Origin of the sequence: Paraclostridium benzoelyticum, assembly GCF_001006285.1 — a bacterium.
Lineage (GTDB): Bacteria > Bacillota > Clostridia > Peptostreptococcales > Peptostreptococcaceae > Paraclostridium > Paraclostridium benzoelyticum.
Genome location: NZ_LBBT01000184.1, coordinates 1 through 57,671 on the forward strand (window position 1 = coordinate 1; position 57,671 = coordinate 57,671).

The 57,671-nt window shown below is 29.1% G+C and carries 46 protein-coding genes (1 of these 46 running past the window's edge); 5 read left to right on the forward strand and 41 right to left on the reverse strand.

Going from position 1 to position 57,671, the window contains the following annotated elements:
• Positions 1-34 precede the first annotated feature (34 nt).
• Together VN21_RS08425 and VN21_RS08430 are read right to left on the reverse strand one after the other, a co-directional pair.
• Positions 35-736 carry a B3/B4 domain-containing protein gene (locus tag VN21_RS08425; RefSeq protein ID WP_046822852.1) on the reverse strand — a complete coding sequence of 234 codons (702 nt, stop codon included), beginning with the start codon at positions 734-736 and terminating at the stop codon, positions 35-37.
• A gap of 98 nt (positions 737-834) precedes the next feature.
• The gene (locus VN21_RS08430; protein WP_226896687.1) at positions 835-1,674 is read right to left on the reverse strand and encodes a MerR family transcriptional regulator; all 840 of its coding nucleotides are present in this window, start codon (positions 1,672-1,674) and stop codon (positions 835-837) included.
• 134 nt (positions 1,675-1,808) lie between these two features.
• Between VN21_RS08430 and VN21_RS08435 the strand changes: the two genes are divergently transcribed.
• Both VN21_RS08435 and VN21_RS08440 read left to right on the forward strand, forming a co-directional pair.
• On the forward strand, positions 1,809-2,015 hold the full coding sequence (locus tag VN21_RS08435) for a 4Fe-4S binding protein (RefSeq protein ID WP_046822853.1): 207 nt from the start codon (positions 1,809-1,811) through the stop codon (positions 2,013-2,015).
• A 3-nt stretch (positions 2,016-2,018) separates the two neighbouring features.
• Positions 2,019-2,657, forward strand: coding sequence for a 4Fe-4S binding protein (locus VN21_RS08440; protein WP_046822854.1), 639 nt, complete (start codon positions 2,019-2,021; stop codon positions 2,655-2,657).
• Positions 2,658-2,707: 50 nt separating this feature from the next.
• Here VN21_RS08440 and xdh read toward each other — a convergent pair whose 3' ends face one another.
• The 9 genes from xdh to VN21_RS08485 form a co-directional block, all read right to left on the reverse strand.
• A complete protein-coding gene (xdh, locus tag VN21_RS08445) occupies positions 2,708-5,266 on the reverse strand; it encodes a selenium-dependent xanthine dehydrogenase (protein WP_046822855.1) in 2,559 nt (852 codons plus the stop codon).
• Between the two features lie 10 nt (positions 5,267-5,276).
• A complete protein-coding gene (gene hydA, locus VN21_RS08450) occupies positions 5,277-6,650 on the reverse strand; it encodes a dihydropyrimidinase (protein WP_046822856.1) in 1,374 nt (457 codons plus the stop codon).
• A gap of 15 nt (positions 6,651-6,665) precedes the next feature.
• On the reverse strand, positions 6,666-7,769 hold the full coding sequence (locus tag VN21_RS08455; protein WP_046822857.1) for a 4Fe-4S binding protein: 1,104 nt from the start codon (positions 7,767-7,769) through the stop codon (positions 6,666-6,668).
• Positions 7,770-7,833: 64 nt separating this feature from the next.
• On the reverse strand, positions 7,834-9,195 hold the full coding sequence (locus tag VN21_RS08460) for a nucleobase:cation symporter-2 family protein (RefSeq protein ID WP_046822858.1): 1,362 nt from the start codon (positions 9,193-9,195) through the stop codon (positions 7,834-7,836).
• 27 nt (positions 9,196-9,222) lie between these two features.
• Positions 9,223-10,551 carry a putative aminohydrolase SsnA gene (gene ssnA, locus VN21_RS08465; protein ID WP_046822859.1) on the reverse strand — a complete coding sequence of 443 codons (1,329 nt, stop codon included), beginning with the start codon at positions 10,549-10,551 and terminating at the stop codon, positions 9,223-9,225.
• A 19-nt stretch (positions 10,552-10,570) separates the two neighbouring features.
• Entirely contained in the window at positions 10,571-12,151 is a 1,581-nt protein-coding gene (locus VN21_RS08470; protein WP_046822860.1) for an N-acyl-D-amino-acid deacylase family protein, read from the reverse strand.
• A gap of 19 nt (positions 12,152-12,170) precedes the next feature.
• Positions 12,171-13,358 (reverse strand): YgeY family selenium metabolism-linked hydrolase, encoded by a 1,188-nt coding sequence (locus VN21_RS08475; protein WP_046822861.1) that lies wholly within the window; start codon positions 13,356-13,358, stop codon positions 12,171-12,173.
• A 34-nt stretch (positions 13,359-13,392) separates the two neighbouring features.
• Positions 13,393-14,604: a diaminopropionate ammonia-lyase gene (gene dpaL, locus VN21_RS08480; RefSeq protein ID WP_046822862.1), complete on the reverse strand. Its 1,212-nt coding sequence runs from the start codon at positions 14,602-14,604 to the stop codon at positions 13,393-13,395.
• A gap of 229 nt (positions 14,605-14,833) precedes the next feature.
• Positions 14,834-16,630, reverse strand: a complete 1,797-nt coding sequence (locus VN21_RS08485) for a sigma-54-dependent Fis family transcriptional regulator (protein ID WP_046822863.1) — start codon at positions 16,628-16,630, stop codon at positions 14,834-14,836.
• Positions 16,631-16,887: 257 nt separating this feature from the next.
• On the opposite strand from VN21_RS08485, the gene VN21_RS08490 reads away from it, so the two are divergent.
• A complete protein-coding gene (locus VN21_RS08490) occupies positions 16,888-18,198 on the forward strand; it encodes an NCS2 family permease (protein ID WP_046822864.1) in 1,311 nt (436 codons plus the stop codon).
• 54 nt (positions 18,199-18,252) lie between these two features.
• On the opposite strand, the gene VN21_RS08495 is transcribed toward VN21_RS08490, so the two are convergent.
• From VN21_RS08495 to VN21_RS08520, 6 genes are all read right to left on the reverse strand, one after another.
• Positions 18,253-18,663, reverse strand: coding sequence for a peptide deformylase (locus VN21_RS08495; RefSeq protein ID WP_046822865.1), 411 nt, complete (start codon positions 18,661-18,663; stop codon positions 18,253-18,255).
• Between the two features lie 82 nt (positions 18,664-18,745).
• Positions 18,746-19,369 (reverse strand): GyrI-like domain-containing protein, encoded by a 624-nt coding sequence (locus tag VN21_RS08500; protein WP_046822866.1) that lies wholly within the window; start codon positions 19,367-19,369, stop codon positions 18,746-18,748.
• A gap of 51 nt (positions 19,370-19,420) precedes the next feature.
• Positions 19,421-19,816 carry a GNAT family N-acetyltransferase gene (locus VN21_RS08505; protein ID WP_046822867.1) on the reverse strand — a complete coding sequence of 132 codons (396 nt, stop codon included), beginning with the start codon at positions 19,814-19,816 and terminating at the stop codon, positions 19,421-19,423.
• 219 nt (positions 19,817-20,035) lie between these two features.
• Entirely contained in the window at positions 20,036-21,730 is a 1,695-nt protein-coding gene (locus tag VN21_RS08510; RefSeq protein ID WP_046822868.1) for an alpha-amylase family glycosyl hydrolase, read from the reverse strand.
• Positions 21,723-24,386 (reverse strand): glycoside hydrolase family 38 N-terminal domain-containing protein, encoded by a 2,664-nt coding sequence (locus tag VN21_RS08515; protein WP_046822869.1) that lies wholly within the window; start codon positions 24,384-24,386, stop codon positions 21,723-21,725. Before VN21_RS08515 ends, VN21_RS08510 begins: the two co-directional genes overlap by 8 nt.
• 101 nt (positions 24,387-24,487) lie before the next feature.
• On the reverse strand, positions 24,488-26,470 hold the full coding sequence (locus VN21_RS08520; protein ID WP_046822870.1) for a fructose-specific PTS transporter subunit EIIC: 1,983 nt from the start codon (positions 26,468-26,470) through the stop codon (positions 24,488-24,490).
• Positions 26,471-26,619: 149 nt separating this feature from the next.
• Between VN21_RS08520 and VN21_RS08525 the strand changes: the two genes are divergently transcribed.
• Positions 26,620-27,345: a MurR/RpiR family transcriptional regulator gene (locus VN21_RS08525; RefSeq protein ID WP_046822871.1), complete on the forward strand. Its 726-nt coding sequence runs from the start codon at positions 26,620-26,622 to the stop codon at positions 27,343-27,345.
• A 144-nt stretch (positions 27,346-27,489) separates the two neighbouring features.
• On the opposite strand, the gene VN21_RS17865 is transcribed toward VN21_RS08525, so the two are convergent.
• From VN21_RS17865 to hypB, 13 genes are all read right to left on the reverse strand, one after another.
• Positions 27,490-29,403, reverse strand: a complete 1,914-nt coding sequence (locus VN21_RS17865) for a histidine kinase dimerization/phospho-acceptor domain-containing protein (RefSeq protein WP_052952020.1) — start codon at positions 29,401-29,403, stop codon at positions 27,490-27,492.
• On the reverse strand, positions 29,378-30,076 hold the full coding sequence (locus VN21_RS08535) for a response regulator transcription factor (protein WP_046822872.1): 699 nt from the start codon (positions 30,074-30,076) through the stop codon (positions 29,378-29,380). The genes VN21_RS17865 and VN21_RS08535 overlap by 26 nt, the downstream gene beginning before the upstream one ends.
• Positions 30,077-30,235: 159 nt before the next feature.
• A complete protein-coding gene (locus VN21_RS08540; protein WP_046822873.1) occupies positions 30,236-30,559 on the reverse strand; it encodes an MBL fold metallo-hydrolase in 324 nt (107 codons plus the stop codon).
• Complete coding sequence (locus tag VN21_RS08545; protein WP_332840856.1) at positions 30,547-30,789, reverse strand: MBL fold metallo-hydrolase; 243 nt, start codon at positions 30,787-30,789, stop codon at positions 30,547-30,549. The genes VN21_RS08540 and VN21_RS08545 overlap by 13 nt, the downstream gene beginning before the upstream one ends.
• Positions 30,790-31,083: 294 nt before the next feature.
• On the reverse strand, positions 31,084-34,092 hold the full coding sequence (locus VN21_RS08550; protein ID WP_046822875.1) for an AAA domain-containing protein: 3,009 nt from the start codon (positions 34,090-34,092) through the stop codon (positions 31,084-31,086).
• 192 nt (positions 34,093-34,284) lie between these two features.
• Complete coding sequence (locus VN21_RS08555; RefSeq protein ID WP_046822876.1) at positions 34,285-34,641, reverse strand: hypothetical protein; 357 nt, start codon at positions 34,639-34,641, stop codon at positions 34,285-34,287.
• 40 nt (positions 34,642-34,681) lie between these two features.
• Positions 34,682-35,377: an ABC transporter ATP-binding protein gene (locus VN21_RS08560; protein ID WP_046822877.1), complete on the reverse strand. Its 696-nt coding sequence runs from the start codon at positions 35,375-35,377 to the stop codon at positions 34,682-34,684.
• Between the two features lie 4 nt (positions 35,378-35,381).
• The gene (locus VN21_RS08565; RefSeq protein ID WP_046822878.1) at positions 35,382-36,779 is read right to left on the reverse strand and encodes an ABC transporter permease; all 1,398 of its coding nucleotides are present in this window, start codon (positions 36,777-36,779) and stop codon (positions 35,382-35,384) included.
• 99 nt (positions 36,780-36,878) lie between these two features.
• Positions 36,879-38,030, reverse strand: a complete 1,152-nt coding sequence (locus tag VN21_RS08570; RefSeq protein WP_046822910.1) for a sensor histidine kinase — start codon at positions 38,028-38,030, stop codon at positions 36,879-36,881.
• Entirely contained in the window at positions 38,018-38,689 is a 672-nt protein-coding gene (locus VN21_RS08575; RefSeq protein ID WP_046822879.1) for a response regulator transcription factor, read from the reverse strand. Before VN21_RS08575 ends, VN21_RS08570 begins: the two co-directional genes overlap by 13 nt.
• 151 nt (positions 38,690-38,840) lie before the next feature.
• Positions 38,841-39,776, reverse strand: coding sequence for a DUF5692 family protein (locus tag VN21_RS08580; RefSeq protein ID WP_025161839.1), 936 nt, complete (start codon positions 39,774-39,776; stop codon positions 38,841-38,843).
• 30 nt (positions 39,777-39,806) lie between these two features.
• Positions 39,807-42,491 (reverse strand): FAD-dependent oxidoreductase, encoded by a 2,685-nt coding sequence (locus VN21_RS08585; protein ID WP_046822880.1) that lies wholly within the window; start codon positions 42,489-42,491, stop codon positions 39,807-39,809.
• Positions 42,492-42,526: 35 nt separating this feature from the next.
• Positions 42,527-43,195: a hydrogenase nickel incorporation protein HypB gene (gene hypB, locus VN21_RS08590; protein WP_046822881.1), complete on the reverse strand. Its 669-nt coding sequence runs from the start codon at positions 43,193-43,195 to the stop codon at positions 42,527-42,529.
• A 308-nt stretch (positions 43,196-43,503) separates the two neighbouring features.
• Between hypB and VN21_RS08595 the strand changes: the two genes are divergently transcribed.
• Entirely contained in the window at positions 43,504-44,115 is a 612-nt protein-coding gene (locus VN21_RS08595; protein WP_046822882.1) for a TetR/AcrR family transcriptional regulator, read from the forward strand.
• 56 nt (positions 44,116-44,171) lie between these two features.
• Here VN21_RS08595 and VN21_RS08600 read toward each other — a convergent pair whose 3' ends face one another.
• From VN21_RS08600 to VN21_RS08645, 11 genes are all read right to left on the reverse strand, one after another.
• A complete protein-coding gene (locus VN21_RS08600; RefSeq protein ID WP_046822883.1) occupies positions 44,172-46,007 on the reverse strand; it encodes an LTA synthase family protein in 1,836 nt (611 codons plus the stop codon).
• A gap of 380 nt (positions 46,008-46,387) precedes the next feature.
• Positions 46,388-46,954, reverse strand: coding sequence for a 5S rRNA E-loop-binding protein (locus VN21_RS08605; RefSeq protein ID WP_046822884.1), 567 nt, complete (start codon positions 46,952-46,954; stop codon positions 46,388-46,390).
• Between the two features lie 421 nt (positions 46,955-47,375).
• A complete protein-coding gene (locus VN21_RS08610; protein ID WP_046822885.1) occupies positions 47,376-48,629 on the reverse strand; it encodes a DEAD/DEAH box helicase in 1,254 nt (417 codons plus the stop codon).
• A 212-nt stretch (positions 48,630-48,841) separates the two neighbouring features.
• Positions 48,842-50,866 (reverse strand): FtsX-like permease family protein, encoded by a 2,025-nt coding sequence (locus tag VN21_RS08615; RefSeq protein WP_152650790.1) that lies wholly within the window; start codon positions 50,864-50,866, stop codon positions 48,842-48,844.
• A complete protein-coding gene (locus tag VN21_RS08620; protein ID WP_046822887.1) occupies positions 50,850-51,617 on the reverse strand; it encodes an ABC transporter ATP-binding protein in 768 nt (255 codons plus the stop codon). Before VN21_RS08620 ends, VN21_RS08615 begins: the two co-directional genes overlap by 17 nt.
• Before the next feature lie 189 nt (positions 51,618-51,806).
• Positions 51,807-52,853 (reverse strand): sensor histidine kinase, encoded by a 1,047-nt coding sequence (locus VN21_RS08625; protein WP_046822888.1) that lies wholly within the window; start codon positions 52,851-52,853, stop codon positions 51,807-51,809.
• A 3-nt stretch (positions 52,854-52,856) separates the two neighbouring features.
• Positions 52,857-53,525, reverse strand: coding sequence for a response regulator transcription factor (locus VN21_RS08630; protein ID WP_025161847.1), 669 nt, complete (start codon positions 53,523-53,525; stop codon positions 52,857-52,859).
• Positions 53,526-53,818: 293 nt separating this feature from the next.
• Positions 53,819-56,020: a catalase/peroxidase HPI gene (katG, locus tag VN21_RS08635; RefSeq protein ID WP_046822889.1), complete on the reverse strand. Its 2,202-nt coding sequence runs from the start codon at positions 56,018-56,020 to the stop codon at positions 53,819-53,821.
• 343 nt (positions 56,021-56,363) lie between these two features.
• Positions 56,364-57,191 (reverse strand): sensor histidine kinase, encoded by an 828-nt coding sequence (locus VN21_RS08640; RefSeq protein ID WP_052952021.1) that lies wholly within the window; start codon positions 57,189-57,191, stop codon positions 56,364-56,366.
• The gene (locus VN21_RS18230) at positions 57,188-57,586 is read right to left on the reverse strand and encodes a hypothetical protein (protein WP_052952022.1); all 399 of its coding nucleotides are present in this window, start codon (positions 57,584-57,586) and stop codon (positions 57,188-57,190) included. The genes VN21_RS08640 and VN21_RS18230 overlap by 4 nt, the downstream gene beginning before the upstream one ends.
• 2 nt (positions 57,587-57,588) lie before the next feature.
• Positions 57,589-57,671, reverse strand: the 3' portion of a protein-coding gene (locus VN21_RS08645; protein WP_046822890.1) for a response regulator transcription factor. The gene runs 613 nt beyond the window's last position; only the last 83 of its 696 coding nucleotides appear in the window; its start codon lies beyond the right edge, outside the window; it ends in the stop codon at positions 57,589-57,591.

Consider the following 57,671-nt stretch of genomic DNA (forward strand, 5'->3'; position numbering starts at 1 on the left):
ATTCTAAATATTATAATTATCCCTATACAAATTTTTATATTTCAAATTCTGTATTGTTTTTATCTATAAATCCTACCTTTACATCACAAGAAAATACTTCTTTTAATAAATTTGCTAATTCATCTCTTGCCGACATAACACTATCATAGTTTTTATTTGTAAATCCATCTATAGGGAAAAATATATTTTTACTTTCATTGGTGATTTTTCCTTGCTCGCTTTGTCTCCATATCCATCTTCTTGTTCTTACATTATCTCCTGCTGAATAAATCAATTCTCCATCTTCCAAAATTTCTGTTTCTTCAGTTCCTAAAGGAATAAAACCATCCCCTTCTTTAGAAAATCTAACCTCTATGTCCCCATCTAATGTGTCTATATCATGTGCTCCTAATGGAACCATATATTTTAAAGATACTGCATTTCCTAAATCTACAATAGGACTTATGTTAGGTAGCCCTTTACCTTTAGATGTTCTAGTAAGCATAGCTTCAATAGAACTCATAAATTTATTGGGGTTAATTCCTAATTCTTTAAATGCATCTCTATAACATAGTATGCCCTCTAATTCTTTAACCTTAGTATCTTTAAATTTATCTTCACAGTCTTTTATTGATTGATCTAATTTTTCTACAATATCATTTTTTACTAAACTATTATCAATTCCTTTTGCTACTATAACTCCAAAACAAACATTATCTAACTTTTCAAATACTTCACTTGATACACTAAATTTCATATTAATCCTCCAAAACTTTGAGTCCTATTTATAATAAAACTCGTATTTTACTACCATATTTATTATAAAAAATAATAAACATTCCAGTAGCTGGAATGTCAATATATTTTTACTAGTATTTGTATTTCTGTTACATATTCTGAAGAATTTGTAGTTAATCCTGAATCTACTAAGGTTATTTCTATCGAATCCTCTAATATTTCATAGTTATTTTCTTCTATATATTTTAAAATTCTTTCATAATAAATATCAGAATCATCATGTAATCCATTAAATCTTAGACATATATATTTTCCTTTAGGTAAAATTTTGCTTATTTCTTTACTATATTTTTTATTTTCTACAAAAATAAAAGTTGAGTCATAATCTTTGAATAATTTATTTTTCAATTTATCTTTAGATATAGAAACGCCTACTTCTCCTAAAAATATAGATGACTTTTTATTTGCCTTATTTTCTAGCTTTCTAATAGAAATCTCTAAGTCTTTGTTTGTTTTAACCTCTTCCTTTAATAAAACAATAGACCTCTCATCAATATCCGCTTCTATTATTTTATTTATTTTTTCATAATCTATTGAATCTTTTATTTTATTAATCCTACCCTTAACTTTGTTTTGTATAATTTCTAATTCTTCTATCTTTTTCTTAATTGCTTCTTCTTGAATTTCAAATAAGTTAAGCATGTTGTTTATACTTCTATTGTCTAAATAATATTTTATTTTACTTAGAGGTATCTCCATGCTTTTTAGATAAATTATAGTATTTAATTTTTCAAATTGATTTGTTGTGTAATATCTATAGTTGTTTTTTTCGTCTATATAACTTGGCTTAAATAAATCTATTTCATCATAATATCTTAATGTTTTTTTATTAATATCAAATAAAATCGCTATTTCTCCTATTGTAAATAAATCTTTTATATTAGTTTTATTACTCATTTATATCCTCTCTATAATCAATGTTTTTTAGTTAATTATATCACTCGTTGTATTTTTAGTGATTAAGTTACAGAATTAAATTTAGATTAATTATATAATTTAGAAAATTCATTTTTTAAAACGGAGGTAAATATATGGCTAAAATAAAAAGAAAAGCAATTGTTGATACTGATCTTTGTGTAGCTTGTGGTTCATGCGTAAAAGTGTGTCCACTTCAAATCATAAATATAGAACAAGGAGTATTCGCAAAAATAGATACTGAAAAATGTGTTGGTTGCGGAAAATGTGCTAAATCTTGTCCAGCATCAGTTATAAATATTAAAACTATGGAGGTGGTCTAATATATGAAGAAAAATAAAAAGAAACTTACTGATTATATGTGGATTTTGAGTGTAGCTTATTTAACATTAGGACTTTTTAATATATTATTTGCATGGTTAGGACTTTTATGCTTCTCAATTCCTTTAATAATCTCTCTAGCTGGCGGAGGGAAAAAATATTGTAATGTTTACTGTGGTAGGGGGCAAATGTTGGACCTAATGGGTACTAAACTTAAACTTTCGAGAAATAAAGATATCCCTAACTTCTTAAAAAGCAAGTGGTTTAGATATGGATTTTTAGTATTCTTTTTAACTATGTTCGTATCTATGTTAAATACTACTTACTTAGTGTTTAGTAGTGCAAAAGACTTAAAAGAAGTCATTACTTTAATATGGACATTCAAAGTGCCTTGGCATTGGGCTGATGTAAGTATGGTTTCGCCATGGGTTGCTCAATTTGCATTTGGATTTTATAGTATGATGCTTACATCTTCAATACTTGGTATTATAACTATGATGCTATATAAACCAAAATCTTGGTGTGTTTACTGTCCAATGGGAACTATGACTCAGCTTATTTCTAAAGCAAAATATAAACCGATAGAAGGCTTTGGTTGTGAATCAGGTTGTACTTCTTGCTCTACCGGATGTAGCTCAAAGTAAATAAAAATAGACCCCGTACAAAAGGGGTCTATTTTTTATTAATTAACATTTTATTTTTTCTTATACGGTGTATTTATAAGAGGTAAGCTAGTTCTAAACTCTTTATCAAATCTATAATAAGCATTTGCTGTTGCAGGTGCTGTTGGGATTGCTGTTATTTCACCTATGCCTTTAGCTCCATATGCCAATCCATATTTATTTTTTTCTATTACTATAGGTTCTATTGGTGGAGCATCTGTTGATTTAAAAAGCCCTAGTGTTCCATATTTAGCTTTAGGTACACAATTTTCTAATGGATAAGTTTCGGTAAGTGCGTATCCTAACGACATTACCACTCCACCTTCGATTTGACCTTCAACATTAATTGGATTAACTGCTCTACCAACATCATGTGCAGCTATAACTTTTTCTAACTTTCCATTTTCATCTAATATTACAACTTGAGTAGCATATCCATAAGCAACGTGACTTACTGGATTTTCTTTATCAGATCCCATTCTGTCTGTCACACTTGAATATGTTCCTAAAAATTCTTGACCTTCTAAGTCATTTATTGTTTTCCCAGAATCTAGTTCTTTTTTAAGTTGAAGACATGCATTTTTCGTTGCCTCTCCTGTAAATACAGTTTGTCTAGATGCTGTAGTATTTCCTGAGTCAGGAGTTAGATGAGTATCAGGTGCTTGGTATATAACATCTTCTGGTTTTAAACCTGTAGTCTGACAAAGCATTTGAATCATCGTTGTCGCTAATCCTTGGCCTATACAAGATGCACTTGTTCTTAAATGTATTTTCCCACCTTTTATAGCTAACTTGCATCTACCTATATCAGGTATTCCTACTCCTACCCCTGCATTTTTCATAGCACAAGCTATTCCTGCATAAGGGTATTTATCATACTCTTTCTTAACAGCTTCTAGTGTTTCTACCATAGCTGTTCCTTCATCTGCTATTTGTCCATTTGGTAATACTTGCCCTGGTCTTATAGCATTTCTATATCTTATCTCCCATGGAGATATTCCTACCATTTCCGCTAGTAAATTCAAATTAGATTCTGTGGCAAAGCAGCTTTGCGTTACTCCAAATCCTCTAAATGCTCCTCCTGGAGGATTATTTGTATACACAGCCTTACCATGTATATCTATATCTTGATAGTTATAAGGTCCTGCTGCATGTGTACATGCTCTCTCTAATACAGGACCTCCTAGTGATGCATAGGCCCCAGTATCTGAAACTATTTTAGCTTTTAGTGCTGTTAAGTATCCATTTTTATCACATGAAGTTGTAAATTCCATCTCCATTGCATGCTTCTTTGGATGCACTATTATACTTTCTTTTCTAGTTAATTGAACCTTTACATACTTCTTCGTGTGATATGCAAGTAAAGCAGCATGATGTTGAACACTCATATCCTCTTTACCTCCAAATCCTCCGCCAACCATTTTATTTATTACTCTAACTTTTTCATGTGGAAGGCCTAGCATATCTGCACACTCATGTTGAGTCGCATATACTCCTTGATCCGAAGAGTATATTATTACACCATCATCTTCATAAGGACCAGCTACTGCACATTCTGGTTCTAAAAAAGCATGTTCATTAAATGGAACAGAATATCTTCTTGTTACTACATACTTAGAATTTTTTATTTTTTCATCAGCATTTCCTCTTACTAACTCTTTTTCTACTAAAATATTTCCACCTTCATGAATTTCCGGAGCATCTTCTTGTAATGCTTCTTCTGGACAAGTTAAAGGTTTTAATTCTTCATAATCAACTTTTACTAATTTCTTAGCTTCTTCTAAAGCTTCCTTTGATTTTGCAGCAACTAATGCTACTGAGTCTCCTAGGTATCTAGTAATTTCACCTTCTGGAATTAACGTATCCCAGTCTTTCTTTAAGTGCCCTACTTTTATTGTTCCAGGTATATCTTTAGCTGTTAATACAGCTACTACACCTGGATATTTTTTAGCTTCTTCTATATCAATTTTTTTTACTAAAGCCCTTGGATACATAGTTCTTACTGCAGATCCATAAATCATTCCATCTATTCTAATATCATCTACATACTCTGCTTTACCTAAAGTTTTTGCCACTGCATCAACTCTATGTAATTTATCTCCAACAAGCCCCTTACACTCAACTTTGGGAACTTCTATATTTTCTCTAATTATTTTAGCAGCTTGCTTTACCGCTTCTACTATCTTTACATATCCTGTACATCTACATATGTTTCCTCTTAAAGCTTTTCTTATCTCTGCTTCTGTTGGATCTGGATTTATATCTAGTAATGCTTTAGAACTTATTACCATTCCAGGTATGCAGAACCCACATTGTACTGCTCCTGCATTTGTAAATGCATATGCATATGCATCCATTTCTTTCTCAGACATTCCTTCTATGGTAACAATATTTTTACCTACTAGCTTTTGTGTATTAAATACGCAAGCTTTTGTAGCTTTACCATCTATAATAACCATACAAGTTCCACATGCACCCTCTGCACATCCATTTTTTACAGAAGTTATGTTCATATCTTCTCTTAAAAACTCTAGTAGTTTTTTATTTTCTTTTGCTTGAACAGTTTCCCCGTTTAATGTGAATTCAAACATATATGACCCCCTAGTTTATAGTTCTTACTATATACTTTCCAGTAGGATGTTCTACTGTTAACTTTCCTTCTTTTATAACTTCAATCCCCCTTAAAAATACATGCCTAAACTGGCAATCAACTTCGTATCCTTCATATGGAGTATAGTCCGTATTTTGAGTTTGATTTTCTGAACTTATTGTATTTTTAATTTCAGGATCTATAACCACTATATCTGCATCGCTACCTACTTCAATGCTCCCTTTTTGAGGATACATTCCAAATAACTTTGCTGCTTTTGTAGACGTTAACTCTACAAATTTGTTCATACTTATTTTTCCTTCTTTAACTCCGTATGTATATAAAAGACCCATTCTATGTTCAACTCCTGGACCCCCATTTGGAATTTTGCTAAAATCATTTATTCCAATATCCTTTTGGCCTTTATAGTTAAATGAACAATGATCTGTTCCTATAGCATCAATGTCTCCCTCTTCTAAAGCTTTCCATAAAGCCTCATTGTCTGCTTTTTTTCTAAGTGGTGGTGACATTACATACTTAGCACTTTCAAAACCATCTAAATCATATAATTTATCATCTAAAAGCAAATATTGTGGGCAAGTTTCTGTATATACTTTAACCCCATCTAATCTAGCTTTTTTAACTTCTTCTAACGCATCCTTTGAACTTAAATGAACTACATATACAGGTGCATTTGCAGTCTTTGCAATTTTCATTAATCTATAAGTAGCCTCTACCTCTACATCTGATGGTCTACTTAGTTGGTGGTATTTAGGTGACAATTGATTATTCTTTTTACACTCATTTATTAGCTCACTTATTATATCTCCATTTTCGCAGTGGAATCCTATAAGCACTCCTAACTCCTTAGCTCTTTTCAAAGCTTTAAATATAATTCCATCATCAACTTGTAGTGTATCCTTATATGCCATATACATTTTAAATGATGTAACACCCTCATTTATCATATCTTTCATTTCTTTGGATGTATTATCACTCCAATCTGTTATAGCCATATGAAATCCATAATCTGAATAGCATCTTCCCCTAGATTTATCATGCCATTCTCTAAGACCATCATTTAACGTATGTCCTTTTGATTGAGTAGCAAAATCTAGTATTGTAGTTGTACCTCCAACTATAGCTGCTTTAGTTCCTGTTTCAAAATTATCAGCTGTTATTGTAATTCCAACATCTAAGTCAAAATGAGTATGGGTATCTATTCCTCCAGGTACAAGATAGCACCCATTTATAGGTACTATCTTATCTCCTTCTTTAAATAAATCAGCTCCAATTTCAGCTATTTTTTCATTTTCAATTCTTACATCTGCTTTATAGGATTTTACATCCGTTACTATTGTTCCACCTTGTAAAATTAGCCCCATTTTAATTTCCTGCCTTTACTTTGCTTCTACAGCACCCATTTGCATTGTTAATGCTCTCTTTGGACATCGTGTTACGCATAATCCGCATCCAAAACATTTATCTTCATCTATAACCATTTCATCTCCAACTTCAATTGCTTCATATACACAACTTGTTACGCATTTTTTACACTTTATACATTTATCTTGATCTACTTGTGGTACTACCGCATGAGTTCTAAATTCCATCTCTTGAACTTTCTTATGTGCTAATCCTTTTATTTCGTTTACATCTGAATATCCATTTGCTTCTAAGAATTCATTTAATTCTCTAGCTATTTTTCCGTATACTTGTGGTCCTTTAAGTATTGCTTCTGTACAAGTTTGTACTGCTGAAGCTCCAGCCATCATCATTTCAGCAACATCTCTTCCGCAAGTTATTCCACCTACACCTATTATTGGTATATTTACAACTTTAGAAGCTTCGTATATACATCTTACTGCTAACGGTCTTATTGGAGCTCCTGATAACCATCCGTATCCCGTTTTACTTCCCATTATAGGGAATCCTGTTTCAACATCTATTGCCATACACGGTCCAAACGAATTTATCATTACAAGACCATCTGCTCCTGCTTCTTCAACAGCTTTTGCAATTGTTTGTATATCAGTGTGAGGACTCATTTTCATAAATACTGGTACGTCTAATGCAGCTTTTGCAGCTTTTAAAGCATTTACTATAGGAGTAACATCTGTTCCTACATAATGTGTAGATAACTCAACTGCATCTGCATAAGGCTTAACAAGTGGTGCTACTTTAGCGATATCTTCTGCTGTATATCCCATACTTATTATTACTGGAACTCCTGCACTTTTAGCTTTTGCATATTCTTCAGCTATCCATTGTTCCTTTGGTAATTCAGACCATAACTCTGTATTTAAGAAACCACTGTTAGTATTTGCCATACATGGTCTTGGTACGTCTGCTGGAAGTACAGATATAGTTTTTGTGCATATACCTCCTGCTCCACCTTTTACAGCTTCTATACATAAATCTCCATCTTTAGCTCCTGGTCCTGCTGCTGTCATTATTGGATTTGGAAACTCCATATCGTGTATTTTAACTTTTAAATTTGCCATTTTTTTAATCTCCCCTTTTTCATTTTTGTTTATATTTTCACAAAACGCAGTCTAATTAATATATTTAAACTGCTTTCTCATCTGTTTCATTATCATTGTTTGATTCTTTTTTACTTCCTAATTCATTAAAGAATATATTCAGTATAACTGCTGCTAAACTTCCTGTTGTTATACCACTATGGAATATTGTTTGCACCCAATTTGGGAAGTTATGATAAAAATCAGGATTCGCTAAAGGTATCATTGCCAATCCTACACTTATTGCTACAATTACTCCATTTTTTGTCCCATTAAATTCAACTTTGCTTAACGTTCTTATTCCACCTACTAAAACCATCCCAAACATTGCGAATCCTACTCCACCAAGAACCTGTTTCGGTATTGCTGCTATTATTGATGCAAATTTAGGTATAAATCCTAATACCAATAAGATAATACCTGCATGTATCGCTATGTATCTTGACTTTATTCCCATCAATCCAACAAGCCCTGTATTTTGAGCAAATGGAGTTATTGGGAATGAGTTGAATATACTAGATAGAAAAGTTGAGATACCATCTCCTCTTAATGCTCTTTTTATATTTGCGCCATCTATATCTTTATCTACCATCTCATGTATTGCCATCATGTTTCCTAATGATTCAGTCATTAGTACTAACATTATTAATCCTAAAGATATTACTGCTGATGGTTCAAATACCGGCATACCAAATTTTAAAGGTACATTAACACTAAACCAACTTGCACTAGCTACATTACTAAAATCAGCCATACCTAACGCAGCTGCTAATACTGTTCCGATTACTATTGCAAAAAGTATTGCTGCACTATTCCAGACCCCTCTTAAATACTTAAATAGCACAATAGTTATAGCTAAAACAGCTAATGCTAATCCTACTTGAGACGGTTCAGCTGGACCTACTTTACTATCAGTTATCCACTTAATCCCAACTGGTAATAGAGATACCCCAATTACAAGTACTACTGTTCCTGTAACTACTTTTGGGAAAAATCTTATTATTTTTTCAAATACTGGAGCTATTATTATACAAAACAATCCCGCTGCCATAACTGCCCCAAACACAGTTTGCATAGCTAGATTTGGGTCTTGATATGATGAAGCTATAGATGTCATGGCTGCAACAGCCGCAAAGCTAGTTCCTTCGATTACCGGAATCTTAGCACCTGCAATATTTCCTATCCCAAAAGCTTGTATCAGCGTTCCTACCCCCGCCATAAATATACAAGCACTAATTAAAAAAACTATACTTTCATGGTCTAGTCCTGCAGCACTTCCTACCATCATAGGAACTGCCACCGCTCCTGCACACATTGCTAGTACGTGTTGTAATGAGAATATCCACGACTTGGATACCGGTATTCTCTCATCCACTGGAGCTATTTTAGGGCTTTTTTCTTGAGACATTTATAGTCCCCCTTTTATATTATTTTTTTATATTCTATCCCACAACTTGTTGCTCATCTCTCTACTCTTTGCTAATATCGACTCTTCATCAATATTTAATAAAATTCTATCCTTCATCAATACTTTTCCATTTATAATGGTTGTATCAACGCTTCTTCCTGTCATCCCAAATATTATGTGTCCATTTTCTGTATTTTCATTAAGCGGAGTATGCGGTATATAATCTACAACTATTACATCAGCATATGCTCCCTCTTTTAAAACTCCTAGATCTTTTTTATAATGCTTACTAGCTATTTTTCTGTTGTTTTCAAATAACATAGTTGGAGCTTCTGCCCATCCAACTCTTGGATCTCTTAATTGATGTTTGTGTATTATATTTGCAACCTTTAAAGATTCAAACATATCACTTGTATATCCATCAGTTCCTAATCCAACAGTTATTCCTTTGTTTAGTAAATGAACTACAGGAGAACATCCTACTGCATTTCCCATATTAGATTCTGGATTATGTACAACAAAAGATTTATTTTCTTTTATTAATTCCATTTCTTCAGAATCTATATGAATACAGTGAACTGCTATAGTTTTGTCATTTAAAACATTGAAATCATTTAATCTTTGTACAACCTTTTTATTGTATTTTTCTTTATTTATAATGACATCATCTATCCCCTCTGCTGTATGTACATGATATCCAGCATCTAGATTAGCCATTTCATTTGCACATTTTTCTAAAGTTTCATCAGATAATGTAAAAGCTGCATGAAGTCCAAACATACCTTTTACCATATCTGATTCATCATCTTTAGCAAATTTTATAAAATTAACGTTTTCCTGAATTCCTTGGTCTATCGTTTTTAATCCATCTCTATCAGATACTTCATAACAAAGGTTAGTTCTAATTCCTAAATTCTTAGCTACATCTTTTATAGTAAACAAACTTCCCTCTATAGCAAATGGACTCGCGTGGTGATCAAATACTGTTGTAACTCCATTTTTTATACAATCTATATAAGTTGAATAAGCACTATATTTTGTATCTTCTAAAGTAAGTTTTTTATCTAATCTCCACCATAAGTTTTCTAAGATTTCCATAAAATTTTCTGATGGTTTTCCTGGTACCGCCATCCCCCTAGCAAAAGAACTATATATATGCATATGAGTGTTTATAAGCCCTGGCATTATTACCTTTTTATTCGCATCTATGAACTCATAATCTGAGTACTTTTCCTTCATTTCTTTAGTTGAACCAATCTCTTTTATAACATTACCTTCGATAACTACACAACCGTCATCTATATATGGATTTTGCTCATTTTTAGTTATCAATCTCCCATTTCCAACTAATATCATGTTTTGATACCTCCTAAGGTTATCTCAATACTTTACCAGCCTTAATATGTTTATATTCATTTTCTTCAATTACGCAGTTTCCATTTATGATTACATAGTCTATACCTGTTGGATATTGAGTAGAATTAATATAATCATCACACCCTGAAACTTTGTCTTTATCGAATATAACTATATCTGCAAAGTATCCCTCTTTTAGTTGACCTCTATCTTTTATACTGAAACTTTGTGCAGCTTTTTTGGTCATTTTATGAACTGCTTCTTGTAAAGTCAATACTCCTAGTTCTCTAACATATCTTCCTAATATTTTAGGGAATGATCCGTATGCTCTTGGATGTGGCTTTCCTGATAATAGACCATCTGTACAAACATTTTGTTCTTCTCTCTTCATAAAAGTTATAATATGCTCTTCTAATCCATAAAAATCTACCATTCCAACTGCATTTTCTTCTTCTAATAATAGGTCCATAGTAGCATCAACAGGATCTTTACCTCTCATTTCACCTATTTCTAATAGACTTTTACCTATTGTATTTTCATTCTTTTTATTCTTTACACTTGTAACAAAAATTTGATCTATACCTGCAAATTGAATAAAGTTATCCCAACCTTCTATTCCATTTTCGATATCTTTTTTCATTCTATTTCTATCATCTTCATTTTGTAATCTTTCTAATAGTTTATCTGTTCCTCCTGAATGTGCCCAAGGAGGAAGAACTACTCCAAGCATGGTACTACCTGCAGCATATGGATATTGATCAAACGAAACTTTGATACCTTCTAATTTAACTTTTTCCAATAACTCTAAAACTTGTGGTATGTACTTCCAGTTATCTTTTCCACATACTTTGAAATGTGAAAAATGAACCTTAACCCCAGATTCTTTTCCTATAGTTATTATTTCTTCCATAGATGTAAGAATCGTATCAGCTTCACTTCTTTGATGAACAACAAATACTCCATCATATTTTGCAACAACCTTGCACATTTCTATTATCTCTTCAGTCATAGAATAAGCACATGGTATATATATAAGCCCTGTAGATAATCCAATAGCGCCTGCTTTTAATTCTCTTTCTGTAATTTCACACATCTTTTGAATTTCTTCTTTAGTTGCTGGTCTATCTTCTAATCCCATAGCTTCCATTCTAATATTTCCATGAGGAACTAAGTAAGTTTCATTTAATCCTACTCCGTTATCTTCCATCATAGTAAGATAGTTATCAGTAGTTTCATATTCCCAATCTATCTCGTCACTTTCACCATCTAGGCCTGCTAGATTTTTTCTCCATGAAGGAATAAATTCTTTAGGAAGTGGGGACATAGATATACCATCTTGCCCCAATACTTCTGTTGTTATTCCTTGTCTTATCTTTATTTCATTAAATGGATTTACTAAAATCATAAGGTCTGAGTGGCTATGAGTATCTATAAAACCAGGACATACTACTCTACCTCTTGCATCTATTATCCTATCTACATCTTCTGTAATCTCAGTTGATATTTTACTTATCTTATCATCATTAATTAACACATCCCCTATAAATGGTGCTGTATTATTACCATCAACTACTAGCCCTTGCTTTATTAAAATTTTCATAACACTTACCCCTATTTATTTATTTTTTATAAACTGATTTAAGTATTCCGTAGTAACCTTCTGCTCCTATAAATAATTGTTCTTGTTCTATATATTCATCTATTGTATGAGCAAGATTTTCTTTTGAAGGTCCAAATCCTATTGTTTTTATTCCTGCTTCACCTGCATAGTGACTTCCATTTGTACAGAATGAGTATTGAGTTATTTGACTATCTATTCCAGCTTCTTTTAATCCTTTATATGCTGCTTGAACAAACTCATCTTGCTCATCATATAACCAACCTGGGAAGAATCTTTCACCTTCTATTTTATTTCCTGTATAGCATCCTTCACATCCTATAGCATAAGAAACTTTAGCATCTAGCTCCGGATCTTCTTTCATCATTTCATCTAATAATGCTTGTATTGGAGCTAGTACTCCTTCTTTATTTTCTCCTACTAATAATCTTCTATCAAAAGTAGCTTTACAATAATCTGGTACTACTGAAGCCCCTGGGTATGGAGAAGATTTTATATCAGTTAAAACTAATATTCCAGGTCCTAATACTGGGTGAGTAGGTGGCTCTAGATTTTGTATTTTTTCTATTATCTTAGACATTTTATATACTGCATTTATTCCTTTGTGTGGATTAGCAGAGTGAGCTGGTTTCCCGAAAGTTTCTACTACTATTTCTCCTCTACCTCTTTGCCCTATCTTTAAGTTAAGTTCTGAAGATTCTCCTATAACAACATAGTCTGGCTTAACAGCTTCACTTATTTTTCTAGCTGCTATTCCTTCAAATATTTCTTCATGAACTACACCTGCTACATATAATTCACCTTCAAAATCTTTCTTTGTATCTTCTGCAAAGTATGAAACAGCAGCTATCATTGCACTTAACTGACCTTTCATATCAGAAGTACCTCTACCATATATTTTTCCATCATTTATAACTCCACCAAATGGAGGGAATGTCCACTTACTTTCATCTGGTACTTCTACTGTGTCTATATGTCCATCAAATAATATTTTCTTTCCTTCTTTATTACCTTTGATACAACCTATTATGTTTCCGTATTCATCTCTAAACCAACTATCAAATCCTAGTTTTTTGAAGTTTTCTTCTATTGCTTTAACTACATTTTCTTCATGTCCTGAATAACTTGCATTTCTTATTAACGATTGACATAATTCAGTTAATTCTTGTTTTCTTTGTTCATTTAACATCCTATTAATCCCCCTTAATTTTTCTAATTATTATCTATATACTTGCACATTCTCCGTCCCAAACTATGCTTCTGTATTTCTCTGGATCTGTGTCCCCTTCAGTACTTATTAGTAATACTCTAGAATCTTTATCTAGTTTTAATGCGTCTCTAAGATCTTTTAATTTATCATCGCTCATCATAGCTGCTAATAATCCTGTTGTTACAGCTCCTGATTCTCCTGATATAACTTTTGTATCTCCTGTTAATGGATTTCCTAATACTCTCATTCCTTTAGCTGAAACCCAATCTGGTGCTGAAACGAAAGCTCCTGAATAGTTCTTTAATATTTCAAATCCTATTGTATTTGGCTCTCCACAAGCAAGGCCAGCCATTATTGTAGGCATATCTCCACCAACAAATCTTGGTTTTCCATCTCCAGCTTCTGCAGATTTGTAGAAACAATCTGCTTCATCAGCTTCTACTACTACTGTTATAGGACACTCATCAAATGCATTAGCTATGTATCCTTGTACTGCACCTGCAAGAGATCCAACTCCAGCTTGAACAAATACATGTGTAGGTCTTTCTACTCCGTACTCTTTTAATTGTTCCACTGCTTCTTTAGCCATTGTTCCGTACCCTTGCATTATCCAAGCAGGAATATCTTCATAACCATCCCATGCTGTATCTTGAACTATAAGTCCTCCAACTTTTTTTGCATCTTCATCTGCTAATCTAACAGCATCATCGTAGTTAAGATCAGTTATACTTGCATCTGCTCCTTCAGCTTTGATGTTGTTTAATCTTGTTATTGATGATCCTTTTGGCATATAAACTACTGATTTTTGCTTTAATTTATTTGCAGTCCAAGCAACCCCTCTTCCGTGGTTTCCATCAGTAGCCGTAAAGAATGTCATATCTCCAAGCTTTGCTCTAACTTCATCAGATATTAATTTTTCATAAGTTAATTCTGATATATCCATTCCTAATTTTTCAGCCATATGTCTTGCCATAGCAAACGATCCGCCTAGCACCTTAAATGCATTTAACCCAAATCTATATGATTCATCTTTTACGAAAACTCCGCCAACTCCTAATACTTCAGCTAAATTATCTAATTTAACTAATGGTGTTTTTGTATATTGTGGGAAACTTTCGTGGAAAGATTTCACTTTACTTATCTCTTCATCATTTAAAAACTCTATAGTCTTTTCCTTATTTTCATTCTTTGGTAGGTTATTTAATTTCCATTTTATTTCTCTCATAATTCTCCCCCTTGTATAAATGTTTTCGTAATTTGTATAAAGCAATTAATATGCCAAACTTAAATTTATTTTCTAAAGAATCCTTAAAACCTAGTTTTTCAAACTAAAACTTTGTTAATTCACTCACATTTTATATTTTTAACTATCCCTAATCACTTTCCCTATATAATAAAAAAATTCTCAAATCGGGAATTTTTACCGATTTGAGAATTTTCATTTTGAGAATTATTTAATTTTCATCTAGTTTTCTATATAAAGTAGATACACCTATTCCAAGTTTTTTAGCTATTTCCTTTTTAGCTTTTGTATCTCTTCCATATTTATCAAGTATACTGTTTATATAAAACAACTCTAATTCTTTCATAGTTAAAATATCTTCATAATTATCAATTCTTACTATATTACTACTGTTAGTATTTTTATTTGTAGTACTTATTTCTTTTATTTTACTATTGTTCTTTTCATAGTACTTGATTATATCTATTGGTAACATATCTTCTGATATTATTCCATCTTCTCCTATTATATTCATCATATATTCCGCTGAGTTTTCTAATTCTCTTATATTTCCCGGCCAATAATAATTAATCAACTTATTCATCACAGATTCTTCAATTTTCTTTACATCTATGTCGAATTCTATTGAATATCTAGTTAATATATTCATAAATATATCTTTAATATCTTCTTTTCTATCTCTAAGTGGTGGTAAATTAATAGGCATTACATTTAATCTATAATACAAGTCACTTCTAAACTTACCGCTATTAACTAAATCTAGTATATTTTGATTCGTAGCTGCTATTACCCTTATATCTAAATCTATAATTTTATTAGACCCTATCCTAACTAACTTTCTCTCTTGTAAAACTCTTAATAATTTAGCTTGTAAATGTACAGATAAATCTCCTATCTCATCTAAAAATATTACTCCCGTATTAGCTAACTCAAACTTTCCTATTTTGCCTTCATTACTTGCCCCACTAAAAGCTCCTTTTGCATATCCAAAAAGCTCGCTTTCTAATAGTGCTTCTGGAATAGCTGCACAGTTTATAGCTATAAACGGTTTAGTACATCTATTTCCTTCTGCATGGATTGACTTTGCAATTAACTCTTTACCTGTTCCACTTTCACCAGTTATTAAAACTGTTGAGTTAGATTGTGCAACTCTCTTAGTTCTAATTTTAACTAGCTTCATAGCTTCGCTATTACCAATTATAGAATCTATTTTTTTAACTTCCCACTTAGTATTTATTTTTTGATCTTTATTTTCCTTAACTTCATCAAAAATTAGAAGCTTATCATAATTGTTAATATAAGGATGAACAGGTATTATTTTATATGTAGTATGATAAACTTTGTCATCTATACTAAAGCTTAACATCTCATTATTATCTTCATTTTGTTCTATGGCTCTTATTTCTACTAATTTGCCTATTGGATCATCAAAAATATTTAATCTTTTCTTTGCTATATTATTTATATATGATATCTTTCTTCCTGGATCTAAAATCAGCACACCTTTTTCAATATTATCAATTATATCTCTAAACATTTCCATCTCTTTATCAATATACTTACTATCTTCAAATTCATTTACTTTTATAGAAATCAAATCTGAAATATGATGTATAAACTCTAAATAAGATTTTAACTTTTTACGTACTTCTTTTTTCTTTTCTTTATCAGTACTTATTGCCCCTATAACACCAATTGTGCGCCCACTATACTTAATGGGCACAGCTAAAATCATTTTATCAAGGCACTTACTAAGCCTACTACAATTACTACAAATTTCATGACTAGCTATATCAACTACTGTTATATCATTTCCTGTGCTAATAACTTGGCTATATATATAACCACTAGATACAAGAACCTCATTTTCTTTATATTTGTAAATTCCAGAACCCCCAATTCTGACTAACCTATCATCTACAATTTCAATATCTACATTCAATACGCTCGCTATTGTTTCCACATATTTGGTCATTTCTTCTTGAACTTGTTTTAACATACTCGCCATTTGATATATTTCCCCTTTGTTAGTAAGTTTCACATATTGACTATATTTTATCATAATTGACTATCAAATATAATTAACTAACTTATTAATTTACATAAACTTTTCAATTTATTTATTTTCTCTGTATCAATATTTTTAACAGAAAAATCGACAATAAACTTCACTAGAATTATAGACAATAAAAAAAAATAGTGGTAATATATATGGGCATTAATCAATGTGGGCGGGCGAGGGAACCAAAATAAAGAGGAAGAAGGATGGAACAAAAACTATCAAGCAGTAAATTAGAATCAATTGCAACACAAAGTTTAAAAACAGAGATTTTAGCAGGAATCACAACATTCATAGCCAGCGTTTATATTATAATGACTAATGCATTGATATTATCTGATGCAGATATAAGTCCAGATGCGGCTATGATAGCTACAGTACTTACATGTACTATATCTACAATTCTTATGGGAGTAATCTCAGATGCTCCACTTATATTAGTCCCTGGAATGGGAATAAATTCATTATTTACTTATACTATTGTTCAATCAATGGGGCTATCATGGCAAGAAGGTTTAGCTGCAGTATTAGTAAGTGGAATAATATTCACTTTAATAGCGAGTACAAAACTAACTACAATTCTTATGAACTCAATACCTAATAACTTAAAACATGCAATAACTACAGGTGTAGGGTTTTTGATCTTATTCATAGGTCTTCAAAAAAGTGGTCTTGTTGTAGGTAATGAAAATACTATGATAGGTATTGGTAATATAGCAGACAAGGAAACCCTTTTAAGTATAATAACTTTAATTATCATATTGATATTAAATATGAAAAATGTACCAGGTAACTTACTTATAAGCATAATAATCGGTACAGTATTATCACTTATTATGGGAGTAACTAGTCTAAGCAGTTTAGATTTTGCAGGATTTAACATACGTGCTATTAAAGAAGTATTTTTAGGCATGTCATTTAAAAATATTTGGTCTATACCGTTTATGGTAGCAGTATTTTCTATAACAATTGTAATAGTATTTGAAAATATGGGAATTTTATATGGTCAATTAGGAGCTCTAAAAAGAGAAGAAGATTTCCAAAAATCGTTTAAGGTAACTGGAATATCTAATATAATAGCTGGAATATGTGGAACAAGTCCAACTATAGTTGCAGCTGAAAACTTCTCAGGGATCAGTGTTGGTGGTAAAGGCAAAGTAGCTGCATTTACATCTGCTACATTATTCTTACTATCATTGTTCTTAATACCTGTATTAAAACTTATACCAGATGGTGTTATAAGTAGTGTTCTTATATTTATAGGAATACTTATGATACAGACTTTCTTTGATCTAGAAAAAGGAGATTTGATAGAAACTATATCTATAATCTTGATGATTACGATAATACCTTTTACTTATAATATTGTAAATGGTATATCTATTGGATTTATAGTTTATACAATTCTTAATTTAGTTATAAATAAAGGGAAAAATGTTTCTTTAGCTATGTACGTACTTAGCGGATTGTTTATTCTTAACTTTGTAATGAGTACAGTTATGGGAACTATCCATTAACATATTAAAAAAGGCGATCGCTCTAAAATAGTGCTCGCCTTTTTCATTTATATACTATATTATTATTCCTTCGAAGTGATCTACTTCGTGTTGAATAATTTGTGCTGTAAATCCTGTAAATACTTGTTTATGTTTTTTAAAGTTTCTATCTAGGTACTCTACCTCTATTTTTTCATATCTAGTTGTTTTCCTAAATCCTTCTAAAGATAAACAACTTTCCTCAGCTTCATAAGGAATCTCTTTTTTTAGTATAACTGGATTCACCATAGGAATTATCATCTCCCCTACACTAAATACTAATATACGCTTTTTTACTCCGATCATATTAGCTGCCATTCCTACACAATGGTCTAAATTTGCTCTTAATGTATCTATTAAATCATTTATAACGTCTACATCATCTTTTGTTGCAAGCTCTGATTTTTGTTCTAAAAATAATATATCCTTTACAACTGCTTTTATCATACTTAATAACCTCTCTGATTTATCTAAATTAATATAAGTTTATATTAGTACAAGTATGTATTTCAGTCAAATTATTAAAATATTAATTTTCTTCTACCATATATCTAAGAACAGTTTTTAATTTTCCGACTTCAGTCTTTCTAAAATCTGAAAGATATATTTCTCTATGAGCTTTTGTTTTTATCTTTAAATTATTTTCATTGCAAAACTCTTCCATAGCTGAAAAAGTTCTTGGTTCATCATCATAAGGTCCAACGTGAAGCATTTGTACTGAAGTTCCTTCTTTAATATTTTTAAGCTCTACTTTTTCTAATAATGGATTTAATTTTTTCTTTTTTGCAATATCCATAGCTATATTGAAAACTTCTTCATTTACAAATTCAGGTTGTCTAATCATTAATGTGTAAACTAGCTCATCCTTGTTAAGGACTTCTTCAGCTCTGCCTTTTTCAGTTAGGTCCCATATTCCTTCTAATGGATATACTGTGTATTCAAAATATCCTTCTGGGGTAATACCTTTTTTAGGCATCATTCTTATTGCATAAGCTAGCGAGTATAGAGTTTCTATAGCTTTTGAGAATCCTTCACTATTTGGGTTTCCTTGGCCTTTTAGAGTTAGGAATTTGAATTCAGGTATTTCTACTAGTTGAGGTTTTTCTTTTGGTATATAATATTCTTTTTGTTTTTTTCTCCATTCATGTTTCATGAATATCGCCTCCTTTATTATTACTATTTTATACTTTTTTATAGAATTTTCTTATTTTCTCTTCATGCCACAAGCTTCTGGCTCTACATATTCAAATTTAAATTTTGAATATAGTTTATCAGCAGGTTTATTTGCAATTAAACAAACATATGCATGTTCGTCAGTATTTTGTTCTAAATAAGTATCAATTTCTTTCATAATTGTCTGCCCAAAACCTTGTCCTTGATACTTAGGATCTACCATAATGTCAGAAATAACATAAGTTATTCCTTTATCACCAACGATTCTTCCAAATCCAATCAAATCGTTGTTATCCCATAAAGAAACTATAAATAATGAATTTTTCAAAGCTATTTCTGATTTTATTAAATCTTTTTCTCCCATTCCTGTTCTTAGCCTTAGCGAAATATATTCTATTGCTGATGGTGGCGTGTATCTTATATCCATATTTTTAACCTCCTCTGTGTATTTAGATTTAACTATCCAGCTATAATAGTATTATTTAATATTGTATATTAGTTTTTATTTATTTTACCATCTATTCTATCTGAAGTTTTACTCGTTTTTCTAAAATATAGTCTAACTTCGTTGTTAGTTAGTACAATAAAAAAGGACATCTTCTATTTTTCAGACGTCCTTTTACCAATATTTAAATGATAATTTTTTTTACTTAACTTTTATCCACGCAAATCCATATGGTTTTAAAGTTAATTTTCCATCTATTCTTGATTCATCTAATATATTTACTCCTCTAACACCACAGTCTAATGTCTTTTCTTTAGATGTAATATTTACTATATATAAAATTTTTTCATTAGTTTCTTTATTTTCACGCTCTAATGAAAATATTTCATTTCCAAAATCTAATACTTTTTGAGTTCCATATGGAGAAAATGCACTCTCTGACTTTCTTGTATCTATTAATTTCTTGAATTTTGTAAATATCTTATTTCTTCTACTATCACTTTCCAACTCCTCACAAATCCTATTATACTCTAGCTTCTCTCTGTTTATTCTTCTATTAATTCCAGATTCTTCTACTCCTTTATAATAATTCCTTGATCCTAATAATGAGTGATAGTATATAGCTGGGACTCCTATAAAAGATAATAATAAAGAATGAGCTGACAATATCTTTTGTACTTGTAAATCCTCTTCTATATCCTCATCTTTATTTAAAAGAGCATCTAAATAATTTATGTTTAACTCATAAACTGACTTTGTACCATCTTCATTATTTTTATATGATACTCTACCACCATTAGTTATAGTTTTATCTACTAATACTTGTTTTTCTTCTTCCGTAAGTATTCCTTCAGTAGGTCTCATCCCTATACCATCATGACTTGATAAAAAATTAAAGTAAGTTGCCTTGTCAGATACTTTATCTATAGTACTTGCCCAATTTGTTAGCTTTGTTGAATCATGTTCAGTAAAAGCATGAAGTGTAAGCGGTGGCAATGCAAATTGGTAAACCATATGAGCTTCATTTTTTGTGTCACCAAAGTAACTTATATTTTCTAAATGTGGTACATTAGTTTCTGTTATTATTTGAGTGTTAGGTTTAAAATAGTCTAATATTATTCTCCATAATTGTATTATCATATGAGTTTGAGGAAGATGTATACAGCTAGTTCCTGATTCTTTCCATAAAAATCCTATAGCATCTAGTCTTATAGATGTTGCTCCATTTAAAGCATAGTTTAGTAGAATTTCTGTAGTTTCTATAAGAACAGGGAAATACTTTATATTTATATCTATCTGATCTTCACTAAATGTAGTCCATGCAGTTTTAGTTCCATTTTTACTTTCATACTCGTGTATAAGTGGAGAAGTCCTAGGTCTTACTACCTTTGAATAATCAAATGTTTCATCTTTTGGTATAAAATAATTTTGATATTTTTCTTCTCCATTTAAATAGCCTTTAAACCAGTTACTACTTTTTGATATGTGATTTGCTACAAAATCATACATAAGTCTATAATCTTTAGATATCATATTTATATTATCCCAGTTTCCTAATTTTTCATCTATTTTCATATAGTCAACAACTGAAAAACCATCATCAGATGTATACTCAAACATAGGTAATATATGAATGTCTGTTATGCTATCTCCTACTTTATTGTTTAAAAACTTATTTAAAGAATCTATAGTAGGCATACCTTCTTCATATATACTATCACCGTAAGTTATTAAGTATATATTTTTCTCAGATATGTCCTCTACCTTGTCAAAACATTTACCTTCAAATTTTTCTATTGTAGACTTCATTATTTCAAAAAATTCTGGCTTATATTCTTCTTTATATATAGACTTAATTTTTTCTTCTATGTTTTTTAAAAGCATATTCTTATCCATGGTGTTTTCCTCCTAGTAACTTTAATGTCACATATCCTTTAGGGTTTATCTTTATTTTGCTATTTAAACTTTCTAATTCTTTTTCATACAAGTTAGTTATTATTATATCTTTTATATAATCACTATTTATACTTACTTCCTTAGTTGTAGCCGTTGGATTAAATAATCTTACTATTATACCATCTTTTTCATATGCTTCTTTACATACACTCATAAATATATCTTCATTATTTATGCTAAATAAACTATAATTTGATAGGTTAATAGTATGATTTTTAGGTATTTCAAACCTTTCTAACCTTTCTTCAAAAAGATTTAAATCTTGCTTCTGATATGATGTGTATTTGTTTATAAATCTGTCCGTTACTTCAAATAACTCTGATACATCTTCATTAGATACATTAAAGTATATTGCATATTCAAATTTCATGCTCTTAATAAGCTCTGCATCCTTAGTATAAACTACTTTATTATTTATCCCCGATGCTCTTCCAGGTCTCCAGGCTAAGTTGTCTCTTCCTAATACTCCAACACTTCTATATAAAGTAAGTGCTATCTTTTTATCTTCTAAAACTTCATATTCCTTTATCCCCTTTGTTATTAATCCAAACGCATTATTATCATTTCTAAGTGCAACAAAGTTTTCTAATCCATATATGCATACTGGCTTTTCTGCAAATTTTCTTTCAATCCAAGTATCTAAATACTTATTATGATTTTGTCTTTTTATCGCAGAGAATCCTTGATCGCTTAATGAAAAGTTTGAATTTATATTTGTATTGTGCACTACTCTTAGTCTATGATCTTTAATATTGTTATCTATATCATGTGAAACTCTTATAAAGTTTTCACCTTTTCTCATTTCTATTTTTGTTAATATTTCTAATGTTTTAGATTTTTCATTTATCTTTCTTTCTTTTATATCAAAAGGCACAACTATTTCATGGTTTAATATCATAGTTTGTACCAAATCACTTTTACATACCTCTATCAAATTAGCTTCTGTTGATAATATATTTTCATCTGAGTCTAATGGTGAAAAATCATACGAATCTCCGTAATCTCCACAATTTTCAAAGTAAATCAGGTTATCTATTTTTTCTTTAGTAAGTTTATTAACTAATTCTAAGTTATTCTCGTTAAAAGTTAATTTGTATATATCATTTTCTATGCTTCGGTCTTTAGATTCCAATAATTTTGACCCTAAATTTTTATTATCTTCGCTAACTATTAAGGTAGTAAATCCCATAGCTTTTATATTTACACCAGATATTCTCACTTCAGTTCTATAGTATCCTTGTAGCTCTACTTCTTTTTCTCCTTCAGCAGTTACTAATACCTGTTTTCCTCCACTTATCTTTTCTTGATTATTTATAGTAAATTCTAAAGACTCTCCATCTAAAGTTTTTATTTCTATATTTTTTTCATTAGTAAATACTACAGACTCAATTATTTCGTTCATATCCTTAGCCTTAGTATTGAATACTAATAATAAATCATCTCTATTTAAATGTTTGCTCACTGCTATTGTAATTTGCTTTTTAATAATATTTATTAATCCATCACACATTCTATTAACTTTTTCAAGTCTTGCAATGATATCCCTATTTGTATCATCTGAATTGCATCCACCTATACTATCATGGGCATGAGCATCAAACAGTAACTTCCACATAACGTCTAACCATCTTGATTTGTAACTTATTCCTAATGACTTTCCTATAACACCTAATGGCTCTAGTACGTAAAGTATTTTATTTTCTACTAATGTGTTTAAATATTTTATGTCATATCTTTGAGATTTTATAGTATTGTGTATTCTTGATTTTTCACATGCTATAAGTTCTCCGTATATTTCATTTTTAAAATCTTTAACCCAAGTATCATTCATAAACGTCTCATAATCAGATAATACAAATTCATAAATATCTTGCTTTTCATTTAATTCTTTTATAATTTGAGGAAAATTCTCTCTTACTAAAACTTGATCTCCCCCAGATGGTAAAAGCAAATTATCACAATCCTTATTTAAACTTTCTAGCTTTTTAAGCATAGGTATCAGCTTACCATATATATACTCATCATCAGAAGCTAAAAATTTACCTGGTCCATACCCTAAATAAATATTGTTCGCTCTTATACTTTCATTATCAGGAGATACCCACTTAAAGTTTAAATTCTTCTTTAAGTCATCGGTGTATAAACCTCTTTGTAATATACTGTCTTCTATTCCAAATCCCTTAAATATAGATGGTAAATATGCATTTTGCCCAAATATATCTGGAAGATATCCTACATTCATACTATGACCGTATTCATTTCCTAGTCTTGTTCCATATAAAAGGTTCCTAATTATAGATTCTTTGTTTACTAATATAGAATCTGTTTGAGTATACCAAGGACCAACAAATATCCTTTTATCTCTTACCAGTTCTTTAAGCCTTTTCTTTTCTTCTGGATATAACTTTATTAGCTCCTCTACAACTGATAACTGTGCATCAAAAGTATAAGATTTAAAGTCTTTATTATTTTCAAGTACATCCATTAAATATGGCATGTTTTCACCTAACAATATATTTGAATCTTCTATTGTAAAGTACCACTCTCTATCCCAGTGAGAATGAGGTACCACATATACTTTTTTCTTATTATTCATATCTTCCTCCATTTAAAATATTGATATTTTTAAATAATCTTCAATTTTTAAAAATAGGAATTATCCAAAACTAATTTAATTTTGAATAATTCCCCCTTTAATTAAGATATTTTTCTCATACTATCATCTGAGTTCTTAGCTTCTTCTTTCTTTATTAAATAGAATCTAATAAATATATTAGCTAATGCTATAAACATACAACCTACTACTAACCCTAATATATAAGCCCATAAATTCTCTACTAAAGGCCATCCCCATATAGCTGGCAATGGATTCCATTGAACTGCCCCTAACATTACAGCTGTTGTCGAACCTATTATAGCCCCTATTACATTTATAGGTATTGTTATTAATGGGTTCTTTAACATGAAAGGTATAGCACCTTCACTTATTGCAATTAATCCAAGTAATATAGATGTATTTCCTACTACTCTTAAATTTTCATCAAATACTCTTCTCTTAACTATATATTTATCTAAAACAGTAGCTAATCCTAAACCTATTGGAGGTATTACTATAGCTAGTACTCTTCCTGTTAATGGGAATATACTGTCTGCTGCAAGACCTATTGCGATTGCTCCTGCTGCCTTATTTATTGGTCCTCCTAAGTCAAATGCTGTACATCCTGCTATTATTGCAGTTAATGCTATCGTCGAACCTGTTCCAAAAGATGCTATTACATTTGATAACCAACCATTTAATCCGCCAAATATAGGATCTACTAAATAGAAGTTTAATAAAAATACTACTAGTACAGATATTCCTGGTAATAAAAACATTGGTTTCATTGCTTGTAAATTTTTATTTAATTTTATTTTTTCATTTAAAAACTTAGTTACATATCCTGAAACTAAACCTAGTATTAAAGCTCCTAGGAAACCTGAAGGTACTCCACCCTCAACTCCCCAAAATGTAAAATGTAATCCACCTGCAAAAGCACCACCCATAAATCCTGGTACTAACCCTGGTCTATCAGCAATTGAATATGCTACATATGCGGCAAATATTGGGTAGATAAATTTAAATATCATTCCACCAAACTTATCTAAATATCCTAGCAGCGCATAAAGTTGATTTCCACTTTGTGTTAAAGTATCCATATTATCTATTTGTCCTAATCCCATTGCTGCTAACTTAGCAATCCCCATCATAAGTCCTGCTGCAACTATTACAGGAATCATATAAGATATACCTGTCATTACAGCTTCTACCATTTCTTTTAATATACCTTGCTTAGCTCCTGAATCAGATGAAGCCGCTACTTCCTCATTAGAAACTTCTACTTTCCCATCTGGATTTTCTAATACTTTTGTTAGCAATTTTTCTGCATTCTTTAAAGGCTCTGCAACCCTAACTTTTACAAATTGCTTCCCTTGATATCTTTCCATATTTTTAACTGCAACATCACTAGCAAATATTACTCCAGCTGCTTCTTCTATTTGTACTTTAGTATGTCTATCTTCTATACCATTAGCTCCTTGTTTCTCCGTTATAACCTTTATTCCCATCTTTTTACCTGCTTTTTCTAATGCTTCAGCAGACATATAGGTATGAGCTATACCAGCTGCACATGCAGTTATAGCTAGTACAGTTTTTGTATATGTTTTATCTTCTTTACTTTCTTTCTTTTCACTATTCAAGTTCATTAAAAATTCTTTAGAATCTTTAGCCGTTCTTAAAGAATTGTAAAACTCTTCATTCATTAATGATACAGATAATTCCGATAGTAATTTTAAGTGAGTAGAACCCTCTTCTGCCTTAGGTATAGCTAATAAAAATATTAAATCAACTTCATTATTTTCATCTATACTCTCCCAATCAGATATTTTATTGTTTAATCTAGCTACTGCAAAAGCAGCTTTATTTACTGATTCACACTTACCATGAGGTATTGCTAATCCTTTTTCTAATCCAGTTGGAGAATGTGCTTCTCTTTCCATTACAGTATTAAAAAACTCTTTTTGTGAACTAACGACACCTTCAGAATAAAGTTTATCTATTAATAACTTTATCGCTTCTTCTTTTGTACAAACATTCAAATCTAGCATAATTAGATTCTTGTTAGTCATATTAGCTAAGTTCATTTTCATCCTCCTATAAAACGTTTACTTAAATATATCTTTAACTTATAATAGTATTATATATTACAAGAAAAACATTTTCTTATACATTAAAAGTACATTTGTACTTTTTAATAAAAATAAAGGCGGTGATTAATATCAGTAGCTTTGTAATGAAATTCTCACATAAATTAAATAATCTCAGTCATGCTGAAAAGCATATTTTTTACTACATAGATTCTAATATATCTCAATCAAAAAATTTGTCATTAACAGCTTTAGCTGAAATAAATAGCGTAAGTACTACTACCATAATAAGAATGTGTTCTAAATTAGGACTATCTGGATATTCTGAACTGAAACATATAATCAAAGATTTAGATAAAGAAGATTTCACTAAAGATAGAGAACAGCAAATTAGTGATATCATAGCTAACTTAAATCAAAATATAGCAAATCTTAATACTACTAATATAAACAAATTAGCCAAAAGTATTAAAAATGCTAATAAAGTTGTAATAGTAGCTGTAGGTTTATCAAAACCTATTGGAGAATATTTTTCTAAACTACTAATGCAAGTAAATAAAAATAGTTTTTATGTATATGAGTCTCATATGATTGACTTGTTAGATCAAAATATACAATATGGAGACTTAGTTATCTTTGTATCTAATAGCGGTGAGACAAATACGTTAATTACTTCATGCGAAAAATTTAAATATAAACAATTTACTACAGCAGCTATTATAAATAGACCCAAATCTAGACTATCAACACTGGTTGATATTCCTATTAATACAAGTTCTCAGCAAGTTAAAATTTCCGGATATGATACTACCCCAAGGTCCACTCTATTGGTAGTAATAGATATATTATTTGAAACTTATCTAAATTTATAATTTTTATCTTCTTAATAATATAAATATACGCTATGATTTTGTTATAATTATTCTATTGATTAATTTATAAAGAAAAAACACATTGAGTAGATTATCAATGTGTTTTCTTTTAATTTTAGATATATTAATGATTTTAATTTTTAGCTATTCTAAATTAAAATCTATATTAACAATAAATAAATCACCTATTATATCTACTTTTAAATTTCCATCTTGAGCTTCTATAAATCCCTTAGCTATCGCAAGCCCAAGTCCAGATCCTTCAGTATTTCTTGATAAGTCTCCTCTTGTAAATCTTTCAGTTATTTCATCTGGATTAAAGTTAAGCTTGTACTTAGATACATTCTTAAAACTTATATATACCTTATCATTTATTGCTTCTAAGTCTAAATATACTCTAGTTCCCTCTAAAGAATATTTCAGTATGTTAGAAATTATATTTTCAAATACTCTAAAAGTCTTTTTACCATCTGCTAATATGTATACCTCATGATCAGGTGTATTCACTATAAATTCTAGTTTAGATTCACCTATATATTCTTCCATCTCTACTAGAGTTTGAGTAAGTAATTGGTTTATATCTGTTTTCTCTATATCTAATTCTATATTGTTACTTCCAATCTTAGATGCTTCAAATAAGTCCTCGATTAAGACTTTTAATCTTTGAGACCTTTTATCTAAAACTTGTATATAATCCTTTATGTAATCAGGTTGTATATCTTCATTTTTCATTAAACTTATATAGTTAATCATAGCTGTAAGAGGAGTTTTTAAATCATGAGATACATTTGTGATAAGTTCATTTTTCATTCTCTCACTTTTTACTCTTTCTTCAACTGCTACATTTATAGTTTGTCCCATTTCATTTATGTCGCATACTATATCATTAAATAATGAATCTTTCTTTATCTCTATTTTATATTCTATATTTCCATCTTTTATTTCAGAAATTCCATTTCTTATTTTTTCAATCTTTTTTACTTTATCTATTATAACTAAAATAGCAATTATGCATAAAGTTATATATATAAACGGAGCAATATACATTATAAATTCATTTACTATGTAATTATCCTCTGATATAAAAATTGAAATAACTTGCATTAATAATACTAGTATAAAAACCCATATATATTTTATTATAGTGTACAATGTAGCATTTTTTATCTTTAAATCCTCTATTTTTTTTACTATTAACGTCTTAGAAAATAACCTACCTTCTTGATTTTCGCCTCTCAATAATTGACTTGAATAATATACAATATAAAGTAATCCTGTGTTAATAATAGGATAAAAAATACTCCATCCATATACTTCAGATTGTAATATTGATAATATTAAGGCTAATAAAATTAATAATAAATTTGTAAATATAACTTTCTTATTTAGATTTTTATTCTTCATTATATATAAAGCTAAGTATGCGACTAATATTATTAATGCAATTATTTTAGAGTATATAAAAATCTTTGCATCTCTATTATTTTTAGTAAATTGTATATATCTTATATATAAAGGTTCCTTATCGTTAGTATTTTTATACTCTCGTATATCATAAGTGTATGGTATCGCTATATAAGTGCTAACATCCTCTTTTCTTGCTTGTGATAAGTTTCCAAAATTCTTGGTAGATACTCTAACTTTCTCCCCATCTATTAGCTTATACATAGTGTTTTGTTTGAAGTTAATTTCATATATCTCTGCATAGTTTTCTACAGATTTCATATATTTATTAAATTCAAAAATATTATTCGAATATACTTCCTTACTTTTATTATTCATAACAAATATCTGAGCACAAGTGTTATTAGAAATAAATTCTCGGCTTTCATTTCTATAATTAATCATTTTTTCGCTTGCATTATCTCCAACTACTGTATATACAGAATTCGTTGCTATTTCATACAAAGCTCGTTCGAACTCATAGCTTTTATAAAAATCTTTATTTAAATAGTCTATATAAAAATATATATTTTGAATATTAGCGCCAATTATACTTATACAAAAACATATAACTAACGCTGCTAAATTTTTACGTCTTATCAATTTTATATCCAACTCCCCATACCACCTTTATATATTTTGGATCTTTAGGATTTATTTCTATTTTTTCTCTTATCCTTCTTATATGTACTGCTATTGTTCTGTCACAATTATATCCAGGTTCTTCCCAGATACTTTCATATAGTTGCCTAGATGAAAATACTCTTCCTTGATTTTTTAATAACATTTCTAATATCTTATATTCCATTGGAGTTAACTTTACTATTTCCCCATCTACTGTAACTTTTTTACTAGCATTATCAAGAACCAACGCTCCATTTTTTAATTCTTCTAGATTTTCTTGTTTGAAATTTCCTAGTGCAATGTATCGTCTCAAATTAGACTTAACTCTCGCGACTAATTCTAGGGGGTTAAATGGTTTTGTTATATAATCATCCGCTCCCATGTTAAGCCCTATTATTTTATCTGTATCTTGAGTTTTTGCCGATACTAGTATAATTGGTATATTCTTTTGTTCTCTAATTTTTAATGTTGCACTTAATCCATCCATTTTTGGCATCATAATATCCATTAGAATTAGATGAATCTCCTTTTCAACTAATAGCTCTAATGCTTCTACTCCATCATAAGCCTTGTACACTTTTAACCCCTCGTTTTTTAAATGTATTTCCATAGATTTAACTATATCTTTATCATCATCAACTAATAATACATTCCCTTTTATCATTTTCCTCACCTCGCTTATCATTTTACCATGTTTATAAATAATAGTATAAGAACTATTCTTTAAGATAAAATCAATGATTTATTAAGATTTTATTAATATTTATAAGCAAATAAAAAATCACCCTTAATTGAAATAAGAGTGATTTTAATAAAAGTAAATTTACATACTAATATTGTTTAATGAGTTTTTTATATCTGTATTACATATCCCAACATGATAGCATATAACTCTATCAATATCATAATTTAATAGCTTTTTAATAGATTTTTTAGCTTCTTTCATATCCAAAGTATACTGCGGATTTGCCATACACAATTTATTATTTTCAATAACTAAAGCATCTCCAGCTATTAGTGTTTTACTTTCCTTGATGTAAATTGATATATGACCTGGAGTTTCAATTATCTCAACCCCACCGCAACAATTAGACTTATCACCATCATTTAACTCTATATCTACATCAGCATTTTCTACTGATTCCAATTTCTTTTGAAAATTAAGTGCCCCTTCTTTTGGTTCTTCTGACAAACTATAATAATTGACTCTGTTTGTTGAAGTCTTAATGATTTTTCTTTTCCATTAATATAACTTTCATCTTTTTCTGATGCTAATATTTTTATATTAGAATACTTTGACTTTAAATCAGCAGCTGACCCCATATGATCAAAATCATGATGCATTATAATTAACTTCGTCAGTTTACTTAAATATATATTTTTGTTTTGAACACTATTCTATTAATCTTAGAAATTTAGGATATCCGCAGTCAATGTATTCATGCCTCTACCTCCATAATTACAAATCATTTTATATAGATTATAACTATATCACCCCCACATTCAAGGTCTTATGATTATAAATACTTAGGTACTATTCTTAAGCATATTCAAAATATATCTATTTTTTAATTTCCTTAAATCTTATCTAACCTCATACTAGCTATAAATTACCAAGTTTAATGTATTAAGGTTACTTCATTCTATCCGTAACTATTTTCCTTAATTAAATTATACAATCTCATAATTAGTATATTTTTTTAATATAGCACTCGAACTACTTCCTTTTGAATCTAAACATGATCTTGAACCAAAAACTAAAAATACATCTTTTGCTCTTGATACTGCTACATTCATTAAACTCTCATTATGATTTATAAAAAAACAACCATCATTATCGCCATATACAGTAGATAAAATTATTACCTTTCTTTCAGCGCCTTGAAAGGTATGAACAGTTCCTATAGAAACATTTTTTGATGCTTTTCCTAAATATTTTTCCAATTGCTTTTTTAATATTTTCACCTGAGCTTTAAATGGAGTAATTATAGCTATTATTTCATTCTCCTTTATATCACCACTGTTATTATATGAATTTATTATTACTTGATAATTTTGTGATATCCATTTCGCAATTTCTTCAGCTTCCATTTTATTAACTCTACTACCTCCCTTTTTTTCCGATGTGCTTACTTTAATATTTTTATACCCCATATGAGGATATTTCTTAATAGGATATTTCTTATCCTCACTTCCATTCCCCCTACAAGGCTTCAACCTCCCTTTATATACTAATTCATTACAATATGCAATTATTTCGTTATAACATCTTCTATGTTCACTTAAAAATAATCCTTTCTCATACTTATCATATTTGCATGAGTTAACTGCAACCTTCATCACACTTGATTGAGAGCAGTTTTGTCCTGTTATCTTTAGTCTTTCAAAACTTAAATTTTGATTTACAACATTATTCTTTATTGCTAATGATTCGTCTAAAGCAGCATTTATTCCCCAGACTGGAGGTATTTGTTTTTCATCTCCTACTATAATAGCCTTTTTAGCAAGTGCGAAAGATGCCGCTGCATCTTCAGGCGAAACTTGACCTGCCTCATCTACTATTAATAAATCAATAAAATTATATAAGTAATTATCTATTTTTTCATTTTTATTGTAAATCTTGAATTGTCCTGGAAGCATAAAAAACGTCATTACCATACATGGGGTAACCATCGCCAGTCTATGATATAAAGATGATATAACATTAGAATACGTTGTACCTCTTTGCTTTTCTGTCAAATAATCCTCTTTAAGAAGCCATCTACATTCATAATAATGGACTGCTAACCAGAATTCTATATATCTCACACTGGTATCTAAATAGTCATTTACTTTTAATATAGAACATTCATTTATATATTTATTGACTTTACTTTCACTTTCATTATTATATTTTAATAACTCTGTAAAACTTAATTTAATTTTTTCTTGAAGAATTTTTAAACGATTTAATTCATCTTCACTATTTTCTATGCTTTTCTTTATTATTTTTACTTCTTCATTATAATCAATTTTTTCTTTGTTTAAATGATTAATTAACCTAACATAATAAGCATAAATATCATCTATAGAGTTAAAATTATCCATGAGTTCATATTCATACGATTCTATATAAATCTGCAAATGAATTTTTATTTTTCTCGTGAAGACCTTAAATCTACTTAGTACCCTAACATACCAAGGCAATTTCGAATATATATTTTCCCATTCTACTGTTCTCTTTCTATACTCATATATTTTATTTTCATTTATTTCTAACTTATATTTGAAATCATATATCTTATTCTTACTTTGTAATATTTTATCATCTATATTCTGAATGTATTTATCTAAACTTACTTCACCGATTACATCTCTTAAATCTTGTAATTCTTGTATAACTTTATTTTTTATTTTATCAATATTAATAATTTCGTCATGCAATATCTTTTTACATGCATGTATATCCTTAATTTCACTATCAAAATATTTAGATGCATTAAACAACATCTTTTCTTCTGACTTAACTATATTTTCACTAGAATCTATATCTTCTGCAAATAAATTACCTCTATTACTAGTACACTGATACCCCTTTTTCACGGATTCATCCTTCTTTGTACTTGATGGAAAATAAGTTGCAAAACTGTTGATACCTTCAATCCAACGCATTTCTAAATTTTTAATCCCTTTTGGTAAGATTCCACCAAATGAGTCTATAATATTAGTTACAGCTTGATTATTGGTAGATGATGCAACTATTACCGGAGCTTTTTCTTCTTTTATAGCATTCTTAACATATAAATCTGCCACTATAGACTGTAATAAAGTGGTCTTTCCTGTTCCTGGTGGTCCACTTATAGCCAATAGATCTCCATCTTTTATTTCTGAAAAGTGATTAAGTGCTTCCCTCTGTGATTCAGAAAGAGGATACTCTCCTCCCATTTGACCCTTATGTTCTTTCATCTTTAAATAAGAATCGTTCGGTATTAATTCCATAGATTTTTCAATACTCGGAGTTATAAATTTTTCATATAATAACTTAGAAGTATCGTTTTTTAATATATCTTTATATAAAGCTTCAATGTGAAAAGATGCATTTACTGTATCATCTAAAATAATATATATATTTTCTTCAAGTTCAATATTTTCATTATTAAAGTTCAATGTATTTTCATCATATTTAGATTTAATAACATACTCATAGAAATCTTTTGTATAATTAAAATAATCTTTCCAACTTTCTATTTTTTCTCTTTGACCAGTACTATTTGATAGAAAATCATCAATATCTTCTACATTGCCTAAACTTAATTGTGGTTCTATCATAGGAGATAAAAATTCTCTAGGTATCCACGGATGTTTTTCACTCATACTTAAATTTCCGTCTTTATCAATATTCGCTGGCATATATAATATACCAGTTAAACTTTTTAACCTATTATTTAATACTCTTGTATCTATAAATTTAGTTTTTATAACCTTTGATATTATTATTACATCTATGCTTTTATCTTTTGAGCCTCTATTTTCCTTACTAGATAACTGCAGTTTGTTTACAATATCTAAATCAATAGTACCTCTATATAAATCTATCTTATCAATAATCTCATATTTATTGTCTAGATTTTTTATATCAATAAATCCTTGGTTTTTTGCAATTAAAGCACTTCTAAAATACCTAGTTATGTTGTTAATCATTTATTACGCCCCATTTTAATGTTATTTTATTTATACTTTAACATTTTATTACATTTTTTTCCATATTTTGTGTTTATGACGTAAATAAAAGCACATTGATAAAATTATCAATGTGCTTTTCATAGGTCTCGCTAATATGCTAACTCCAAGAAATAATAACTACTTCTTTCTTCTATTCTAATTGTTATATAATTATATATCACTAAAAAAGTCATCTATTTCATCATCTTTATTTTCTGGTACTCTTTCTAAATATATACTTTTTTCTTTTATTTCTTCTTTGACTTCTGTTATATAATATATCTTTTTAACTATATATCCTAAAGTAATTAAAGATATTGTGTAAAATACAAATGGTGTAACTGTAACTAAGTAATAATTTATTACTTCTACTAACTCCTTTTTAGGATCAAATCCCTCTTTAACTAAATCTGATATGTAAACATTTGATTTATATATAATAAATATAGTGCTTAGAGCCATTAATATTGCACATATATATAATATAACTGTGAGCTTTGGTACCTTTTTTATATCTGACGATTTCATAACATCCTCCTATCATATACTGTGTTTAATTTATTTTCTATTATTTGTCAGTATTAACTTTTTCCTTTTCATCTTTTATAAATAATAATTTTCCAGATTTTAATCCCCAAATTTCATCAAGGTATGAACACACTTTCTTTGAGTGAGTAACAATGATAACACACTTGTTATGTTTATGAGCTAATGATACTAGAATATCCATAATCTTTTCTTCAGTTTCATTATCAAGATTTCCAGTTGGTTCATCGGCAATTATTATATCTGGATTATGTGATAGCGCTCTAGCTATCCCAATTCTTTGTTGCTCTCCTCCTGATAAATTTAAAATTTTTCTATTTACTTTATCAGAATCAATACCTACATCCTGTAGTAAACCATCTATGTATTTATCTTTGTTTTCCTGCTTAGAGTTGCTTATATTCATAGATAATAATATATTTTCTTTAGCCGTAGCATTTAATAGTAAATTGTATCCTTGAAATATAACCCCTATATCCTTTGCTCTATATAAATCTCTATCTATATTTTTCAAACTGTTATCCTTGTATAAAACTTCTCCACTTTTACATGTATCAAGCCCTGATATTAATGATAATAAAGTACTTTTACCCGCTCCCGATTTTCCTATTATTCCATATACTTTTCCTTTTTCAAAATCTATATTTATATCATCAAAAACATTTCTCTTAGCACCTTCATATCTATAACTTACATCCTTTAAACTTAGTAAACTCATATCATTAATTCCTTTCTGTTAGTATTTTTCTTGGTTCATATCTATTTATATATAAAATGCCTATACCAGCAGATACTACTCCTAGTAATAATGCTATTAGTGTAATGATTAAAATAGCTTCTCCACTTAAAAATACGTCTAATTTTTCTAAAGCTGGTGCTGTTGTACTTGGACCCCCAAACCCAACAGTCATACTCATTGATTCAGCTTGTTTTTGAGCATCTATTTGTCCTTGTAAAAGCATATTTGAAACTGGTTGAGCGCATATGCTTCCAATGGTTAATCCTATGCTTAAAGAAATAAGTATCATAGATAGTGTTTCAAAGATTAAACCTAACGCAACTTTGCCTTTTTTCATACCCATAGCTCTTAAAACACCTATTTCGTATTTTCTTTCGCGAATAGCTAAAATAGAAATTAAAACTAGTATGCTTCCTCCAAATCCTAAAACTAAAGTCATAAATATCTTTGAAATATTTTTTAATCCTTCTACAGGTTTAACAATACTATTGTAACTACTTGCATCTACAGATAAATCAAATAAATCACTTAATCCCATCTCATGAGCTTCTTTATTAAACTCATCTACTAAATCTGGATCTTTTAAGTAATATTTTGCATCCATAGTAACTAAATCTTCTTCAGATTTTTCATCATACAATTTTAAAGTATCATATGTTGTAATAATCTCATTGCTTCTATTTAACATATGATGCTTAATTCCATAATCATTAGACTGTGCTCCATCATAATATATTCCTGATATAGTTAAATCTAGTGACTCTAAATTATCTGGATCTTGAGGATTTTTAATTTGCATCTTATCCCCAACCTTTAAGTTATTTAACTTTGCAAACTCTTTACTAACCATAGCTTCATTATTTTTTTGTGGCATTTTACCTTCTATGATTTTTCTTGTTCCATTTTTAAATTCCTTTTTACCATCATTACTAAGTCCTCCTAAAACATTTAAGTTTGGACTTTTTTTAAGGTTTGAGTTACCACCAATAGCTACAACATTGCTCAAATCCAAATCATCTGAACCCTCTGGTTGATCTAAAGCTTTAATCTTATCACTATAACCACTAAATGTTAAACTAAATATAGTTTCCTTAATATACTTTGATTTAGAAAGTTTTTCTTTAATATCGTTAGGTACTCCTTTATTTAACTCCTCAACTTTTCCTTCGTTTATTTTTTCCTGTGTCTTCTCCATATTTGACTGTATAAAAACTTCAGCTCCAAATCTATTTTTATAATCATTTATTATCTCATTAGATGTTGTATTAATAAGAATAGATATAGCTGTACAAGAAAGTATAGCTGTCATTATAATTCCTAATAATGTATTTCGCCCCTTATTCCTTGATAAATTTTTTAATGCATTTTTAAAAATATACATATGAAATTCTCCTTTTCTTTAGGTTTTACTATAAGTAAATTATAATAAATATATTGTTTACTCAATGTTAACCCTCACCTTAAAATCTAAAAATAAATATTAATTCTTGTATTCAGAAAAGGATAAATAAAAGCAAGACCCTTTATTTATTTCACTATCTACCACTACTATTCCATTACATAAATCACACACATGTGATACTAAACTTAAACCTATACCATATCCATCTTTTTTTAAATCATTAATTCTATATTTATTGTTAAATATATTATCTATAAAATTTTTTTCCATCCCAATTCCGTTATCTTCTACTTTAATTATTACGCTATTGTATTTATTTCTTACAGATACTCTTATTTTTTTATTCTCACCATACTTTACTGCGTTATCAACCAAATTACTTACTGCTCGATATATCCATCTTTCCTTAGCCAAAATAGTTGTATTATTTTCTTCATCAAAATCAAACTCAATATTTTTATAATTTTTTTGATATATATCACAAACACTCGCACATACTAAAGAAACATCTACCCCCACCATCTCATCATCTGTTTTTAAGTCACTTAAAGTTAATACATCATCTATACTATCAGTAATATTATCTATCAATTTAATATACTCTTGATTGTTGTCTATTTCTAAATTGGTTCTTAATATAGCAATAGCATTTTTTTGTTCATGTGATAAATAAGAATTTAACTTTTTATAGTCCTCTAAATTTTGTTTAAATTTTTCCTTTATATTTTCATAAGCTATTCCAAAAGTTTTGCTTACTAAGTATGGATTAAAATCATCATCAAGTTCATTTAAATTTTTCACAATATTTTCTATTTCTTTATCATGAATCTTATTTAATACTATCCACAATATTAAAGATGACAATATTAAAACAAAGAAAAAGATTAAAACTATACTTAATATGTCTTTAAATCCTATCTTCAGGTAAGCTCTTCCGATTTCAGCTACATCTACTAACTTACTTGTACCTGTCATTTTATGACTTTCAAAGCTTTCATTATACTCTTTTAAATTTGGATAACTGCCTTCCTTTAGTGCTCTATATATTAAATCTCCTTCATTAGATATAGAAGTACTAATAATAATAGCTTTCGCATCTTTTATATTTGTTTTAGCTTCTAAATTATTAAAAGATCCTTTTATTTTATATAATCCAACTCCTATAACAAGTGATAGTATTAATGAATATATTATTATAGCTAGTCCACTTTTAAAGTTTACTCTACGCATAAACAATAGCCCTTTCCTCTAACATTAACTAATACATCTTGACCTTGTATATTTTTCAATTTATTTTTTAACCTTGATATATGTACTCTTAATACTGATGAAAATGGATCAAAGTTTTCATCATATACATGTTCTACAATTTCCTCACTAGAAACAACTGCAGGGTGTTTATAGCAGATGTACTCTAATATATCAAACTCTTTTATTGCAAGTATTACCTCTTTTTCATCTATATACACAGTACGATTTACTGGGTTAAGTTTTAAAGTTCCAATATTTATAATTGGATTAGTTCTCCCATGGAATCTTCTTATTACTGCGTGAATTCTTGCCCTAACTTCTAATAGTTGAAATGGCTTTGTTATATAATCATCTGCTCCATTATCTAATCCTATTGCTAAGTCTGATACATTATCTCTTGCTGTTATTATTATTATTGGTGTATCTATTGACTTTTTTCTAAGGTATTTTAGTACTTCTATTCCATCAGTATCTGGAAGGTTTAAATCTAATAATATAACATCATATTCATTAATGCTTGCTTTCTCCTCTCCTTCTTCTCCAGTATTTGATATATCTACTTTAAAGTTCATATTTTCTAACCCTTTTTTCATTGAGTTTGACAGTTCTATATTATCTTCTATAACTAGTAATCTCATTTTTATATCTCCTTATAAATCAATAAATTAAAATTTTATATCATTATACTTTATCATATTTAATGTTTATCCAATGTTAACAGGTTATACAATATAAATAAAAAAAAATGTAGTTACTAAGTTTTCACACTTAATAACTACATTTTTTTATCTATTTATTTTCAGCTAATACTTGTTGATACGCATCAGTATCTGTGTAAATTTCATCCTTTATTGGATTAAGTTTATTTTTTCTTACCTTATTAAATTGGTAAATTGCTAAAGCTGCATTCACAGCTAAAGATATTAAACTTACCACAAAGAAAGCTGTTTTGTTATGTGTTGTAGGAACTGGTGCTATTCTATCAGCAAATTGAGGAACAGTCATAACAAACATAATCCAAAGAGCTAATGTTTGAGCACGATGTTGCAACCAAGCTCCTTTTTTTATAAAGAAAGTTGGTATTGTACATGAAAGTAATAAAGCTACTCCACAATAAATTGAGTGGTCTGATATACAGTTATAAGTATAAGCGAAATTCCATACATCATAAGCTATAACCCATGTCCATATCATATCTGGCCATATCATATCCTTTGTTTTATCTTTAGATATAAATATTCCATAACAACCACAAATTGTAACTATATTTAATAAACCTGCTATACCATTCATAATATTCCAAGGTCCAGATATAGTCCAAAGATTATCTACGACTCCACCATCAGTTAATCCATAAGTGAAAATTTGAAAATCTCTAATAGAAGCTTCAAATATATTTAATGCTAAAATAATCGCTGGAAGAGCCAATGCCCATTTTTTCTTTTGTAACGATGGAATATATCTAAGAGCCATAAACCAAACACACCCAGCAAGTGCCGAATAAGTTTTAACCCAGTTAAACCAAGTTCCTGTTCCATATTCATTGCCTGGCGCTGCTGTAGTTGGCCAAACAAAAATTGTTAAAAATGTAGGCACTATTATAAACAATAATATTCCCGTCCATTTTGTTGATCTTCCAAGTTCATTAAATGCCATCAATGCAAGTAATACAAATAGGAAAATTCCCCATCCTTCAAAGGTCATTTTTTCATATAAAATCCCCATAATGCACCCCTAATCTATTTTATTTTAATTTTATTTTGCAAATACATCCTTAACTTTCTTTCCTATTATTCTACCTTTTCTTCTTATAACGTTTTTAACTACTGCTGGTTTTAAATCTTCATAAGCTACACCTTCTGCATCATATTTTCTTACTAATGATATAGCGTCAAACTTACATTTTGTAGTACATTGACCACAACCTACGCACATATATTCATCTACAACAGTAGCTCCACAACCTAAACATCTTTCTGTTTCTTTTTTCATTTGTTCTTCTGTAAAAGTAAGACGCATATCTTTGAAAGATTCTTTTGCATCTACGCCAGATTTATGATTTGGTCTTTGTCTTGGCATATTGTCATATCCTTCTAATTGTAAGCTTTTCTTATCAAATTCATGATAATCTCTTCTATCACGTCCATTTACTAAACTTTGCCCTGGCTGAACAAAACGGTGAATTGATATAGCTCCTTGTTTGCCTGCTGCTATTGCATCTATTGCAAATCTAGGACCAGTGTATGAATCTCCTCCCGCAAATATATCAGGTTCATTTGTTTGATAAGTAAATCCATCAACTTTTATTGTGTTATTAGGATTTAACTCTGCTTTACTTCCTTTAAGTAAATCACCCCAGTCAATACTTTGACCTACTGAAATTAGAACATAATCAGCATCTACTACTTTTAAATTCTCTTCATCAAATACTGGAGAGAATCTTCCGTTTTCATCAAATACAGAAACACATTTCTTAAATTCAACCCCTACTACTTTTCCATCTTCTACAATTATTCTATTAGGTCCCCAAGAGTTATTTATTACTATATCCTCTTCTAAAGCTTCTTCTATTTCTTCTTCTAAAGCAGGCATTTGTTCACGATTTTCTAAGCAGAACATATTTACACTATCTGCACCTACTCTTGTTGCATTTCTTGCAACGTCTATCGCAACATTTCCTCCACCTATAACAACTCCTTTTCCATTTAGTTTTACATCTTCACCTAAATTAACATCACGTACAAATTCTACTCCTGGTATAACACCTTCTGCATCTTCACCTTCTATATTTAATCTTCTACCAGCTTGTGCCCCGATTGCCAAATAGAAAGCTTTATATCCATCTTTTCTTAATTCATCTAATGTAATATCCTTACCTACTTCTATACCTGTTTTAAATTCTACGCCCATTTGTCTTAGTATTTCTATTTCAGCATTAACTACTTCTTTTTCCAATCTGAAAGAAGGAATTCCTAAAGTTAACATACCACCAAGAGCTTTTTGTTTTTCAAATACTGTTACCTTGTATCCATCTATTGATAAATAATATGCACATGAAAGCCCAGCAGGTCCTCCACCTATTATTGCAATCTTTTTACCGTAATTATGTCTTTTTTTAGGAATGAATCTATGCTCTTCTTTTAAGTCTTGTTCAGCTACAAACTTTTTAATTTCATCTATAGCTATTGGTGAATCTATATCCCCTCTTGTACATGCTGATTCACACTTTCTTGGGCAGATACGACCACATATAGCTGGGAATGGATTTTCTTGTTTTATAAGTTCCAAAGCTTCTTTGTATCTTCCTTGTGATGCAAGTTTAATATATCCTTGAACAGCTATATGAGCAGGGCATGCAGTCTTACATGGACTTGTTCCACTTTCTACTACATCTTCTCTATTAATTCTATAATCTTCATTCCATCTCTCTGGTCCCCAATTAGTATTTCTTGGCGTTTCTTTTCTTTCTATTTTGTCTACAATAGGTTTACTAGAACATAATTTTTGACCAAGTTTTAAAGCATTAGTTGGACAGTTAACTACACACTCTCCACAAGCAACGCACTTATCTTTATCTACTTTAGATACATAGTTAGAACGTACCATATCAGTATTTGCAAACATATTTCCACCCTTAAGTGCTAAACAAGAACATCCACAGCAATTGCATATTGCATGAGTTTTTCCTGATCCATCTAAGTTTGGTATTTGGTGCATTAACCCATTTTCTTCAGCTCTTTTTATTATTTCAAAAGCTTCTTCTCTAGTTATTTTTTTACCTCTACCTGTTCTTATGTAGTATTCAGCTGCATGGCCTAATTGAATACACATATCTTCTTTTAGATGTCCGCATCCTTCTCCCATACTTTCTCTTGCTGTACGACATGAACAGTCTGATACAGAGAATTTATCACTCTCATTTAAATATTTTGATATTTCCTCATATGAAGCTCTTCTTGTTTCTCCATCTATTGCAGTTTCTATTGGAATAACACGCATAAGCCCTACACCTGGAGGAAAACTTCCTGTAGATCTTGGTCCATTTTCCACACCATAATCATGAAATGCTTTAGGAATTTGCGGATATTTTTTAGCCTGTTCCTTATTGTTAACCATCATTTCCATAATTCCTGGTACCCAAGTTTCATACCAGAAAGTATCTACACCATCTATTTCGTTAACGAAAACTACCCCTATTTCTGATAATTCTAATAGTAGCTCTGTACACTTCTCAACACTCTTACCACATAAAGGTGCTACTTTCTCAGCTGTTGTTTTCTTTCTAATCTCCATACAAAGTAAAACTTCTGCCATTTCATCTGTTACAACTGGCTCTAAAATTCTATAACGTGCATCATTTTCACCAAAGTACCCTCTAGACCCTGGTTTCTTTCCACTAACTTGGTTTGCAAATTGAAGAACCTTTTCTTTAACTGCCATCTTAATCCCCCTAAAAATTATAATTTTTATATTTTTTAATTATTCCAAGTCTTTACTTCTTCTCTTATCCAATTAGCCCATTCATCTATACCTTCTCCAGTTTTAGCTGATATCTCTATAACTTTTGCATTTGGATTTCTTTTTTTAATATGTTCTTTAACTAAATCTAAATCAAAGTCAAAATACTCTATAGCATCAATTTTATTTATTAAAACCACATCCACTACTGAAAATATTAATGGGTATTTTAAAGGTTTATCATGTCCTTCTGGTACGCTAAGTATCATAGCATTTTTAGAAGAACCAGTATCAAATTCTGCTGGACATACTAAATTCCCCACATTTTCTAATATTACAAATTCAACATCATCTGTTCCAAGCTCTACTAAACCTTGCTTAGTCATATCTGCATCTAAATGACACATTCCACCTGTATGTAACTGTATTACCTTTGCCCCTGTTTTTGAAACAGTATCAGCATCAACATCTGAATCTATATCAGCTTCCATAACCCCTATTTTCATCTCATCTTTTAAAGCTTCAATAGTTCTTAAAACTGTTGTAGTCTTCCCTGAACCAGGAGAAGACATTAAATTTAATAAAAAAGTATTTTCTTTCTTTAAGTCAGATCTAAGCAAATCTGCTTGTTCATCATTATTCTTAAAAACACTTTCCTTTATCTCTATAACTTTATACTTTTCCATAAACTTACCCCCTAATATTTATTGATATTGTTAAAAGTATTTAGTATATTTACAATCAATCCTTTTACTTTGATTAATCTTATATCATCATTTGTTAACTTTGTAACATTCAACACAGAATTAATTTCACCGAATCACATTCTGTAATTAAAATATATCATCTTTACCATATTTTGTAAATGTATACATGTCGTTTTCATTTGCTTTCTTTCACAACTTTTCATTATATATTTACTTTTTTTATGCTATACTAAATAATTATATAATTTACTGTATTCACATTGCAGTGCTATAGAAAGGTATTTGTCATGAAAAAATTAACTAATAGACAAAAACAAGCTATTGCAACCAAACTTAGAATTACACAAGTAGCAACTGAACTTTTTAAATTAAATGGATTTGATAGTGTAAAAATTCAAGATATCTGCCAAGCTGCAGAAATTTCAATAGGAGCTTTTTATCATCATTTTAAATCAAAAGCAGAAATAATCAACACGGCTTATGAACAAGTTGATATTTTAGTATTAGATAGACTTGAAACAAAAGATTTAGATTTAAATCTCGATAAATTATTATTTTTATTAGGTGAAGGTGCTATTGTCATGGAAGAACTTGGTTGGGTATTTGTAAGTGAAATATATAAAAATTTACTTTCAATAGAATCAAAGTATTCTACTAAACCTGACCGTTATATAGCATTAGAAGTTAGATCTATTATAGAAGATTCACTAAAAAGTGGTGAGTTAAATAGCTCTATTTCTTCATTTGATTTGACTATGATAATTATGAGAATATCTAGAGGTACCATATTTGACTGGTGTCTTCATGAGGGAAGTTATGATCTTAAATCCAGAATGGAATTTGAATTAAACTTACTTCTTTCTAATTTTAAAACTCAAAAACATATTAAGCATAACTAAAAAGGACTGTGAGTTTTATCTCACAGTCCTAAAAATTTAAAATCATTTTCTTTTAATTATTTCATAGGTGAATATACACTATCTTTGTTTTCAGATATAAATTCGTCATTAAAGAAATTACTGTTATTTCCTAACTCTGACTCTACTGTTTTTAGTCCTTTATTTTCTATTAATGTTTTTTGGTTAGAGAATAAATTTGTTCCTAATCCTAGCTTATCACCACTAATTTTGATATCCATACTAGCTAAAATAGTTGGGAACATATCAAATGGAGCAAACTCTCTATTTTTTGTGTTTTTTGTTTGTACTGGAGAATTTAATATTAAATTAAATATATTTCTTTTATACGATGGATCAAAATCTTTAAAAAAGTTTTTATCCATACTTAAATGGTCTCCTGTTAGTACAATAGTAGTATTTTCATAAAATGGTTGTTGTTGAATCCATCTTACAAATTCAACTGTTTCTTTTGTTGAGTAAGAAATAACATTCGCATATTGAGAGTCATGTTTTTTCTCTGCATTAGGTGATAGATACCCATCTGGAAAATGAGTATCAGCGGTTTCCATAGTAAAGTTAAATGGTTTACCTTCTTTAGATAATCTAGTTAACTCATCCTTAGCAAAATCATATAATTTATCATCTTCAAATCCCCACCAAACAGCATAATCTTGTGGAATAAGTTTTTTCTTTTTAGCAGCTTTATAATCAAATATATTGAAGTTACCATGAGTTTTAAAATAAGTTGTTAGTCCTCCAAAATCAGCATCAGCTCCGAACATTATTGTCTGATTATAACCTTGTGATTCTAGCATATCTCCTATAGATATAGCTCCAGGTAAAAAACTACCAGAAGTTCCATATGAATTACCATCCATAGGTATTTTTAAAGGAATTCCCATTCCCATATTTATCATAGATGCTACAGACCAAGATGAACCATACGTTTGGTAAGGTCCTCCTAATTTATCATTATTTGAGAAAGATACTCCTTCTTTTGATAATTCATATAATTCAGGCATTAGATTAACATCCATATTACCACCTAAATCTTTAGATAAGTAAGAATTTTCCACAGACTCTAAATAAATATGAATTAAATTTCTTTTTTTATTAGGAAATGATATTTTAGTTTTGTTAGGGTCAACATAATTATCTGCTATGAATGTTGAATTAGATAAATATGCACTAAAAACTTCTTTTAAGCGCAATTTTCCAAATCCATAACTTACGCCTCCTATTAAAACTATAAATGATAATACAATAGATGCCAATTTTAAATATCTTTGAGACAGTATCTTAATTTTTACATGATTTTTAACTACAAATATATCATAGTTAAAGTTTAAAACTATTAAAAATATAGTAGTTAATGTTACTGTTTTAAATATTGGATTACTTAAAATCTCTTGAGACATACCAGAAGCTGTTCCTTTAAGTGGAGATTTTAAATTGAAAAGAAATTGCTCTGGAGTAATTTCACCAAAGAAATTGACAAACCATCTTGAAAAAAATACAAATGTTACTCCAATTACAAAAAATACAACAGATATTATACTAACAACTAATACTTTTTTACTCATTTTATTAGTAATTTTTGAAAAGCTAACATTTGAGTTCAATACTCCTTTTGCAAAAATAAAGCAAACTCCTAAAAATAACGTGAATGCCATGTATTTATATGGAAATGCAGTTGTAGTGTACAAAACCCCTTCTAATATCTGAGGTTGATTAAATACGTATTTTACTAAATTTAATGATATTATATTAAATAATATAATAAAAAATAATAATTTTTTTATAATAGCCAAAGGTTTTTTATTATTTTCAAATAAAAAATAATCAACTAAAGATAGCAAAATACCTGGAATTAAATAACTTATTATTTGCATAAGTTCCCTCCTAATAAATATTTCATTCTGTTAATTTACTTATTAGCTTACATAAACATCAAATTATAGGATGTAGACATATCTAATTAGCAAAACCTAAAAATTAATTTGAATCATTTACCCGCTTATATATATTACCATATTTTGCCTTTATTTTTGTAGAATATTGTTATTTTTATGTATTTTTTAGGTTCTTTTAGCTAACTTTCTTATATTATCGCTTATTTACTAATTTTCAATTAAAATGTTTCTAAAAGGCAGTTCGTACTATAAATTTGTTATTCCCCTCTCAAAAATAAAAAAAAGAGCTTTTCATGTTTTTACACCAAAGTGTATAACAATCCAAACTCTTTCTATAATTATATTTTCTTAATATTTATTTATCCTTCAACAGCTTCCAAAGCATTATTCTGTTTCTCACTTATACGTAATACGATATTTTCTGGATCAACTTGTAATTCAATTTTGTCACTCTGTAGTTCAGGAATTTCTCCAACAGTTATAACATTACCTGCCTTCATTCCATCAACGTCAATAGTTATAGTATCAATCATATGTTTAGGTAAAGATGTGTATGGAATTTCAAGCTGCATTTTCTCCACTACCCCTTGGATTTTTGCATCATTGACAACAATAATATGAATTACACTGTTTACTTTTTCATTTGCACTTAATGCTTGAAAACTAATATTTAAAATTTCATCGTTCACTCTATTCATTGATTTTTCCTTGATTTGTACCGGCATTGTTTGTCCTTCAATATTCATCACCACTTTACTACCTTCACGATTTAGACGAATCAATCTGCGTGCAACAGATTCTTCCATTTGAATAGATATTGGATCTTTCAAAGATTTCCCGAATACATTTCCAGGAACCAACCCGAGTCGTCTCATTTTTTTTGCCTTTAAATTAAAATTACGTTTTTGAACATTAATAGTTTCCATTTTGTTTCCTCCTAATTATTTTATAATATATGCCTAATTGCAACGCAGTACGTTGCAATGAAACAATCGATAGAAGTTAAATTATTTAAAACTAGACTGTCAAAAGTACTTCAATGTAAAAGTCTTAATTGTTTTGAACCCTAATAAAAAAAAAGACTCTTCATACAACGCAATAAGCGCGATACTAAAAGCCCTTCTCTAAAGACGGTTCTTTTTTATTTGTAATTTTAATTATAGTATATAGCAGTTACGACCCAAAATCAAGGCAACCATTTTCCTAATCGTATATACTTTTATTGTAATTACATATAAATTCCCTTGTAATAAAAAAAGTATTGATTAAAAAATCAATACCTTTTTCATAAATTTCAATGACATAAACTAATCATACTTATATTAAGATTATCTTTCCAACTATTTTTTAATTTTTACTTTTATTTTTATTTGTAAATTTAGCTTTGCTTTTATTGCCGTTATTTCTGTTAGGTCTTTTTCTACCTCTATTGTTCTTATTCCCTGATACAGTTATATCCTCTGCACTAGATGCAAAGCTGTGATTTTCTACAACTTCAATCTTTTTGTTTATAAGTTTTTCTATAGCCTTATAAAGATCTCTTTCTTCCATTGCACAAAATGCTGTTGCTCTACCACTTCTTCCCGCTCTTCCTGTTCTTCCGATTCTATGAACATAAGTCTCTGCAACTTCTGGTAAATCATAATTTATTACATATGGTAGATCATCAATATCAATCCCTCTTGCAGCTATATCAGTTGCTACCAGTACTCTAATCTTACCTTCTTTAAAATTATTTAATGCTAGCTGTCTTGCATTTTGTGACTTATTGCCATGTATTGCAGCAGCACTTATTGATGATGATATTAGCTGTTGTGTTATTTTATTTGCTCCATGTTTTGTTCTTGAAAATACAAGTACAGATTCTTTTGGGTTACTTTTTAATAACTCTATAAGTAAATTTGTCTTTTGCTTTTTACTTACAAAGTAAATATTTTGGTCAACCATCTCAGTTGTTGATGAAACTGGTGCAACCTCTACTCTAACTGGATTTTTAAATATTGAATCTGCTAATTTTGATATTTCCTTTGGCATAGTAGCTGAGAAAAATATATTTTGTCTAACCTTTGGAAGGTAACTCATTATTCTTTTTACATCATGTATCATACCCATATCTAACATGCTGTCAGCTTCATCTAAAACAAAGTGTTTAACATCATTTAATTTTAAGAATTTTTGATTATATAAATCAAGCATTCTACCTGGAGTTGCTATTAGTATATCTACCCCTTGCTTTAATGCTTTAGTTTGAGGATTTTGAGATACACCTCCAAATATAACTAAACTTTTTATATTTGTATGTCTTGCATAAGCTGCAAAGTTTTCTTCTATTTGTATTGCTAATTCTCTTGTAGGTGCTAGTATTACCGCTTTTATAGTTCTTTTACCTTTTAGTGATTTTTTATCATTATATATTTGTTGTATTATAGGTATTGCAAAAGATGCTGTTTTTCCAGTACCTGTCTGTGCACATCCTAATAAATCTCTACCTTCTAATAATGGTGTTATTGACTTTGATTGTATCGGTGTTGGTTTTAAATATCCTTCTTCCTTTAGTGCTTTTTGTATTGGTTTAATTATGTCTAAATCTGTAAATAGCATTTATATCTCCTTTTTGTTTCCTTTTATATTAATCTAAATTGTTTACAAAATAAAATAAACACTTCCTATGCCATTTAATATCTAAACATAAAAAGTGCTTATCTTTTCTATTATACATCATATCTTTTAAAATAACGATATATATTTATTATTTAGTACTTAAATTTTAAGTATTTTATAGTTTTATATTATTCTTAAGCTTAATAAATCTATTAATAATCATTATTAACTATCCTTTTATATCCACTATATGTAGCTAAAAAGTAGATACCATATATGATTAATATTGAACTTATTGAAATAATATTATTGCTTATCATATCATAGTTTCCAAACATTTTGATAAAATTATTTGCTACTTTTATACCAACTATATTGTGAACCAATGCAAGTCCAATAGGAAGTATAAAGTATAGTAAAACCTGTAAAAATATCGATTTATTTATCATTTCCGTACTTACGCCAAGCCTTCTAAGTGTCTTATATCTTTCCATACTCTCAGTGGCACCAGCTAGTTGGCTAATGGCTAGCACTGCTGCACTAGATATTAAAAATACTATTCCTATATAAAGTCCTACAAACAAGAATATATTTGAAGTTGCCATACTATTTTCAAAACACCATATCTTAGTAATAGCAAGTATTTTATGTGAATTCTCTTTTCCATATGTATCTTCTATTACTTTATCAATATTTTTTGATACCATTTTTTCTTTATCTAATTTATTTCCTTTATAGTTAAGACTTAGATTTTTTTCATAAATATTCATATCTTTGACTTGATTATCATTAACTATTAAAGTTGTCTGATTCATACTCATCGGAAGTGTTTTAATTGATTCAAATTCATATGATTTATTTACGTTAAGTATATTGTTATTTATTTTAATATCATCATTGTTTTCTATAAAATCTTTTACTGCTTCTTCCATCGATGCCATATCAGTAAGTAGTGTAACTTCACCTTCTCTTAAGTCTAAACCTTTTTTATTTTGCATTTTCATAATCTTATTGTAATCAGATATTTTAATTATAGGTACATTAAAATCACCAGTATCATCTATTTGTTTTTTCAAAAACTGATTATTTGTATTTTTAAACATCTTCTTGAAAGGCATCTCACTGTTATATAAATTATACTTTAAAATATCACTCCCATAATCACCTAAGTTTATTCCATGCTCCTTTAAGTATTGATCAATTTCGATATTATCTTTTTTCCCTTTAACTTCTATACTCATCCACAGATCAAATGGTGTTTGAAATTCTACTGTATTTTCAAAAGAATTTTTCATACCTATTCCTGTTGACATCATCCCTATTGCTACAAATAACATTAAACATATTATACTTATAGATATATAATGAGTATTTATTTTACTATTAAACTGTCTTAATGTGAAAGTATTAAGATTTTTTAGGTAATAGTTTTTGCTACTTTGGATAACTTTTATTAAAAATCCTGCCAATGCTCTAAAGAATAGCACAGTACCTATAATTCCTAAACATATAGACTTTTTAAACTCTGGTGTATTTAAGTTAACTAACGTATTTTCTAGTATAAGTTTATAAGAATATCCTAAACAAATTATAGAAAAAATAAATAGTATTACCGATATAGATAAATTTGTTTTTTTAAGCTTTTGATTAGCTTTTGACCCATTTATCAAATCAATCAAATTATATCTTGATACCACTATAAAATTTAATACCATAACTACCATAAATATTATTCCAAAATAAAATATTGTTTTTAAGCAAGCTTCTTTAGAGAATATAAATTGATATTTAGTCATACTAGTTTTAAATAGTTTTGCAGTTATTCCAGCTAATCCTTGTGATAAAAATACTCCTACAAAAATCCCTGCTAATAATGACAATATTCCTATTATAATAGTTTCAGTAAATAAAATTATAGATATCTTTTTTTTACTAATTCCTAAGGTCATATATATACCAAATTCTTTATTTCGCTTCTTTATCATAAAATTATTTGCATATATTACTAAAAATCCTAAAATAAAAGATACGAATCCTGAAACTACAGATATTATTTGTGAAATTAGGTGTACATAATTCTTTTTGCTTTCTGATAAATCCATCATTATGGTCTGAGAATCTAATGAGTTAAATATGTAAAATACACAAACTCCTAATGCTAGTGTAAGAAAATATATACTATAAGCTCTCATACTTCTTTTTACATTTCTTGAAGATAATTTAAATAACACTGTCACAGTCACCTCCAAGAAGTGTAACTACTTCTAAAATTCTTTTGAAAAATTCTTTTCTACTATCGTTTCCTCTTATAAGCTCATTAAAAATTTTTCCGTCTTTTATAAATAATATTCTTTTACAATAACTCGCTGTAAAAGCATCATGAGTAACCATCATTATTGTAGAATTTAAAGTTTCATTTAAATTTGATATACTTTCAAGTAATATTCTTGAAGACTTAGAATCTAGAGCTCCAGTTGGTTCATCTGCTAATATTAACGATGGATTTGTAATTATCGCTCTTGCCGATGCTACTCTTTGTTTTTGTCCTCCTGATATTTCATAAGGAAATTTATTTAGTATATCTGATATATTTAACTTATTTGCAACTTGCTTTACTTGTATATCTATATCTTTTCCTTTGACTCCTATAACTGATAACGCTAAGGATATATTTTCATATACAGATAGCGTGTCTAATAAATTAAAATCTTGAAATATAAATCCTAAATTCTCTCTTCTAAACTTCTCTATATTTTTTCTAGATAAAGTAGTTATATCCTTACCATCTATCTTTATAGACCCTGTTGTTACTTTATCTATTGTTGCTATACAGTTTAATAATGTAGTTTTTCCGCTTCCGCTTGGCCCCATTATTCCTACAAACTCACCTTTATCAACTTCAAATGATATATTATTTATTGCTTTTGTTAGATTTTTTTTATTTCCATAGTATTTTTCTATGTTTTTAACTTCTAGTATTGTGTTCATATATTCCTCCCCCTAAAATGTATAATCTATTACCTATTAATAAATTAAATTTTCTTTTCTTATTTAGATTTAATCTTCTATTTCTAGATAATGAATTTATTTTATACTTATAGATTATAGTATCTAGAGTTTTTATTTAATAACTTAACCTTACATAAAACTTACACTGGTGTAAGTTTTATGCAAAAATTAATTATTAATTATTTTCATCATATTATTTTCTGGGAAGGTGATTTTAACTACTGTGTATTCATTTATTTTTGAATCTATGGATATACCTAGAGACATTTTATCTGCTAGTTTTTTAGAAATGTATAACCCCATTCCAGTTGATTTTTTAAGCTTTCTTCCATTTAATCCTGTGAATCCTTTTTCAAATACTTTCCTTAAATCTTTTTCATCTATCCCTATACCATTATCTTCAATAAATAACTCTGTACTGTTGCTATGTTCTTCAATATAAATTTTTATTTTCCCATTTGCTCTATATAGCTTCTTATTTATAGATTTATTTCCAATATATTTTACTGAGTTTATTATAATTTGATTTAAGATAAATTCCACCCATTTGTTATCACAATACACATTCTTATTAAAGTCTTGTATATCTATTGATATATCTTTATCTCTTATAGCTTTTTTATTTCTTCTTATTGTGTTATTTACACACTGCCTTAAGCTTATTTCTTTTACTATATAATCTTTTTCTAGTTCATTACTTTTAGAGTAATATAAAACTTGTTCTATATAATTTTCTATCTTTTCAATTTCTTCTAGTATGCTTAATGTATGTTCATTTTTATTATTTTCTATTATTAGTTTACTAGATGCTATAGGCGTTTTAATTTCGTGCACCCACATATCTATATATTCTTTGTATTCTTCTTGTATAAATATATATTTATTTACCTCTTCATGCATTCCCTTATCTGTAACACTGATCACATCATATAATAATTGTCCTTCAATAAATTCTGGTCTATTTATTACAACAGGTAACAGGTATTTTCTATCTAAATCATTTAATATATTTTTAGTCTCATTATAATATCTTGATTTTCTATTGTAATCATGGATTATTTCAATTGCATTTAGTACTACCCATAGAGTTATTATAAATTTTATAGTTATATCTTCTACTTGTAATAACCCTAATATATATACTACAAAAACTAAAAATGACAATCTAAGAACTATGTAAAATTGTTTATCCTTTATATATTCTTTTATATTCATAAGTTACGGCATTATATAGCCTATTCCCCTTTTTGTCTGTATATAGTCATTACATCCTACTATCTCTAGTCTTTTTCTAAGTCTATTTATATTTACGGTTAGAGTATTATCATCTATAAATAAATCTAAATCCCATAAATAATCCATCAAATCTCCTCTTGATACTATTTTGCCTTTATTTTTCATTAAACAATTTAATATTCTAAATTCATTCTTTGTCAGTTCTAATTCTTTATCATCAAAACAAATACTATTTTTACTCAAATCTAATTCTAAATTTTTATATGTAAGTATTTCTACAGGTGTATTTTTATAAGTTCTTCTTAATATTGAATTTATATGAGCTAAAAGTATTTGTGTGTTATATGGCTTTGTTATAAAATCATCAGCTCCTAAGTTCATACTCATAAGCTCGTCCATTTCTGTATCTCTGCTTGTTACTACTATTATTGGTACATCCGATTTTTTTCTTATTTCTCTACATATATAATATCCATCACATATTGGTAGGTTTATATCTAGTAATATTAAATGAGGTTTTTCGTTTAGTGTATTTTCTACTATGTTTTCAAATTCCTCCATTATTACTACTTCGTAGTTATAATTAACTAAGAAATTTTTTAGCTCAATTCTTATTTTTTCGTCGTCTTCTATTAAAATAATTTTTTCCATTCAAAATTCCCCTTTCCTATTCTTATTATATCAATATAATCTAGAGTTTCATCTTTTGAAAGTTCTTTTTTACTTAAGTAAGCAATATTATAGGATAGTCTTAATTTAATAGTTTTATCTTTGTTATAATTTTTTACGTTTATTTGTTTTATTTAATGCTTTTATTTTTTCATTATTTTTATTTATTAATATTAATGATATTTCTTTATTTTTCATAAAAAAAATCATACTATCATAGTATGATTTTTTCGTGTATTTTAATATTTGAGACAATTCACAGGAATACTATTATTCTATTTTTTAGATTTGTCTATATCAAAACGGTCTGCATTCATTACTTTATTCCAAGCACATATAAAATCCTTTAAGAATTTACCCTGAGAACCTTCACTTGCATACACCTCTGCAATAGCACGAAGTTGAGAATTAGATCCAAAAACAAGATCAACTCGTGTTCCTTCCCACTTTAACTTTCCTGTTTCTCTGTCACGTCCCTCAAATACCTTTTCATCAGAAGAAGTAGGTGTCCAAACTGTGTCCATATCTAAAAGATTTACAAAGAAATCATTTGTAAGAGCTTCTGGTCTATTTGTAAAAACACCATACTTAGACTTTCCATAATTTGTATTCAATACACGCATACCACCTATTAAAACTGTCATCTCGGGAGCAGTCAAAGTTAAAAGTTGTGCACGGTCAATTAATAATTCTTCCTCACGCACTGAATAATCTGACTTTAGATAATTCCTAAATCCATCTGCTTTTGGTTCAAGTACAGAAAATGATTCAATATCAGTTTGTTCCTGTGATGCATCTGTACGTCCTGGAATAAAAGGAACTCTAACTTTATATCCAGCATTCTTTGCTGCCTTTTCAATACCTACACATCCTCCAAGAACAATCATATCTGCTAAAGATACCTGCTTATTTTTTAACTGTAAAGAATTAAAATCTTCTTTTATTTCTTCAAGAATATGTAAAACATAATCTAATTGCTGTGGTTCATTAACTTCCCAATTTTTTTGTGGCTCTAGTCGAATTCTAGCTCCATTTGCACCACCACGTTTATCAGAACCTCTAAATGTTGATGCAGATGACCAAGCTGTATAGACAAGCTCTGATATTGATAATTTAGAATCTAAGATATTCTTTTTAAGATATTTGATATCACCTTCATTAATTAATTCATAATCGACTTCTGGTACAGGGTCTTGCCATATAAACTCCTCACAAGGAACCTCTGGACCAAGATATCGTGAAATAGGACCCATATCACGATGTGTTAATTTAAACCAAGCACGCGCGAAATCATCAGTAAATTTCTTAGGATTTTCTGAATAGTTTTTTACAATTTTTTTATATATAGGATCGTAGATAAGACCTAAGTCAGCTGTTGTCATCATAGGAGGATGCTTCTTTGATGGGTCATGTGCATCTATAATCATATCCTCTTCAGCTACATCTTTAGCTATCCACTGATACGCTCCTGCGGGACTTTTAACTAACTCATATTTGTATCTTAACAATACTTTAAAATAACCCATATCCCATTTTGTTGGATTTGGTTTCCATGCACCTTCAATTCCACTACTGATTGTATCAGGGCCTTTACCACTTTTATAGCTGTTTTTCCAACCAAGTCCCTGCTGTTCGATACTAGCAGCTTCCGGTGGCGGACCAACATATGTTGCAGGAGCTGCGCCGTGACACTTACCAAATGTATGACCCCCAGCTATAAGCGCTACAGTTTCTTCATCATTCATAGCCATGCGCGCGAATGTTTCTCTAATATCTTTTGCAGCTCCAACTGGATCAGGTTTTCCCTCAGGTCCTTCTGGATTTACATAAATTAATCCCATCTGAGTTGCAGCAAGTGGATTTTCAAGTTTGCCACTAATAGGATTTTTATTGTCTCCAAGCAATTTAGTCTGTGAACCCCAGTAAGTATCTTGTGGTTCCCAAACATCCTCACGTCCTCCCCCAAATCCAATAGTCTTAAGTCCCATTGATTCAAAAGCACAATTTCCTGCTAATATCATAAGGTCTGCCCATGAAATTTTATCACCATATTTCTGTTTGATTGGCCAAATTAATCTACGAGCTTTATCTAAATTAATATTATCAGGCCAACTATTTAATGGTGGAAATCTTTGTGATCCATCACCACCTCCACCTCTTCCATCACCTACTCTGTAAGTTCCTGCACTATGCCATGCCATACGAATAAATAGTGGTCCATAGTTACCAAAATCTGCTGGCCACCAATCCTTTGAATCTGTCATTAAATTATATAAATCTTTTTTTAATTCATAAAAATCAAGCTTACAGAATTCTTTAGCATAGTCAAACTTAGGCCCCATTGGGTTACTAAGGCTTGAATTTTGATGAAGAATATCTAGGTTCAGCTGATTAGGCCACCAATCTTTATTTGAGTTTCCATCTACTGATACAGCGTTGCTTACTCTACCTGTAAATGGACATCTTATTTCTCTCATGTAATGATTCCCCCTTTAAGTACTAAATGTTTCATTACATATTATGTAAATAGGCTTTTAATTATAACTTTTTTAAATACACATAATATGATCATATTTATTAAATTAACGTCAAGTTGTTGCCAACTCTAGAAATACAAAAAAGATATTGACAGTTTAGTCAATATCTTTTTCTAATGCTCACTTTTAGATAGCATTTACTCATCTTACCATAATATACTTTCTATATCTAATTTAATTGTCATGCGAAACAAGCCAGTCTTCTAAAGTCATTAGTATCATCATTACATTTTGAACAACACTATACCTTGGCATCAAATGATACTTTTGAAAAGTTTATATACTAATACTTCATAAAAGTTATAGAAAAAGTAGTTCCGACTCCCTTTTCACTACTAACATCTATATATCCATTATGAGATTCAATAATTGATTTAGATATTGCCACTCCTATACCTACTGAATCTCTTTTACTTGAAGTACTATTTTTATAAAATCGATTAAATATCTTTCTTATCTCACTTTGTTCTATTCCCTCACCCGTATCTTGTATTATTACTTTGTAAAATACAGAATTACTTATTAAATTTACCTTTACACTCCCACCTTTTGGTGTATGTTCAATACCATTTTTTAAAATATTATTAAATGCCTCTTTTAACCAAAACTTATCTTGATTTAATATAATGTTGTCGCAATTATTTAATTCTAACTTAACATCTTTTTCTTTTGCAAACTCCTCAAAGTTGTATACTACTTCTTTTACAGTTTGATTTAAACTTTGTTCTTTTTTACAAAACTCAACTGTATTTGTATCTAACTTTGCTAATTTTAATATGCTCTGAATCATAACATTCATATTATTAAGCTGAATTCTATTATCATTTAAGAATTTTATTTTTTGTTCTTCTGTTATTTTTCTATTTAATAATATATCATTATATAAAATCATAGTAGCCAGCTTTGTTTTTAATTGATGAGATATATTTTGCAATAATTCAACTAAGTATTCTTTTTCTTTTTGAGTATTGCTAATATTATTTTTAATTATTCTTCTAACATTTGAAAATTCTACAGCTAGTTTAGAAAAGTCACCTTCTTTATCCTCATTTATTATATGAGCATAATCATCATCTAATATTTTATTTGCCGCTAGTGTTAGATTTCTCACTTTCTTAAAAAAGTATACTGTATATAATTTAATATAATTAATAAAACTGATAAAATCAGACTTAATATTATAACATTATAATTATCGGTAATATTAGGAAATAAATTGCTACTAAGATTATCTGTTATACCATACTGTTTTAAAATCTCACGACCAGATTCCTTATCTTTTTCACTAATATTTTGCGTTACTATAGAGATTATTTTCGACTCTAGGTTTGGATCAACACTTACAGTTTTTGATATTATACTTCCAACTATACCAATATAATCTTGCTTTTGTTTTTTAATATAATCATTATACATCCATAATTGTAGTGACATAAATAAAGTAAGGATTAGTGTTAATATAATAGTACTTTTTTTGATTTCTTCATTTATAAAAACTCTATTCAATATTATTCACTCCTTACTTCTATATCCCACTTATAACCCAAACCACGTTTAGTTATAATATAGTTCGGATTTTTAGGGTCATCTT

Excerpts from the sequence above, each read along its gene's own strand:
- VN21_RS08535 (WP_046822872.1), bottom strand. The coding sequence starts at position 30,076 with ATGATAAAAGGGAATGTATTATTAGTTGATGATGATAAAGATATAGTT.
- VN21_RS08485 (WP_046822863.1), bottom strand. The coding sequence starts at position 16,630 with ATGGCGAGTATGTTAAAACAAGTTCAAGAAGAAATGACCAAATATGTG.
- VN21_RS08605 (WP_046822884.1), bottom strand. The coding sequence starts at position 46,954 with ATGGAAACTATTAATGTTCAAAAACGTAATTTTAATTTAAAGGCAAAA.
- VN21_RS08525 (WP_046822871.1), top strand. The coding sequence starts at position 26,620 with ATGAAATTCTCACATAAATTAAATAATCTCAGTCATGCTGAAAAGCAT.
- VN21_RS08625 (WP_046822888.1), bottom strand. The coding sequence starts at position 52,853 with ATGAATATAAAAGAATATATAAAGGATAAACAATTTTACATAGTTCTT.
- VN21_RS08500 (WP_046822866.1), bottom strand. The coding sequence starts at position 19,369 with ATGAAACATGAATGGAGAAAAAAACAAAAAGAATATTATATACCAAAA.
- ssnA (WP_046822859.1), bottom strand. The coding sequence starts at position 10,551 with ATGATATTAGTTGGAAATGGGAGATTGATAACTAAAAATGAGCAAAAT.
- VN21_RS08630 (WP_025161847.1), bottom strand. The coding sequence starts at position 53,525 with ATGGAAAAAATTATTTTAATAGAAGACGACGAAAAAATAAGAATTGAG.
- VN21_RS08600 (WP_046822883.1), bottom strand. The coding sequence starts at position 46,007 with ATGCAAATAATAAGTTATTTAATTCCAGGTATTTTGCTATCTTTAGTT.
- VN21_RS08440 (WP_046822854.1), top strand. The coding sequence starts at position 2,019 with ATGAAGAAAAATAAAAAGAAACTTACTGATTATATGTGGATTTTGAGT.
- VN21_RS08555 (WP_046822876.1), bottom strand. The coding sequence starts at position 34,641 with ATGAAATCGTCAGATATAAAAAAGGTACCAAAGCTCACAGTTATATTA.
- VN21_RS08620 (WP_046822887.1), bottom strand. The coding sequence starts at position 51,617 with ATGAACACAATACTAGAAGTTAAAAACATAGAAAAATACTATGGAAAT.
- hypB (WP_046822881.1), bottom strand. The coding sequence starts at position 43,195 with ATGGAAAAGTATAAAGTTATAGAGATAAAGGAAAGTGTTTTTAAGAAT.
- VN21_RS08565 (WP_046822878.1), bottom strand. The coding sequence starts at position 36,779 with ATGTATATTTTTAAAAATGCATTAAAAAATTTATCAAGGAATAAGGGG.
- VN21_RS08455 (WP_046822857.1), bottom strand. The coding sequence starts at position 7,769 with ATGGCAAATTTAAAAGTTAAAATACACGATATGGAGTTTCCAAATCCA.
- hydA (WP_046822856.1), bottom strand. The coding sequence starts at position 6,650 with ATGGGGCTAATTTTACAAGGTGGAACAATAGTAACGGATGTAAAATCC.
- VN21_RS08515 (WP_046822869.1), bottom strand. The coding sequence starts at position 24,386 with ATGAATAATAAGAAAAAAGTATATGTGGTACCTCATTCTCACTGGGAT.
- VN21_RS08490 (WP_046822864.1), top strand. The coding sequence starts at position 16,888 with ATGGAACAAAAACTATCAAGCAGTAAATTAGAATCAATTGCAACACAA.
- katG (WP_046822889.1), bottom strand. The coding sequence starts at position 56,020 with ATGAGAGAAATAAGATGTCCATTTACAGGTAGAGTAAGCAACGCTGTA.
- VN21_RS08550 (WP_046822875.1), bottom strand. The coding sequence starts at position 34,092 with ATGATTAACAACATAACTAGGTATTTTAGAAGTGCTTTAATTGCAAAA.
- VN21_RS08595 (WP_046822882.1), top strand. The coding sequence starts at position 43,504 with ATGAAAAAATTAACTAATAGACAAAAACAAGCTATTGCAACCAAACTT.
- VN21_RS08580 (WP_025161839.1), bottom strand. The coding sequence starts at position 39,776 with ATGGGGATTTTATATGAAAAAATGACCTTTGAAGGATGGGGAATTTTC.
- VN21_RS08575 (WP_046822879.1), bottom strand. The coding sequence starts at position 38,689 with ATGAGATTACTAGTTATAGAAGATAATATAGAACTGTCAAACTCAATG.
- VN21_RS08610 (WP_046822885.1), bottom strand. The coding sequence starts at position 48,629 with ATGCTATTTACAGATTTAGACATAATTAAACCAATACAAAAAGCACTA.
- xdh (WP_046822855.1), bottom strand. The coding sequence starts at position 5,266 with ATGTTTGAATTCACATTAAACGGGGAAACTGTTCAAGCAAAAGAAAAT.
- VN21_RS08470 (WP_046822860.1), bottom strand. The coding sequence starts at position 12,151 with ATGAAAATTTTAATAAAGCAAGGGCTAGTAGTTGATGGTAATAATACA.
- VN21_RS08560 (WP_046822877.1), bottom strand. The coding sequence starts at position 35,377 with ATGAGTTTACTAAGTTTAAAGGATGTAAGTTATAGATATGAAGGTGCT.
- VN21_RS08435 (WP_046822853.1), top strand. The coding sequence starts at position 1,809 with ATGGCTAAAATAAAAAGAAAAGCAATTGTTGATACTGATCTTTGTGTA.
- VN21_RS08460 (WP_046822858.1), bottom strand. The coding sequence starts at position 9,195 with ATGTCTCAAGAAAAAAGCCCTAAAATAGCTCCAGTGGATGAGAGAATA.
- VN21_RS08430 (WP_226896687.1), bottom strand. The coding sequence starts at position 1,674 with ATGAGTAATAAAACTAATATAAAAGATTTATTTACAATAGGAGAAATA.
- VN21_RS08510 (WP_046822868.1), bottom strand. The coding sequence starts at position 21,730 with ATGGATAAGAATATGCTTTTAAAAAACATAGAAGAAAAAATTAAGTCT.
- VN21_RS08585 (WP_046822880.1), bottom strand. The coding sequence starts at position 42,491 with ATGGCAGTTAAAGAAAAGGTTCTTCAATTTGCAAACCAAGTTAGTGGA.
- VN21_RS08505 (WP_046822867.1), bottom strand. The coding sequence starts at position 19,816 with ATGGATATAAGATACACGCCACCATCAGCAATAGAATATATTTCGCTA.
- VN21_RS08425 (WP_046822852.1), bottom strand. The coding sequence starts at position 736 with ATGAAATTTAGTGTATCAAGTGAAGTATTTGAAAAGTTAGATAATGTT.
- VN21_RS08520 (WP_046822870.1), bottom strand. The coding sequence starts at position 26,470 with ATGAACTTAGCTAATATGACTAACAAGAATCTAATTATGCTAGATTTG.
- dpaL (WP_046822862.1), bottom strand. The coding sequence starts at position 14,604 with ATGAGAGAAATAAAATGGAAATTAAATAACCTACCAAAGAATGAAAAT.
- VN21_RS08570 (WP_046822910.1), bottom strand. The coding sequence starts at position 38,030 with ATGCGTAGAGTAAACTTTAAAAGTGGACTAGCTATAATAATATATTCA.
- VN21_RS08475 (WP_046822861.1), bottom strand. The coding sequence starts at position 13,358 with ATGTTAAATGAACAAAGAAAACAAGAATTAACTGAATTATGTCAATCG.
- VN21_RS08495 (WP_046822865.1), bottom strand. The coding sequence starts at position 18,663 with ATGATAAAAGCAGTTGTAAAGGATATATTATTTTTAGAACAAAAATCA.